We start from the raw sequence: 56077 nt of genomic DNA, 5'->3' as shown, positions 1-56077 counted from the left end.
GCCCCAGCGGGCTCTTCCTGGCATTGGACCTCGCCTCCCGCGGCATCGCCAGCACCGTCATCGAACCCCGCACCGCCGTGGACCACACCAGGCCGCGGGCCAAGACCACCAACGCCCGCACCATGACCCACCTGCGTCGGCTTGGGCTCGCGGACCTGCTTCGGGACGCGGCGCCGCTGCCGGTGGACCACGGGCAGGACGTGATCTTCTGCACCGGGCTCACCGGCTCCGCCGCCCACGAACTGCGCCGGTTCCGCAACGCCTTCCAACTGGTCCCCGGCCGGTACGGCCCGCAACCCGAGTGCGGCCAGCAGGTGCCGCAGCCGGTCCTTGAGGAAGTCCTCCGCAACGCCGCAACGGACAACCCCCTGGTCACCTTCGTCACCGGGTGGTCTGTCACCGATGCCGGCCCCGCCGGCGGCGATGCCACCGGGCCGCACGCCGTCGTCGTCACCGATGCGGTGGGCACCTCCCGCACGCTGTGGGCACAATACCTGATCGGAGCCGACGGCGGGTCCTCCACCGTCCGCCGCAGCCTGGGGCTGCGGCTGGAAGGCGGCTCCGCGGCCTTGTCCAACGTCAGCATCCTGTTCCGCTCGCACTCCCTGGCATCCGCCATCGCACTGGACCCGGCCGTCCAGTACTGGGTGGTGGGGTCCGAAACCTCCGGCATGGTGGGGCCCATGGACCTGGAAGGCACCTGGTGGGCGATCGTCCAGGGCGTGGATCCCGCCGTCAACGTCACCACGGAAGATGCCGCCGCGATGGTCCGCTCCCTCGTGGGCGCGGAGGTGGACATTGACGTGGTGGCCACCGACCCGTGGACCGCCCGGATGCTGCTGGCCCCGGAGTACAGCCACGGCAGCATCTTCCTGGTGGGCGACGCCGCACACCTGAACCCACCGTGGGGCGGCCACGGCTTCAACACCTGCATCGGCGACGCCGCCAACCTGGCCTGGAAGCTCGCCGCCGCCATCAACGGATGGGCCGGCCCCGGACTCCTGCCCAGCTATGGGGAGGAGCGCCGCCCGGTGGCCGCCCGCACCATCCGGGACGCCGCCGAAAACGGCAAGGCCCTGGCGTACCACTTTGCGGACACCCACCTCGCGGCCCCAGGGGCACGGGGCGACGCGGCGCGGCGGGCCGCCAATGCGGCACTGGCCATAAAGCAGAGCGAGTTCGACTCACTGGGCCTGGTGCTCGGCTATTCGTACGCGGACTCAACCCTGGTGGTGCCGGACGCCCTGCCAGCCCCCGCCGAGGACCCCATCCACTACCTTCCCTCAGCCACCCCCGGCGCCCTGCTGCCGCACGCCTGGCTGGCGGACGGCACCTCCCTGTACAGCCACTTGGGAATCGGCTTCACGCTGCTGGCCGACGCCGGCGCGCTGGCCGGGGTGCCGGCGGCGGAAGCCTTCCAGCCGGTGCTGGCGGCGGCTGCCCGCACCGGCTGCCCGGTGACCATCGCCGTCGTCGGACCAGCCGACGACGGCACGCACCTTTCGCAGGTATGGGGTGCCGGCACCCTGCTGGTCCGCCCGGACCAGCACGTGGCGTGGCGGGGCAATTCCGCCGCGGCCGCAGGCGCCGCCTTGTCCGTGGCGGCCGGCTGGTCGCCCACTTCCCTCGAGACCACCAGGAGCATCCGTGCAGACGCCGTCCTTCCGTGACTACCTGTTCTCCCCGGACCACCCGCGCGTCGCTGGGATCCGCGGACTGGACGCCCGCGCGTACGCGGAAGCCGCCAAGACCGATTCGTTCGCCGGGCCCATGATCGAAGGGTGGCAGCAACTCTACCCGCAGCCCTTCAACGGGATCACCAGCGACGGCGTCCGGCGGGAAGGCCTGTACCCGCTCGCACCGGCGCGGCCCGGCGAAGAAGCGCCCACCGCGCAGATGGTGGCGGCAGCCCGCAAGCTCCTGGGCACCCTGGACGCTGACCGGGCCCGGAAGCTCAGCCACGCCGTGGACGCCCCCGAATGGCAGAGCTGGGCCAACCCGGAGTTCATGCAGCACGACACCGGCCTCCGGCTCGATGAACTGGAACCCGCGGTGCGCGACGCCGTGCTTGGCGTGGTGGAAGCCAGCCTGAGCGCCGAAGGGTTCGAACTGGTGCGGAACCTGATGCGCATCAACGGCTTCCTGGGCGACCTGGTGGAGCTACCGCTGCTGATGAACGAGTTCAGCTACAACTTCGCCCTCTACGGCGGGCCGTCAGAAACCGAACCGTGGGGGTGGCAGCTCTTTGGCCACCATGCGGCGCTGAACTGCCTGGTAGCAGGCACCCAGCTGGTCATCTCGCCGGTGTTCATGGGCGCCGAGCCGGACATGATCGACGCCGGCCCGCACCGGGGCGTCAAAGTATTCAAGGAGCGCATCGCCCTGGCCCGGGAACTGATGCGCGCCCTGCCCGCGGAGCTGCGATCCCGCGCCGTTGTGTACGGGGCAATGGTGGACCCTGCCATGCCGGAAGGCCGCCTCCACCCCGGGGACGAACGGCACCTGGGCGGCTGTTTCCAGGACAACCGGGTGATCCCGTACGAGGGCATCCGGGTTGCTGATATGCCCTCCGGGGCGCGCGCCTTGCTGGACGCGGTGGTGGACGATTTCACCGCGTACCTCCCGGAAGGCCCGCGAGCAGCCCGCCGCCGCGAAATCCGCGAGCACTACGGCGAGACATACTTTAGCTGGATCGGCGGCTGGGAAGGCGGGGAGGCGTTCTATTTCCGGCTGCAGAGCCCCGTGGTGGTCCTGGAGCTGGACCACCACACCGGCGTGTTCCTCAGCAACGAGGAGCCTGCCCCTTTCCACATGCACACCGTGGTCCGCACGCCCAACGGCAACGACTACGGCCGGGAACTCGTCAGGCAAACCACCCGGTGACACAGGGAAGGCCCGGATTTCCTTTCGGAAGTCCGGGCCTTCTGTGGTGCGGCTTAGGGGATGTCCAGGGCTGCGCGGCGCTGCGGCGGGGGACTCACCACGGTCAGGTCCATCTCGGCCTGGGCGCGGCCGAAGCCTTCCATGTCCATGTACGGTTCGCCGCCTTCGGTGTAGATGTAGTCCTCCGTGGGCTTGTTGAAGTACTCAAAGAACCCGTTGAACACCGAGGGCGTCAGGAAACCCACCATCTGGGTGTTGTGGGCATCGAGCGCGAACGAGTGGACGGTTCCGGCGGGGGCATGCACAAAGTCGCCCTTGGTCAGGAGCATCTCGCGGCCGTTGGCGTAGAGCCACATCCGGCCTTCGGTGCAGAGGAAGTTCTCCGTGTGCTGCGAGTGGAAGTGCAGCGGAATGTAGGGGGATTTGGCGCCCTTGGTGTGCACGGCGAAGTAGTTGGAGCCGGTGTTGGCGGGCCGGGACAGGTAGGTGAACATCGTCTGGTAGCTGGCCAGCCGCTCCCCCTCGCCGGCGCTAAGGAAGTAGGGGCTCTGCGTGGGCGGCAGGCCGGCGTCGTGCTTGAAGGACGGCGCCACGCGCTCAACGTCGGGGAACGTGATGCCGAACTCGGCGCCCACCTCGGCCTGCTCCTGCAGGTTGGCCTTGTGTCCGGGCCTGGCCGGCGGGACGTGTGAATCGATGGGGGTGCCGACCCGCTCGTAGTAGGCTTCGCCGCCGCCGGGAGTCATCCAGTTCAGGAACCGGGTGTAGTGGCTCGCCATCCGGTAGGCGTGCGGAGTGTTCGGGGGGATGACCACCGAGTCGCCCGGCGTGAGGATCCGGCTCTCGCCAGGCAGCCAGACGTGCAGGATTCCATCGAACACGTAGAGCGTCTTGTGCTCGATGCTGTGGCTGACAAAGGGGGATTCGGCTCCCATGCCGCCGGAAACGTAGGCTGCGCTGAAGATCCCTCCGGTATCGGCGGCGCGGGCGATGACTGTCACCAGCTGGCCGTTGATCTCGTAGCGTGCGCCCTCACCGGACGCCATGTAATACGGGACTGCCTCGCCGGGCAGCGCGTTGGCCACCGGGAGTTGCTTGTTCATTTCCTCAACGCTGAGGGACATGGTTTCCTTCTTTCCAGTCGGCCGGCCCTTGCCGGAGCGTGACCTACATCATGGCTTCCACACGCTCCGTCCACGAGCCCGGATTCCAATGGTTGGAATCCGAACCTGGCCGGCCTGCCTGCCGGCTATCCCTCACATTCCTTGCAGTACTTCTTGCCGTCCTTTTCCCGGGCCAGCTGGCTGCGGTGGTGGACCAGGAAGCAGGACATGCAGGTGAACTCATCGGCCTGCACCGGGACCACCTGGATAAGGAGTTCCTCGTTGGAAAGATCCGCGCCGGGCAGCTCGAAGCTGTCCGCGAGGTCCGTCTCGTCCATGTCGGGACTGGCCTCCCGGCGGCCGGACTTATCGGACTTCAGCTCCTCCAAAGCGACGTTCGGCTCTTCCTCGGGAGTAACCCGCGGAGCGTCGTAGTCAACTGACATGTGGTGTTTTCTCCTGTCGAGCTTCAATTGTCCAGATTGTTCTGGACAGATCGACAACGCAGGGGCGCGTCAACAAATTCCCTGCCCGCTACGTTGGCCCGTCCGTTGCCGTCCGGGCGCCGTTCACGCGAAATCCGTACCGGCCAGGCGCACGCACGCCTCCCACAACCGCCGCCTGGCTTCCGGGTCCGATCCCATGCCCGGGGTGGGAAGCTGTTTCCGCTTCGCCCACAACTTTCCGGTCACGGCTGCAGCCTCGGGCGAGGTTGCCAGCCACAGCGGTGTGTCCGCGGCCCGTTCCGCCGATTTGCCCAGCGTGTTGGTCAGCCGGCGCAACGGACCGCCCACGTCCTGCAGCAGCCCCGTATTCCGCACCAGTCCCGGGTGCACCGCATTGGCCACCACGCCCGTGCCGCGCAGCCGTTCGGCGAACTCCTGCGTCAGCAGGATCCGGGCCAGCATGGTGGGTGGCGTGGAACGGAGGAAACTGTATTTGCCCGTGGCGGTCTGCAGGTCATCGAACGGGAGCCTGACGTTGCCGTATTTGGAAGCGATATTGATGATGCGTGACGGCAGGGCAGCTGTGGCACCCTTCTTAAGGGCATCCAGGAGGAGTCCGGTCACCAGGAAATAGGACACAACGTTCGTGGCAAAGGTGAGCTCCAGCCCTTCCGCGGTTTCCTGGCGTTCCTTCCGGAATACGCCGGCGGTGTTCACCAGGACGTCCACCCGCTCGTGACGGGATTTCAGCTCGGCCATGGCCTCACGGATGGACGATTGCAGCGACAGGTCACAGGCCAGGGGCTCCAGCTCCGCGGCCGGGACGCGCGTCCGGATATCCGCCATGGCCGCCAGGGCGCGGGCGCGGCTGCGGGCCACCACCACGACGGCGGCCCCGTCGCGGGCAAGGCCGGCAGCAACCGCCCGTCCAATACCGCCGGCCGCCCCGGTCACCACCGCAATCCGCCCGTCCAACCGTGCCATCGCCATCGCCTCCACATCGCCAGCACTATCCCAGCACTTATTGGGGCGGCGGGCCAGGGTCTTCCGGACTGGAACCAGGGTACGCGGGTATTTGTGGTGCGGCGGCCCCGGCAACAGGAAGACCCCTTAGTGGTTGGCTGTTGGTGCCGTCACTAAGAGGTCTTCACTTGTTCACAACGGAATCAACGTTGTGGGACGCACAGCGAGTCCGTGATCATCTCAAGGGAGATAACCTGTCATCCCGTTATTCGGCTAACCGGCGAGGCCCCGGGCAGCTGAGGTTGGGGACATGGCCGCGGCCGTGAGGACGGACGTTTCCCGTTCGCTCTGCTGCACCTCGTCGAGCTCCTTGAGGGTGTACTTTTTGGTCTCCTTGGCGGTCAGGGCTGAGGCTCCTGCCAGGACCATGAACCCGAGCGCGACCATGGACGGTCCGACCCAATCTTTCAGGTCGGGGCCAGCGAGTGCTGTCGAGAGAACGGGGCCGATGACGCCCGAGATGGCAAAGCCGACCTGGGTCCCAAGGGCGAGTCCGGAGACGCGCAGCCGGCCGGGGAACATCTCTGCGAAGAATGACGGCCAGGACGCGTTCACCATCGAGTAGAAAAGGGAGTAGTTGATGATGCCAAACAGGAAGATCAGCGACCAGTTGCCGGTCGTGATTGACCACAGATAGGGCGCCATCGTGACGCCCACGCCGCCCGTTGCGATGAGGAACATCGTCTTGCGGCCGATCTTGTCCACAAGGAATCCAGCCAGGGGTGTGATGCCGAGCGCGATCACGGCCGAGACGGTAGTCGTCAGGAGCATGGTCGGCTTATCCAGCTTGTATCCGGCGGTACCGAATGCCACCGAGAAGGTCTGCATCATGTAGCTGGTGCCCGCGATGAGGGCACAGAACACGATCCGCAGCACAGCACGCCAGTGGAAGCGCAGAAGATGCCGGAGGGGAGCAGCGTTCACCTTGGCGGCCTGGGCCTTTACGAACTCCGGCGGCTCCTCGATGTGGCGGCGGATCAGGTAGGCAGCGACGACGACGAGGGCGGAGGCCCAGAACGGCAGCCGCCAACCCCAGCTCAGCAACTGCTCCGAGGGCATGGCGGCGATCGGGATGAACACCAGCAGGGTGAGCAGCGTGCCGGAGGAGGAACCCAAGGTGGTGAAGCTCGCGAGGAACCCGCGCCGGCCTTCGGAAGCATGCTCCAGGCTCATGGTGATGGCACTGGGCTGCTCACCGGAAAGGCACAGTCCTTGGATGACGCGGATCAGCACGAGCAAGATCGGAGCAAGAGGACCGATTTGGGCGTACGTGGGCAGGCACCCGATCAGGAAGGTGCAGCCGCCGATGCCGAACAGTGTGATCATCATGACGAACTTGCGGCCGCGACGATCGCCCAGCGGTCCCAGGATGAGGGCGCCGAGGGGGCGTACCGCGTAGCCGACCGCGAAGGTGATCATGGCGAGCAGCACGCTGAGGCCCTGGGGAAGATCGGGTGAAAAGAAGAGCACGTTCAAAACCAACGCCGACGAGGTGCCATACACCGCGAAGTCGTAGTACTCCAACGTCGTGCCGATCCAGGCCGCGATTGCGGCCTTGACCGGGGTCTTCCTGGGAAGTGTGGTTTCTGTCATTTCGTCTCCGTGGGTGATGGGTGAACACCGGTTGCCGCTAAACCTGGGCTCTCGGAAAGAGATCTTGAATGGAATGTCCTGTTGGTCCTGCTGTGAGCTCTCTCGCAAATCGTGTTGACGGCTTTGCGGACCGGCCTCAAACATCAAGTTAACGTTTGCGGTATGGGTCACACAAAGTCGGCTTTTATGTACCTACATAGCGATTCGTTATGGCTTGGAGTCGACGAGCCGGAGACCTTGGACAACACGGAAGCCCGCCGTGGAATGGGGATGGGAGAGCGGAAGGCCCGCCGGGCCCCCGGCCGGGGATCAGGCGGGACGATTACTGCGGCTGGGCTACACGCAAGCCGACGCCCCTGGTCATTTTGCGGATTTCGTCGGACTTGAGCCCGCTTGCCCCGGCAAGTTGGTAGTCGTCGAGGAGCCGGGATTTTCTGGCCAAAGCCAGTACCCGCGTTCGTTCGTCTTCCGCTGCACTCCGGGCGCCCTCGGCTGCCGCAAGCTCCGACGCCAATCCCGCAATGAGATGAAGATGCCCGCTTCGGGTTTGGCCGGACGGGTACAGTTCGCCGCGTGCCAGGGCGGCAGACCGGATACTGGCTGCAGGCTGTCCGGCGGCCTTCGCAACCGCGGCAACCTTTACGCCATCGCACACGGCCTGGGCAAGGCAATCACCCAACTCGGCGGTGAGGGCACGTACCCTGCTGGACCGAAGTGCGAGGGTCGTCCTCAGCTGGGCCAGCACGGCCAAGGCTTGCTGGGCTCGGGCCGTGGCGGGGTCCGGCTGCGGGACGCCGCGGTACCGGTACGCTGCCACGCCGGCCGCACCCGTTCCGGTGCCGGCTGTACGCGGAGGTATCCGATCGTGAGTTTTTCTGCCGGGCACCTCTGCTCCTTGTCTCCGTTTGAGTTTGCATGCCGCGCGGCCTCCCGCCGGCAGGCGTACCTCTCCTGCGGTTCGGCCCATCGCATTGAAGGCGTCGCGGGAGGTAGCGGCGCGTTGCGTTCGGTGGGCCCGTGATCCACCCTGCAGGCTACGCCCCAGGCGAGCCGGCAGGGCAATACCGAAAGTGCGTGGAGCAATAGGCGAAAGTTCTAAGTGCTCCGTCATAAGGGCTGCTTATCTGTCCACGCACTTTAGGTCTTATCCAAGGGGGCGGCTCCTTCCCTAGGCTCAAATGAACCACCCCCATCCGTACCGGAAGCCTGGAAGACACCATGCCTGAATTCGTGCCCGCATCACGCGTAACCCGTATCAAATCCTCACCCAGCGTTGCCGCGGCGGCCCGTGTCCGGGAGCTCAAGGCCGAGGGCCGCCGGATCCTGGACCTGACGGTCGGCGAGCCGGATTTCGACACGCCGCAGCACATCAAGGACGCTGCCGTCGCGGCCATCGACCGTGGTGAAACCAAGTACACATCGGTCACCGGGACGCCCGAACTGCAAAAGGCCATCCTGCAGGCGCTGCACCGCAAAACCGGGCAGCACTACACCGCCGGCGAAATCACCATCGGGGGAGGCGGCAAGCAGGTCATCTTCACCGCGTTCATGGCCACCCTCGATCCGGGCGACGAGGTCGTCATTCCCGCGCCGTACTGGGTCTCCTACCCGGACATGGTGCTCGCCAACGAAGGCACCCCCGTCATCGTTTCCTGTGGTGAGGACACCGGTTTCAAACTAACCCCTGAGGCACTGGCAGGCGCACTGACGGAGCGCACCAAGTGGGTCATCCTCAACACGCCCTCCAACCCCACAGGAGCGGTGTACTCCCGCGAAGAACTGGCAGGCCTGGCCGCCGTCCTCAAGGACCACCCTGGCGTTTATGTCCTCACTGACGAGATCTACGACGAGATCCACTTCGGCGAAGAGCCCATTACGGGTCTCGTGGCCGTTGCCCCTGAGCTTAAGGGCCGTGTGCTGGTCACCAACGGGGTGTCCAAGGCCTATGCGATGACCGGATGGCGGCTGGGTTACGCCGGCGGACCGGCGCCCCTGGTGGCTGCCATCAACAAGCTGCAGTCCCAGATGTCCTCCTGCCCGTCCTCGATCAGCCAGGCGGCTGCCGCCGCGGCACTCACCGGAGACCACGCATTCGTCCGCGAAAGCGTGGAGGCGTACCGCGAACGGCGTGATGCGGCAGTCTCCGGGCTGAACGCGGTCAACGGCCTGCAGTGCGCGACGCCGGAAGGCGCCTTTTACGCGTACGTCAACTGCGCCGGGGTCATGGGCAAGACGACGCCCGATGGCAGGCAGATCAGCAACGACGAGGACTTCACGCTGTACCTGCTGGAAGCGGCGTCAGTTGCCGTCATCCAGGGATCGGCGTACGGACTAAGCCCCTACTTCCGGATTTCCTATGCCACCGGGCTGCCGGTGATCGACGATGCCATCGCTGCCATCGAAAAGGCCGTCAGGGCGCTGGCCTGACCCAACCACTACTCTGCCCACGCTTTCTACAAAACAGGAGCACCTCATGATCCACGTCAAAACGAAATTCGACCGCCCTTCCGAAGATGCCGTTCAGCGACTTTCCAAGTTCTCCTCTGCCACAGTGCATGAAGCACAGGGCCGCAAAGGTGCCCTGAGTTCGAAGATCAAGCCGATTGACCGCAGCATGTCCTTCTGTGGCCCCGCCGTCACCGTGGTCTGTGCACCGCGGGACAATCTGATGCTTCAGGTGGCCATTCACTACGCCCGGAAGGGTGACGTTGTCCTGGTGGCAGCCGGTGAGTACGAGGAAGCCGGGACATTCGGCGACGTGTTGGGCAACGCCATGAAGGCGAAAGGCCTGGCGGGTATGGTCACGGATTCAGGTGTCCGCGACACCAAGGACCTGATTGAACTCGGATTGCCGGTGTTCTCCGGCAGTGTCTGCATCAAGGGGACCGTCAAGGAAACCATTGGCCCGATCAACCATCCCCTGGTGTTCGGCGACGAGATTGTCTACCCGGGCGATGTCCTGCTGGGTGATGCCGACGGCGTGGTGGTGGTCCGCAAGGATGAGATCGAGGAAGTCATCAAGCTGTCGCAGGCACGCGTGGACGCTGAGGACGACCTCATCCGCCGCTATAAGGAAGGCGGCACCACCATCGAGTTGTGCAAACTGACCGACGTGCTGAAGGCCAAAGGCCTGCTGGTGGAGGACGCCGAATTGGAGCCTGCGCTGTAGCTCCACCCCCATTGATGGGGTTAAAGCAGAGAGGCCCGGCGTTCCTTTCGGAACGCCGGGCCTTCTTGGCCGCCGGCGGTGCGGTGGTTCACGCCACCTCAGTTCATCCCCGGAAGAAGGTACGCAGGCGGCCCCACCTGGGAGTCGTCCAGGTACCACATGGTGGATCCCCGCTTGCCCGGCGGCATCATGCTGCCCTCGAAGACAAATACCGGATCCGAGGCTGCGCCGTCTTCGGCCCGCCAGAAGCCATTAGTGGGGCAATGCGAACCGGTGCTGGCCTTGAGCTGGATCCGTCGTTCAGAGGAATTCCGGTATTGCAGGCTGGTGATTTTTTTCATGCTGGGCTCCAAGGGAATCATTTGTGCCGGGTAAACGCCGTTGGCGAACCTTTATGGCTTTTATCCTAGGACGCAGTAAATTCCATGGATAAGACTAATGGAGCGTGACCTGATAAGGGCCGCTTATGACGCATCCGCGGCGGCGGAGGGTTTTTCGCTGGAAAGCGGCTGGTATTTGCTGCGCAGCATTTCCTGGAGCATTTCCTTCAGTACCAGCAGTACGGCGGAACCGGCCTCGGAGAGCGGTTCGTGGTCCGGAGTGCACAGCGCGATCTTGCACTGCAATGCAGGCCCGGTGATCCGCAGGACCCGGAAGTCCTCCTCGTGGAACAGTGCATCCGCGGCCGACTTGGGCAGGATGGTCGCACCCAGGTCGCTGCGCAGCAACCTGGTCAGGGACGGCACCGATTCCACTTCCCCCACCAGGTGCAGCGTGAGGCCCTTGCTGTCGAAGCCCGCCTCCACCACCTGGCGCAGGGTGTGGATCCGTTCGGGCAGGAACAGGCCCAGGGTGGCCGCCGCTTCCAGGGCGATGGTGCCGGCCCCTGGGTCCACCGGAAGCTCCCGCGCGGCGTTGACCACCAGGTACAGGTCCTCGACGATGAGGGTGGTGAACTGCACGCCCCGGATGGGCCCCGGTTCATAGATGAGGGCCATGTCCAGCCGCCCGTTCTTGATGGCCTCGCTGAGCACGCCGCCGTAAATCTCGGTCAGGTGCAGCACGATGTCTGGGTAGCGCCGTCCTACTTCGCGGATAATCCGCGGAGTGAGGCTTGAGGCCATGCTGTAGGGAGCGATTGCTATGGAGACGCGGCCTGAAGGTGCAGCTCCTGAAGCTGCCACATCGATCCTGGCCTGCTCCACCTGCCGCAGGATGGTCTGCGCATGCCGGTACAGGGTATGGCCGGCCGCCGTGGGCTCCACGCCCTGCTTGCTCCGGATCAGGAGCCGCTGCTTCAGCTCCGTTTCCAGGGCCGACACCTGCTGGCTCAGCGCCGGCTGGGCGACGTGGAGGGCGGCGGCCGCCTTCGTGATGCTTCCTGAGTCGACGATCTTCACGAAGTACGCCAGCTTCCGGGTGTCCATAGCGCTCCTCTTTTCCAGCCGGGGACGGCACAGCCTGCGGGGTCATACGTTGGCGCTATGGCGGGACAGGCAATACGTCTTTGTGTGATCCGAGTCTCGGGCATAGGTTAATTGCAGATGACTTTCCAATGACCAGAGCATTCTATCCCCACCCAAGCCATCACCGGTTTTGATGCCGGCATATGTTTTGTGCATAAGCAGGGAAACAATTTGCTGGAAAGCCCAGTCTTGGTGTCACTAAACATGGGCCGGTTGAATTTTTTGGGTCGCCAATGGCGCCTCAAAAGGTCATAACTGTTCCCTATAGCGTGATACCGCATTCGTCTTTGTGTGGCTCCAATCCCGATGCCACACTGATTTACACCCGCAGCACCAGCAGAGGAAGGCCCGCAATGCCCACAGTCGATCTCGTAGCGGATCTTGGTGAAGGTTTTGGCGCCTACTCGATCGGTGACGACAAAGCCCTGCTGGACATCGTGTCCAGCGCCAACATCGCCTGCGGCTTCCACGCAGGGGACCCTGACATCATGGACGCCACCGTGGCTGAATGTGTCAGGACGGGAGTCGGCATCGGCGCCCACCCGAGCTTCCCGGATCTTCGCGGCTTCGGCCGCCGCGCCATGGACCTCACGGCTGACGAAGTCCGCAACGACGTCATCTACCAGCTGGGTGCCCTGTCGGCGTTTGCCGCCTACCACGGCGGTACCGTCTCCCACCTGGCTCCCCACGGCCGCCTGGGCAACCTGGTGGCCACCCGTGCGGACTACGCCCGGGCTGTGGCAGATGCTGCCGCCCGGGTGGACCCGAAGCTGATCATCCTGGCGCAGGACGGTGAACTCGCCACTGCGGCGGCGGAGCGCGGCCTGCGGGTGGCCATCGTTGGCATCGCGGACCGCGCCTACCAGGATGACGGGACTCTGGTGCCGCGCAGCCGGCCCGGCGCCGTGATCCACGACCCCTCCGCCATTGTCCGGCGCACCGTGCGGATGGTGACCGAAGGACTCATCGAAACAGTCTCCGGCAGCCACATCGCCATCCATGCCGACACGGTGCTGCTCCACGGCGACAACCCGGGCGCCGTCGAACTTGCCCGCCTGGTCCGCAGCGAACTGGTCGCCGCAGGCGTCACCATCGCCCCGTTGGCACAGGTGCTCGCCGCAAAGCAAAAGGTTTCCTGACCATGGCCGCCGCAACGACAACCAGCCGGACAATGCTGGACATCTACGAGTCGGGCGACGCCGCCCTGCGTGTGGTGGCACAGTCCGGCGACGCAGAAACCAACTGGGCCACGGTCCACTCCCTGGCCGGCTGGCTGGCCAGCGTCGGCGTCGACGGCATCCATGGCGCCGTTCCCACGTACGACTCCGTCCTGGTGGAATTCGATCCCTACCTCACCTCCGCCCGCCAGGTCAGGGCGTTCATCCTCCTGGGGATGCGCCAGCTGGACTTTGTGGGCACCACCCTGCGCGAGCCGCGCCGCTTCGAGGTACCCGTCGTGTACGGGGGCAGCTACGGGCCGGACCTGGAAAGCGTGGCAGAGCACCAGGGCCTGGATGTCCAGGACGTGATCGCCCGGCACACGGCCAAGACCTACGTCATCCGCTGCCTCGGAGCGCCGGCAGGCTCGCCCATGATGGACGGACCAGACTTCCCGGTCCCCGTCCCCAGGCTCAAGGACCCGCGGCTCTCCGTACCCGCCGGTGCAGTCTCCGTGGCCGGACGCCAGGCCGTGATCGCGCCCGCCGTCGCACCAGGAGGCTGGTGTGTCATCGGCCAGACCCCCCTGACGGTCCTGGACGCAGCACGCGAACCACTGGTGCCCTACGTCCCCGGCGATGAACTGCGCTTCTACCGCATTCCAGCGGAGGACTTCGAAAAGTACGAGGGGCAGTTCCTGGAGGCCCGGCCATGACCGGGGCACTGATCGTCCTCCAGCCCGGACACTCTGTCGTCACCGACCTTGGCCGGACAAAGGGTCCTGCATTCGGACTTCCCGTCAACGGGGCCCTGGACCAGTTCTCGGCCAAGGCCGCGAACATCCTGGCCGGCAACGGGGACAACGATCCGCTACTGGAACTCACCGCCCTGGACTTCAGGATGCGCGCCACCACGGACCTGCTGATCGCCGTGACCGGCGCCCCGCTGGACCTCTCGGTGGGCGGCCGCGACTGCCCCCAATGGGAGCCCGTCTCCGTCCGGGCCGGCGAAACAGTGACGGTCCGCGGAATCCGCACCGGTCTCCGGGCCTACATCGCCGTCCGCGGATCCTTCACCGTCCCCACGCTGCTGGGCAGTTGCGCACCGGACACGGTGGTGGGCTTCGGACTGAAACTTGTTGAAGGCACCATGCTTGCAACGCAAAAGACCACCGCACCCATCACCCAGCCGCACTTCGGCCTGCCCCTGTTCCGGCTGGGGCTGGCAAAGCCGGAATTCACCACCCACCCGGTCATCGACGTCACCGACGGACCGGACGTAGCCGAATTCGGCGACACCGCAGACCTGCTTTTCACCACGCAGTACACCGTGAGCCCCCGAAGCAACCACATCGGACTCCGGCTCGGCGGCGCACTGCCCGAACGCCAGCTCACCTCCGAGGTCCTCTCCCGCGGTGTCCCGGTGGGGGCCATCGAGGTTCCGTCCCGGGACGAACTGCTGGTCCTGCACCGGGGACGCGGCGTTACGGCGGGCTATCCGGTCCTGGGGGTCGTCACGAGCCGCTCCCTGGATGTCCTGGCGCAATCCAGGCCTGGACACACCGTCACCTTCAGAAAGACAACCGTGGCTGAAGCAACAGCCATGCACCGCGCAGCCTGCCTGGACCTGGACAGACTCCGGAACACCGTGAACACGGTCTTCGGACTAATCGGGGTCCGCGCCGGCCAGCGCTGGCACGAACTCAGCCCGGCGTCAGGAGCCTGAACATCATGAATGCCCGTCCAGCCGCCCAGGACCGCACCCACAAACTGCCGCGCGATCCCTAACCCCTGCCAACCGGGGGGGGCCACAACGTCCAGTCCATTGCCGGACCTAAAAGCCCCGCCACCTACCACTTTTGGAGTCCCTGTGCCTTTTTCCGACTACACCACAGCCCTCGTCACCGGAGCGTCCACCGGCATGGGCGCGGCCATCGCCGAGCGTCTCGCCAAGCGCGGACTGACCGTCCACGCGGTGGCCCGCAACGAGGAACGCCTCGCCGAACTGGCCGACCGCACGGGAGCAGTCCCGCATGTGGTGGACCTGACCGACACCGCCGCCCTGGCCGGCGTCGTCCGCGACCTCAAGGTGGACGTCCTGGTCAACTGCGCCGGCGTCTCCCGGACAGGCAACATCCTGGACTCCTCCGAGCAGGACATCGACGAACTCATCGACGTCAACCTCCGCGGCCTGCTGCAGCTCACGCGGCTGGTGCTGCCCGGCATGGTGGAACGGGATTTGGGCCATGTGGTCAACATCAGTTCGATCGCCGGGCTCTACAACTTCTACGGCCACACCGCCTACCACGCCACCAAGGCCGCGGTGCACCAGATTTCCCGGCAGTTGCGCAACGACACGGTCGGCAAGCGCATCCGCGTCACCGAAATCTGCCCCGGCCGGGTGGAAACCGAAATCTTCGGCCGCAACCTGGGCGGCAGCCCCGAGGCCATGGAAGAAGCCTGGCAGACCTACTACGAGGGCTACGAATCACTCACCACGGACGACATCGTCAATGCCCTTGATTACGCCATCGAAACCCCGCGCCACGTCAACGTTGGCATGCTTGAACTCATGCCCACCTTCCAGGTCCCGGGTGGCCTCACCTTCGACCGCCGCGACGCATAACGATCCCCGCAGCACCTTCCCACCAACCGATAGGCCTTCAACGATGCAGCACGTACAAACCGTCAGTTTCCCCGAACCCCAGCTCCTGGCGGAATTGTCCCCGCTCCCGGAGGGACTGACGGGAGTGGTTTGGGACATGCAAGGGGCCCCTGACGAGGCCCACGGAAGCATCGACGGGGTCATCCTGCCGTACCTCAATGCCGGCGCCGTGCTGGGTTCCCTTGGCAGCGTCCCGGACCTGAAGTTCGTGCAAACACAGTCAACAGGGTTCGACGGCGTCCGCGAGGCAGCAGGTCCGGCCGCCGGGGTGGCAAACGCCTCGGGCGTCCATGCGGCTGCCACCGCGGAGCTGGCCGTTGGCCTTATCCTCGCCAAACTGCGGGGCATTGACCAAGCTGTCCGGGACCAGCAGGTGGAGAACTGGGCCCCGCAACGGCGGCAGTCCCTGGCCGACAGGCGCGTCCTGCTGCTGGGCATCGGCGGAATCGGGAAGGAGCTGGCCCGCCGCCTGGAGCCCTTCGAAGTCACACTGACCCGGGTGGGAAGCGCCGCACGGACCGATGCGGACGGCCAGGTCCACGGTCCTGATGAACTCGCAGCGCTCGCCGCCGGCCACGACATCCTGGTCTCCGTCCTTCCCCTCACCGAGGCGACCCACCACCTGGTGGGAGCCGAGGTCCTGGCCGCCCTGCCGGACGGCGCCCTGGTGGTCAATGTCGGACGCGGCGCCGTGATCGACACCGACGCCCTCACGGCTGAAGTGGTGTCCGGCCGCCTGCACTGCGCCATCGACGTCGTCGATCCCGAACCGCTGCCCGCCGGCCACCCGCTCTGGTCGTCGGAGAACGCCCTCATCACTCCGCATGTTGGCGGCAACGCGTCAGCGTTCGAGCCGCGGATCCTCAAACTCCTGAAACGGCAGCTTGAGGCCCTCGCCGCCGGCGAAACCCCGGTCAACCTGGTGCAGCAGGGACCGTTCGCATGAGCTCCCTGTTTGACCTCACCGGCCGCGTCGCATTGGTCACCGGCTCCAGCCGCGGCATCGGTTCCTCGCTCGCCCGGGCGTTGGCCGACGCCGGTGCCACGGTGGTGCTGAACGGCGTCAACCCGGAGCGGCTCAAGGAAGCCGAAGCCGCGCTCGCCGCCGACTTTCCGGCCGGCCGCATCGCAAGCATCGCGTTTGACGTTACCGACGGTGATGCGGCAGCCCGGGGTATCGCGTGGGTCGAAGAGCATGTGGGTCCGTTGGAGATTCTGGTGAACAATGCCGGGATCCAGCACCGGGTGCCGATGCTGGATCTTGAGGTGGCGGATTGGGAGCGGGTGATTTCCACGGACCTGACCAGTGCGTTCCTGGTGGGGCGGGAAGCGGCCCGGCACATGATTCCGCGGGGCCGGGGCAAGATCATCAATATCTGTTCGGTGCAGACGGACCTGGCCCGCCCCACGATTGCCCCGTATGTTGCGGCCAAGGGCGGGCTGCGGAACCTGACCCGGGCCATGACGGCCGAGTGGGCCGCGTCCGGTCTGCAGGTCAACGGGATCGCGCCGGGGTATATCCATACGGAGATGACGCAGAACCTGGTGGATGACGAACAGTTCAATACCTGGATCCTGGGCCGCACCCCGGCCCGCCGCTGGGGCACGCCGGCGGATCTGGCCGGGCCGGTGGTCTGGTTGGCTTCGGACGGGTCGGATTTCGTGAACGGGCAGACCATTTTCATCGACGGCGGAATGACGGTGGTGGTCTGATGCCCGCGAACACACCCGTCCAGCCAGGGGCCCACATGCTGCCCGGCTCCGGGCCGGCCGTGGTGGCCCACGCCGCGGGGGACCTCCGGGTCGATGAGGTCCCGCTGGCCCGGCCGGCGGATGACCAGGCCGTCGTTGAGGTCTTGTACGGCGGGATCTGCGGGTCGGACCTGCATTACTGGCTGCACGGTGCGGCCGGGGAATCCATCCTGAAGGCGCCCCTGGTGCTGGGCCACGAAATCTCCGGTGTGGTGGTCCGCGCCGCCGCCAACGGCCAGGGGCCGCAGCCCGGAACCGCCGTCGCCGTCCACCCCGCCACCCCGGGTCCGGGCGCGGCCAGGTATCCCGCGGACCGGCCCAACCTCTCACCCGGGTGCACGTACCTGGGCAGCGCCGCCCGCTACCCGCACACCGACGGCGCCTTCAGCCGGTACGTGAACCTGCCCGTCCGGATGCTGCGGGCCCTGCCCGAGGGCATCGACCTGCGCACGGCCGCCCTGGTCGAACCCGCGTCCGTGGCCTGGCACGCGGTCTCCCGGGCCGGGGACGTGGCCGGGAAGACCGCGCTGGTGATCGGGTCCGGCCCCATCGGTGCCCTCGCTGTCGCGGTCCTCAAACGCGCTGGAGCCGCGCACATCACCGCTGTGGACCTCCATCCCAAACCCCTGGAGATCGCCCGGGCCGTCGGCGCGGACCAGGTCATCAACGCCGCAGACACCGAAACGATCGCCGCCGTGGAGGCCGATGTCGTGATCGAATCCTCCGGCAACCACCACGGACTGGCCTCCGCCATCCGCGGCGCGGTCCGCGGCGGGACCGTGGTCATGGTGGGGCTGCTGCCCACCGGCATGCAACCGCTACCCATCTCGCTGGCCATCACCCGCGAACTGGACCTCAAAGGCTCCTTCCGCTTCAACGACGAAATCGACCAGGTCATCGCGGCGCTTGCCGACAGGTCCCTGCACATCAACCCCGTCATCACCCACCAATACCCCGTGGAGGACGCCCTGCACGCCTTCGAAATCGCCAAAGACTCCACCAACTCCGGCAAAGTCCTCCTCAGCTTCGCCGGGAACGGGGAGGGGCGGTGAGCGCCCCGTTGCCTCCCCTGGTGGTGATGGGCGTGTCCGGTTCGGGGAAATCCACCATGGGCTCCCTGCTGAGCCTGCGCCTGGACATGCCGTTCTTCGATGGCGACGATTTCCATCCGGCCGCCAACAAGCAGAAAATGGGCGCCGGCATACCGCTCACGGACGCTGACAGGGAGCCCTGGCTTGGCACGTTGGGGGAGTTGCTTGCAGGAAAGGCCGACGGCGTCACGACAGTCCCGCCGATCGTCGCCTGCTCAGCGTTGAAGCGCCGGTACCGGGACCTGCTGCGCAGCGCTGCGCCGGATGTTGTGTTCATCCACCTGACCGGAAGCACAGGCACCATTGGCGCGCGGATGGAAGCCCGCGCCCATGAGTTCATGCCGCGGACCCTGCTGGAATCCCAGTTCGCAGCCTTGGAGGAACTGGACCAGGATGAGGCCCACGTCCTGGCCGATATCACCGTGCCCCCGGAGCTCCTGGTGGAACGGCTGGCCACGGAGCTCCAAGCCCTGTCCGCACGGGCGGTCCGCACCGCCTGATCCACAAACGGGTATCCCGCGTGGCGGTGGCGGTAGGTAGACTGGTCTACCTACCGCCACCGCAAGGAGCCCCATGCCTATGCCAAGCACCCAGGCGACCAGCCGGCGTCCCGCCCGGGAACTGCTGCTCGACGCCGCCGCCCGCCTCTTCTATGCCCGCGGCATTGCAGCAACCGGGATCGACACGATCACTGCCGAGGCGGGCGTTGCCAAAAAAAGCCTCTACAACAACTTCACGTCCAAAGCGGACCTCGTGGCCGCCTACCTGGAATCACGGCATGAGGAGTGGCTAGGGCTTTACCGGACGCGGCTGGAAAAGGCCGGGACCCCGGCGGAGCGGGCACTGGCGGTCTTCGACGCCTACCTGGACCACGCACATGCCGCCTACCGGCACGGATTCCGCGGCTGCGGGCTGCTCAACGCGGCGGCTGAACTGCCCGCAGGGGATCCGGGGCGGACTGCAGTGCGGCTCCACAAGGAGGAAGTCCAGGATCTCCTGGCCCGGCACGTCACGGACCTGTTGCCCGGGAGGGAGGGCCAGGCGCCCGCCGTTGCCGCCCACTTGGCGTTCCTCCTCGAGGGTGCCATGGCCAGGGCAGGCCTGGAGGGCGGCGACCCGCCGCTGCGGCAGGCCCGGGCCATCGCCGCGCAACTGTTGGACGCGCTGTGAACTCCTCCCCACGCCGCCCGGCGCCGCCATGGGGAGCGTTGTCCGTGGTGGCGGCGTCCGTCCTCTGGGGGACCACCGGGACAGCAGCCACCTTCGCGCCGGATGTAAGTCCCCTGGCCATCGGCGCGGTGGCCATGGGGGCGGGCGGGTTGCTGCAGGCTCTGTACGCCGCACGGCACATTGCCAGCCGGCCGGCCGGCCTGTTCCGGCGGTGGAGACTGGTGTTGTTGGGGGCGGCAGCGGTGGCTGTCTATCCCTTGGCCTTCTACAGCTCAATGCACCTCTCCGGCGTGGCCGTGGGAACTGTGGTCTCCATCGGCTCGGCCCCCATCGCGGCGGCCCTCATCGAGCGGGCGGCGGACAGGAATCCACTGCGCCGGCGGTGGATTGCCGGGGCAATGCTCGGAGTGGGTGGAGCGGCGCTCCTTTCCTTTGCCGGGCATGGCCCTGCCGGGCCCGCCGCCACGGATTCCTGGACCACCACGGCGGGAGTGGCCCTGGGACTGCTGGCCGGCAGCACGTACGCCCTGTATTCCTGGGCAGCCCACCGCCTGATCGGGGACGGTGTCACACCCAGGGCGGCCATGGGCACGGTCTTTGGCCTGGGCGGGCTCTTCCTGATGCCGGTCCTTGCCCTGACGGGCGGCCCACTCCTGGCCTCCTGGTCCACGGTCGGCGTCGGCGCCTACATGGCGGTGGTGCCGATGTTCGCCGGCTATCTCCTGTTCGGCTGGGGCCTTGCCCGGGTGGGGGCGAGCACGGCCACCGGCATCTCGCTGCTCGAAACGGTGGTTGCCGCCGTACTGGCGGTATTCGTAGTGGGTGAACGGCTTCCGGCGCTCGGCTGGCTTGGCGCCGCCGCGGTCCTGGCCAGCCTGTTCATCCTGGCGCCGCGCACCCGGGCCGTACCAGGGCCGGCAGCAATCCCGGGTCCGCGCTCACCAGCGGCGCCGTCAGGCGGTGGGCTGCCGCCGCGCGCTCCTGTTCAACCCGATGGGGCCCAGCAACAGGCAGGCGCCCAGCCCCAGCAGCAGGATTCCTAGCACCACCGCGCCCGGCGCCGGCAGACCTGCCCCCGCCAGGATCAACACCAGGCCGATGACCGCCACCGCCAATCCCGGGAGGAGAGCTGTGGGGAAACGGCGCGCTGGATAGCCGGACAGCAGTTCCATGGCCAGATGGGGATCGTCCGCGATCAGCCCCAGTTCCAGCTCCTTGAGCAGGCGTCGCTCCTCATCGGACATTGGCATGGCAGCCCCTGTATTCCCTGGGAGGCGGTTTCGCTATCGACCGTAGAAGTCTTCTACCGCTTAGTCAATAGTTTCCCCGGCGGCCCGCCCCGCCCGCCCCGCCGTCCCGCCCGCCGGTGTCGTTCGACGCCGGGCCGTGACGGTGCTGCCGGACGGTGACCGTGCTGCCGCGCCCGTGGGCCCGCTACCGGCGTCGTAATTCGGCGAACTCGATGGACGGGACAATTGCCCCGGCGTCCCGCTCCACGAAGTTGGTCCCCGGCGGAACCAGATCGTCGATGGCGTCCAGGACCGTCTCGCCCAACTGGACATCCGCGGCGCGGAGGTATGCCTGGAGGTGTTCCTCGCTGCGCGGGCCGATGATTACGCTGCTGATCGCGGGGTGGGTCAGGGCGAAGCCGACGGCCAGGTCCACCAGGGGCATCTCCAGCTTGTCCGCCAGCCGGGCCAGGGAATCCGCTGCCAGCAGCTTCCGCTCGCTGGAGGGCCCGGAAATGTCGTACCGCCCCGGCAGCGTGTGCACCCGGGTGGGCGGCTTCCCCGAGTCAAGGACGAAGCTGCCGGAAAGCCAGCCGCCGGCCAAGGGTCCGTACGCCAGCACGCCCAGCCCGTACTGCTGGGCGATGGGCAGCACGTCGCGTTCGTTGCCGCGGACCAGCATTGAATAGGGAACCTGGTTGCCCAGCGGCGGAATCAGGTGGTTGGTGGTTGCCAGCCACTGCGCTTCGACGAGCTGCGCCGGGGTAAACACCGACGTGCCGTAGTAGAGGATCTTGCCCTGGCGGATGAGGTCGTTGAGGGTGGTGATGGTTTCCAGGACGTCGGTGTTGTAGTCCGGCCGGTGCGCCTGGTACAGGTCGATGCGGTCCGTCTGCAGCCGGCGGAGGCTGCCCTCGACGGCCTGGGTGATCCAGCGGCGGGAGTTGCCCGAGTGCGCCGGATTGGGGCTCATCTGGCCGTGGAACTTGGTGGCCAGGAAGACGTCATCCCGCCGGCCGCGCAGTGCCCTCCCCACCACCTGTTCGGACTCGCCCTGAGAATAGACATCGGCGGTGTCCACCGCCGTGATGCCGGCATCAAGCGCCGCGTGGATGATGCGGATGGCCTCATCCGCGCCGGTGGGGGCGCCCGGCGGCCCACCGGTTCCTTCGCCAAAGTTCATGGTGCCAAGGGTGAGCGGGCTGATAGGGGTGCCTGACCGTCCGAACACCCGCAGTTCGCTAAGGCTCATCTCCGGTCTCCTCCATATAGTTGCCGCGCCGTGGATCGTCATGACGCTACACAGATTCCCCGGACGGCCGCAGAATTCCGCCTTAGTCCTTCTCTTTTCGTCGCATGGAGTAACCGGAGCGCCGCAGGATGACGTTTTGTGGCGGCCGCCGCCATCCGCGGCCCGGGTTTCGCCCCGGCTGCCCCCTGCAATAATCTGAACCAACGGTTGTGCACTGGGGTGTCAGCTCCCGGGGCAACAGGCAGCACTGTAAGTTCGGGACCATCACAGACGAGGCGGACACCCATGACGGCTTCAGACCAGCAGCACGCACCACGGCCAAACATGCCCGCAGACCCTCCCGCCGCCCAGGCGCCGGTGGATCCGCACCTGCTCCAGCAGTTGGCGGATGCGCACGGGGTGGGCACGTCCTTCCAAGGCTGGGACGGGCTCCCGCACTCCGTGGCCGCGCCAACGCTGATCAAGGTGCTCGCCGCCCTGGGTGTGCAGGCCCACACGAACCAGCACATCGAAGCTGCCCTGGCGGAAGCGGAACTGGCGCCATGGCGGCGGATGCTGCCGCCCGCCGTCGTCATCAAGCAGGGTGAGCCCGCCCAGGTTCCGGTCCATGTCCGGGACGGCGCAACGGCCCGGCTGACGGTCGCCCTCGAAGGCGGCGCAGGCTCACTCGAGGCGGCCCAGGAGGACGTCTGGGTCCAGCCCCGGGACGTCGACGGCATCCCCACCGGACGCGCCACCTTTTCCCTGCCGCCGGATCTCCCGCTGGGCTGGCATACCCTGCACGCCGACTCCGAGGGCGCCACGGCCACTGCCACGCTGGTGGTGACGCCGGCGCGCCTGGACACGGCGGCGCCCCTGATGGAGCGGCGCGGCTGGGGCCTGGCCACGCAGTTGTATTCGGTCCGGTCCAAGCGCTCGTGGGGCATCGGCGATTTCGCGGACCTGGCGGACCTGGCGGCGATCAGTGGCGGGCGCGGCGCCGATTATGTGCTGGTCAATCCCCTGCATGCGGCGGAACCGGTGCCACCCATCCAGCCCTCGCCCTATTCCCCGTCCACGCGGCGGTTCTTCAACCCGCTCTACATCCGTATTGAGGCGGTCCCCGAGCTTGCCTACTTGCGGCCGCGGAAACGGGCGGCGCTGGAAAAGCTGCACGAGGAAGTCGCCGGGCTGAACAGGGACGGGGCCCGGCTGCACCGCGATGCCGTCTACGCGGCGAAGCTGCAGGCGCTGGAAATGCTGTACCACACCCGGCGCTCGCCGGCCCGGCAGGCGGCGTTCGACGAGTTCTGCCGTATCTCCGGCAGCGGCCTGGACGACTTTGCCCTCTGGTCCGCCATCAGGGAGGACCTCGCGCCGGACGATCCGCTCTGGACAGACCCGGCCTGCGCCATCGGAACCCGCGAGGCGGAGGCACTGCGGGAGAAATTGGCGGACCGGATCGGTTTCCACCGCTGGCTTCAGTGGATCTGCGACGAACAGTTGGAAGAAGCGCAGCAGGCAGCCTTGCGCTCCGGAATGCGGCTGGGAGTGGTGCACGACCTCGCCGTAGGGGTTGACCACAGCAGTGCCGACGCGTGGACGCTGCGCGGCGTGCTGGCGCCGGCCACCAGCGTGGGCGCGCCGCCGGACATGTACAACCAGCAGGGCCAGGATTGGGGCCAGCCGCCATGGCACCCCACCCGGCTTGCAGAAACCGGCTACGAGCCGTTCCGCAACATGCTCGCCACCGTGCTCAGGCACGCCGGCGGCATCCGCGTTGACCACATCCTGGGCCTGTTCCGGTTGTGGTGGATCCCTGCCGGCAACGCGCCGGGGGACGGCGCCTACGTCCGGTATGACCATGAGGCCCTGATCGGCATCCTCGCCCTCGAAGCGCACCGCGCCGGTGCCGTGGTGATCGGGGAGGACCTCGGAACCTTTGAACCGTGGGTGCGTGACTACCTCGCTGCCCGCGGCATCCTGGGCACGTCCATCCTGTGGTTCGAGTACGACGGCGACTCCCCGCTAGCGCCCGAAAAGTACCGGACGCAGGCACTCGCCAGCGTCAACACGCACGACCTCCCGCCCACCGCCGGCTACCTCGCAGGTGACCACGTGGCGTTGCGGAGCCGTCTTGGCCTGCTGGAGCGCTCCGAGGAGGACGAGCGGGCCGAACACAATGCGTCGCTGGAAAAGATGTTCGCCCTGCTGCGCGAACGCGGTTATCTCACCGAGGCGAACACCACCGGACCGGGCGAACCCGGTGCCGAGGCGAACACCATCGAGGCGCTGCACCTTCTGCTGGCCCAGGCGCCCTCGGTGCTGCTCGGCGTGGCCCTGGTGGATGCGGTGGGGGAGCGGCGGGTCCAGAACCAGCCCGGGACCACCGAAGCGCTGTACCCCAACTGGCAGGTGCCTTTGGGCGGCCCCGACGGCAAACCGGTGTTCCTGGACGACCTTCCGGCCAACAAGAGGTTCAACTCGCTGCTCGCGGTGGTGGACGGGGCCCTGCGCGGATCCTGACTGGTGTTCATTGACGAAGGGCCCCGCCGCTGGGTGAACTGCCCGGGAAGCGGCGGGGCCCTTCGGTGTTGCCGGCGAACGCTAGCCGGCGGTCATCACATGGGTGAAGTGGTCGTAGCGGAAGGTGACCGGGCCGCCGTCGTGCTTAAACACGATGTTGGCGCCAGGCGTTGCCCCGCCCGCTCCGTAGCTGACGTCCCATGACTTGTTGAGGGCGGCCTTGAACTCGTAGCTTCCCGCCGGGAGGTCCGGGATGGACAGCTTCCAGAGGAGGTCGGCCGGGTCCAGTACCAGCTGCGCCTGGGCACAGGACGGCTCCCAGTCCGAGGCGCAGCCCAGCTCGCTGTCCATGCTTCCGGCGGCTGCCACGGCGGCCGGCTGCTGCGACGCGTAGACGGCGCTGAGCAGGTGGGTGCTGTTGTCATAGCGGAACGTGACCGGGCCGCCGGGGTGGTCCAGCACGATGTTCTGCCCGTTGAGCTGGCCGTCTGCGCCGTAGTTTTCGTCCCAGCCGCCGTTGAGCGCTGCCTTGTATTCGTACTTCCCGGCCGGCAGGTCCACGGTCAGCCGCCAGATCCGGTCCGCCGGGTCCAGGACCATCTTTGCCTGCGGGCAGGCCGGATCCCACTGCGCGGTGCAACCCATGGCCTGGTTCAGTGATCCGGCCACCGTGACCGAGTCGGGCTGCGCGGCCTGGCCCACCAGGACAGTCCTGGTGCCGCTGGTGACGTTGAAGCCGGCGCCGGTCATCGCCGCCCGGTATTGGACCTTGGTACCGTCCGCGAGTCCGGAGACGTCATCAGTGGCCGAGTACACGGGCGAGGACGAGTCGGTGCCCACCGACGTCCAATCCCCGCCATTGACGCTGCGCTCGAAGGACACCACATGGCTTGCCTTCTCCGGGTCAGCCGTGGCGCTCAGCTCCACTTTGCCCTCGGCGCTGCTGCCTTCGGCAGGCTTCTGGAGGGTCAGCACGGGCGCGGGAACGTTGGTGGAGCGGCCTTGGCTGGTGGCTGTGTGGCCGCCGTTGTCCAGCACGGTGGCGCGGTATTCCAGCGGTGTCCCGGCATCCAAGGCCGCCACGTCGTGGAACACCTGGTACGGGGCGGTGTCGTCCGTCCCGATCGGCTCCCAGCTGCCGCCCGCCGTCCTGGCCTCGAAGGTGACCTCGTAGAACGACGTACCATCGACGTCGGCCGTCACCTGGATGCGCCCGTTGTCACTCGTGGCTGCTGCCGGCTGTTGGAGGGCGACGGCGGGAGCGGCCTTTGAGTGCGGAATGCGGCCTGAGGATTCGTAGACGACGGCGGAAAGCGGCGGGACGGTCACCGTCAGTTTGGCGTCGTCAGAGGTTTTGGCTTCATTGGCGCCTTCGCCGTAAACGCGCGTGTAGCTGCGCTTGGCGATGTAGGTGGGAACGTCCGCCGTCCGGGCCTGGGCGCTGTTGTTCAGTGCCACCACGTATTCGCGCTGGTCCTGGGCGTCCGTGCGGGAGAAGGCGTAGATGCCCGGGCCGTCGGAGGCGTAACGGTTTTGGTGTGCGCCGTTCCGCAGCGCCGGGTGCTCCTTGGTGAGGGCTGCAAGCTCCCGGATCTTGGCGTACAGCGGGTGGCTTGGGTTGAAGTTGTCGGTGGCGTGGGTGGCGTCCGTGCCCAGCAGGTCGTCGTCGAGGTAGTCCGGAACTTTGCTGGCGAAGAGCGTCTGCCGGGCATCCTGGTCACCGCCCGGTCCGGTGAAGCCCTGTTCGTCGCCGTAGTACACCACCGGGTTGCCGCGCGAGAAGTACATCAGCTCGTGGGCCAGTTCGTCCCGTGCCACCTTCTCGGCGTCGCCTGCGGCGGGGTTGTCCTGGCTGATGAAGCTGCCGATGCGGCCCATGTCGTGGTTTCCGAGAAAGGTGGGCAGTTCGTAGACGTTGGAATCGGCGTCGGTGTACCAGTCATCGCCGGCGAAAAAGGCCTGGAGTCCTTTGGCGTCCTGGCTCTTGGACGCGAAGTTGCGGGCGGCATCCTGGAACGGGAAATCCAGGACTGCCTGCATTTTGTTGCGGGTGGTGAACTGGGAGGTGAAGCTCTTGCTGGTATCGAACACCTCGCCGAACATGAAGAATTCGTCCTTGCCGTGTTCCTTGGCGTAGCTAAGGACCTTGGGGCCGAATTCCTGCCAGAACTCGTTGTTCACGTGCTTCATGGTGTCGATCCGGAAGCCATCCACGCCAAAATTGCCGATCCACGATGTGTAGATGTCTTCCATGCCGTGCACCACCGTGGGGTTTTCGGTGAAGAGGTCATCGAGGCCGAAGAAGTCGCCGTACATGGAGTCCTCGCCGGTGAAGGTGGTGTCGCCCCGGTTGTGGTAAAGCGTGGGATCGTTCAACCAGGCCGGTACTTTGAGGTTTTCTTCGCCGGGCGCCAGGACCGGCTTGTAGGGGAACGATGTCCCGGCATCCAGCTGCGGGAAGGTCCCGGTGCCGGCGTAATCCCGGTCATCAAACGGTTGGCCCGAGGCAGTTTTGTACGGTGCGGCGTCCTTGGATACGTAGCCTTTGCGGTCGCCCTCTTCGTAGCCGATGACGTCCGCCGTGTGGTTGGTGATGATGTCGAAGTAGACCTTCATGCCGCGGGCGTGTGCCTCGTCGATGAGCGCCTTGAGTTCATCGTTGGTGCCCAGGTGCGGATCGATCTGGGTGAAGTCGGTGACCCAGTAACCGTGATACCCGGCCGACTTGTCCTCCGGCTGGACTGCCTTGTTCTTGAAGCTGGGCGTCAACCAGATGGAGGTGGTGCCCAGGCCCTGGATGTAATCGATCTTGTTGCGCAGGCCGGCCAGGTCGCCGCCGTTGTAGAAACCCTTCTTGGTGGGGTCGAAGCCGGACACCATGGGATCCGGGCCCAGGCCGCCCTGGTCGTTGGCGGTGCTGCCGTTGTTGAACCGGTCCGCCATGACAAAGTAGAAGTTTTCGTCGGTCACGGGGCCGCGCAGCGAATGCAGTGCCGGAGCGGAGCCCGGGTTCTTGGGTCCGGGACCCTTGATGCCGGGCGCCGCCTGGGCCGGAAGGACCGCGATGCCTGCGGCGAGTGCCGTTGCCAGCAATGCGGCGGCGGACCGGGCAGCGGTGAGGTGGATTGCGGAAGTTGGCCGGGATGCGGCGCGGCGGGACCGTTTGTTCCGCCGGGACGCAGCGACGTGCTGGGATGCTGCCGGAGTGCCCGGCAGGTGGGCGCGTGGGGGCGCGCCATGGGGGGTGCGGAATAACAAGGGTGAGACCTTCCTGGGAAGCAGCGCTGCTGTACAGGCGTGCCGTTGACATGGGGATGCGGCAGGAGAGCTCGAAAGGGCAGCTTGCTGTCCTTGTGAACCAAGTCACAACTGTAAGCGCTTGCACCGGATTACTCCAGCGTTTGGGGAAGCTGGCGTTCGCTGGTGCCTTGCTGTTAACCGGCGTTTATGAGGGCGGTGGGTGACGGGGTGGAAAGGCGGTGCAGGACCGGGCAGGGGATGCCGCTGGCGGGGTCCAGGTCAAATGTGGCGATGTTGTCCGACCGTTCGTGGGCTACGTGCAGCCGGTTTCCCCGGACCAGGTGGTGCCGGGGCCAGTCACCGCCACTGGGGACGTCTTTGACGGGGATGAGTTCCGTGCCGCCTTCTGTGACGGCCAGGACGCTGATGATGTTCGAGCCGCGGACACCGGCATAGGCGAACCTGCCCTGGGGGCCGAGGCAGATCTCGGCCGCGGAATCGCTGTCCTTGCCACCGCTCGCTGTGGCCGGTCCGCTGAATATCAGTTCGTAGGTGCCAGCGTCCGCGCGGACCACGAAGACCTCCACGGAGTATTCGGACACGATGAAAACGGCGCCGGTGTGGTGCTGGACCATATGCCGGGGACCGCTGCCGCGGGGGAGGACCACATGATGGTCGGGCACCAGCCCGGTTCCCGGCACATAGTTCCAGATACGGAGCACGTCATGGCCCAGGTCGGTGGTCATGATGCGGCCGTCCTGCAGCACCAGGCCGGCGTGGGCGCGGCTTTGCCTGGAGCTGCCGGGGGCCGTGCCGGCGTAGGGATCCACCGATGGTGCGCCGGGGAACCGCCCGGTGATGGCGCCGTCGTTATCCAATTCGTAGAGGAGGACCTGACCGTCACCCCAGCACGCCGCAGTGAGGAACCGCCCGGCCGGATCCACGGCGACATGGCACGTGGCCTCGCCGGCCGGTTGGGGCTGTCCGTGCGGCTCCAAACCGAAATTGCCCCGGCGGCGGTAGGCCCGCACTTCCTGGCGGTGCTCGGCGGCCGCGTACACCACCGGCTGAGTTGGGTGGACGGCCACGAACGACGGCGATGGGGCCTCGACGGCCGTGCCCAGCCATTCAAGGCTTCCGTCCTGGCGCGTGCCCACCGCGCCGATGCCGCTGGCACGGCCGCCTGCGTCGTCGGTGTAGCTGCCGATCCAAAGAGCGCTGCTGGCTGTGCCGGTGGTCATGGTTACATCCTTTCAACACTTGGCCCCATTTCCCTGCATCGGGCTGGCCGTTAGCATGGGGAAGTCCGGCTGTTGCAGCAGGCGACGATGCCGTCTTCTGCAGTTTTCGATGTCCACCGCATGCCGGTCCAAACTGGTGGCGGACGGTGTCGGTGAGTGTTCCCGCTGATTCACCTGAGAGGCGTCGATATGCCAGATCCTGAATCAAGCGCTGTTGACAGCCACCCCACCCGGGCCTTCGACCACATCGTCACCCTCCTGCGCTCCGCCGGCTGCGTTTTCGCCGAGGAGGAGGCCCGGCTGCTGCTGTCGGACGCGTCCGGGCCTGCGGAGCTCGCGCTGAATGTGCAGCGGCGCGTTGAAGGGGTGCCGCTGGAGTACGTGCTGGGCTGGGCGGAGTTCGCGGGCCGCCGCATTGTTGTCGAGCCCGGGGTTTTCGTACCGCGTCGCCGTACTGAGCTGCTGGTCAACCACGCTGTGGCCCTCTTGTCCGGCACTTCCCCGGCGGTAGCTCAGGTGGTCGTCGACCTGTGCTGCGGGTCCGGCGCCGTGGGGGCTGCCATCCTCTACGCGCTGCCCGGTGTGGAGCTGCACGCGGCCGACATCGACGCCACAGCCGCACGGTGTGCGATGCGAAACATCGGGCCGCTGGGCGGCCGCGTCCATCGGGGCGATCTGTTCGAGGCACTCCCTTCCTCGCTGCACGGCCGGGTCGGGCTGTTGGCCGTCAACGCGCCCTATGTGCCCACCGGGGCCATCAGGACCATGCCGCCCGAAGCCCGGCTCTACGAGCCGGTGGCTTCACTGGACGGCGGCGAGGACGGGCTGGACTTCCACCGCCGCGTTGCCGCCGGCTCCATCGAGTGGCTCGCGCCCGGGGGACACTTGCTGATCGAAACCAGTGAACGCCAGGCGGCCGGCACATCTGCAATCCTGGCTGCGGCCGGGTTCCGGACGCAGACGGTCCGCTCGGAGGACTTGGACGCGACGGTGGTGGTGGGGCGCGCCCTGCCCGGGACCAGCCGGGGCTAAGTGCTGTCGCGGGCAGGAATTCTGCCTAAGGAAGTGACCCCGCCACGCTTAAGACGATGCCGGCCGCCGCGTCCCCCAAGGATCGCGACGGCCAGCAAGGCGATTCAGTTGTAGCACAACACTGGCCGGCTGTGCTTGTCACACGGCCGCAGCGCTAAATGCAAACAAATAGACCTGGAGTCAGGCCTTTCCTGCGGTCGCGTCCGAGGTGCCAAGGTTGGTGGTCTCCGGGTGGGTGCTGTGGGCGGGAATGTGGTCCTCGCCCAGCCCCGCCGCACTCTCAGCCGGTGGGGTGCCGGTAACGGTGGCGGAGGTCCGGCTCCCGTCGGAGGCACCCTCGCGGTGCAGTGCCGAGCCAACCACAGTGCCTGCCCTGCGGGCGGCTTCGCCGAGCTGGTCGGCCACTTCAGGGGCCTTTTCCTTGACGGCCTCCGTGGCTGCTGCCACCTTGTCCTGAACCGGCTTGCTGTCCCACAGGCCGGCCGCGCGGGCCTTCAGCTTGTCATACGCTGCACGGCCGGACCGTGAGCCGAGAACGTAGCCGACAGCCACGCCCACACCCAAAAGAAGCTTGTTTTTCATGATGAACTCCTGCTCTGCGAGAGGGTTGTCAGTTCCGGCATACGCGGGGGCACCCGTTGCCGGAGAAAATGAAAGCCGGCCTGGGGAGGGTGTCCCCAAGCCGGCTTCCTGGCTTGCCCGAGCTGTTAGCGGGCGCTGCGCCGAGTGACCATGCCGTAAATGGCAAGGACGATCAGCGAGCCGACGATCGCCAGCAGCCACGTCTGGATGGAGAAGAACTCCTGCAGTCCACTGCCGAAGATCATTCCGCCCAGCCAGCCGCCGAGGAGCGCGCCAACAACGCCCAGGATCAGCGTGACGACCCAGCCGCCACCCTGCCTGCCCGGGAGGATCGCCTTAGCGATCGCACCAGCGATAAGTCCGAGAATCAGAAATGCAATAAATCCCATTTGTTGCTCTCTTCCTAGGTAGAGGAGGCCTCCGGGTCCCGGAGGCACTTCATCCTTCTGGCTCAATAGTAATCATGCTTACTATCTATTTGCCAACCTGTTTTTTGGAAAAGTGCTGTCCAGGCTGTTCTTAATGCCCGGTTTTGTCGGAATCGTTGCCGGCGCCGGGACCCTCGTCCAATACCGAAAGTTCCGCTAGATCCTGCGGATCCAGGGCGAAATCGAACACGTCCAGATTCTCCCGCATCCGCTCCGGGGAAGAGGTCTTGGGAATCGTTACCAATCCGTTTTGTATGTGCCATCGCAGGACCAGCTGGCCGGATGTTTTCCCGTGTTTTTCCGCCAGTTGCGCCAGAATGGGGGCACCCAGCAAACCCGCTCCGGATCCGCCCAATGGGCTGTAGGATTCCGTGACGATCCCGTGCCTGGCATGGAATTCGCGCTCAGCGGTCCGGGTAATTGCGGGGCTGAGCTGGACCTGGTTGACCGCGGGCACCACGTCCGTCTCCGCCATCAGGCGCTCCAGGTGCGACGGCTTGAAGTTGGACACCCCAATGGACCTGGCCTTCCCCTCCGCCTGCAGCCGCTCGAACGTCTGCCAGGTGGAAATATATTGGTCCCTGCCCGGGAGGGGCCAATGGATCAGCAGAAGGTCCACGTACTCCAGGCCCAGGCGTTTCAGCGAGCCTTCCAGTCCTGAGACGGCGCGGTCGTGGCCCTGGAACTCACCGTCGAGCTTGGTGGTGATGAAGAGCTCGCTGCGGTCCAGTCCGCTCGCCCGGATGCCGTTGCCCACGCCGCGTTCGTTGCCGTACTTCACGGCGGTATCGATGTGCCGGTACCCGGCTTCCACGGCATGTACGACGGCGGCAGCCACCTGGTCGTCGTCCAGCGGCCAGGTGCCAAGGCCCATTTGGGGAATGCTGTTGCCGTCATTGAGGGGGATGAGCGGTGCAAGTGTCATGGCATCAGTCTGCCCTGAATCGGCCGCGGCGGTGCCTTCGTCCATGAGGTTTCGGGGGAAGCTTTGGGGTTTGTCCTCCGGTGTGCCGGTCCCGCGGGCTTAGCCGGCGTCCCCGGCCAGTTTCCGCTTGAGGATCTTTCCACTTGGTCCGAGGGGCAGTTCGGAGAGGATCCTGACCACCCGCGGGTACTTATAGGCCGCCAGCCGGGTGCTGGCGAACTCGACCAGCTCGGATTCGGTGACGGCGGCTCCCGGGTCCAGTACGATTGCGGCCGCGATCTCCTGCCCATGCATCTCGTCCGGAATTCCGTAAACGGCGGCGCTGACCACGGCCGGGTGGGTCAGCAGGACTTCCTCCACCTCCCGGGGATAGACGTTGTATCCGTTGCGGATGATCATGTCCTTCTTGCGGTCCACGATGGTGAGGTAGCCGTCGTCGTCCTTTGTCCCAAGGTCGCCGCTGCGGAACCAGCCGTCCACCACGGCTTCTGCCGTTGCCTCCGGGCGGTTGAGGTAGCCCTTCATCAGCAGGTGTCCGCGGATCACGAGCTCGCCCAGTTCCCCGTTGGGCAGCAGTTCGATGCTTTCCACCGTCTCGGGACGGGCGATCTCGATGTCCACGCCCCAGATCGGGACCCCGATGGTTCCCGGCCGGGGAGGGGTGCCCACGTGGTTGAAGGCGGCCACCGGGGAGGTCTCGGTGAGGCCGTAGCCTTCATGGATTTCCACCCCAAAGACGTCGCGGAACCGGTCCATCACGGCCAGCGGAAGGGAGGCCCCGCCGGAGATGCCGTACCGCAAGGCCGCCGGCCGTTCAGGCGCTGACTTGGCGGCTTCCAGGAGAGCCACGTACATGGTGGGCACGCCGAGGAAGATGTTCACGTCGTGCTTTACCAGCAGCTGCAGGGCGTCTGCGCCGGTGAATCGCGGCATCAGGACGATCGTGGCGCCGGCGCGGAGTCCCGTGTTGAGGACAACGGTCTGGCCAAAGGTGTGGAACAGGGGCAGTCCACCGAACAGGACGTCGCCGGGCCGGAAGTCCATCACGCTGGTGAGCAGGACGCTGGTCTGTTCCACCAGGGCGAAGTGCGTGCCCAGCGCCCCTTTCGGTTTGCCCGTGGTGCCCGAGGTGTAAAGGATGGTGGCCGTGTCCGAGGGGCGGCAGGGTTCATAGGTCCGGATGGGGTCGGCGGCGGCGGCCTCCGTCTCCAGCCGGGGGAACCCGTCGTCGTCCGGTGCCAACACCGTCACCACGTCCACTCCGCTGGCGGCAGCACCCGCCGCACCCTCGGCCAGGAGCGGGGCAGCGCAGATCAGCAGCCCGGCCCCGCTGTCCTGCAGGACATATTCGATCTCACGGGCCTTGAGCAAGGCGTGCACGGGGACCACGATGGCGCCCAGGGACAGGATGGCGTAATAAACCCGCGCGAAGTCCGGAACGTTGGGAATGAGGACGGCGACGGCGTCTCCCGAACCTATGCCGCGGGCCCGCAACGCTCCGGCGTAGGCGCGGGTCTGGCTCCACAGGTCCCGGTAGCTGACCTGGTCCTCACCGACGACGAGGGCAACGCTGTCCGGGGTCCGGTGTGCCGATTCGGCCAGGATGGCGGCGACGGAGATGGTGGCAAAACCGTCGGCGGTGCTGGTGTTGGTCATGGCCTGCTTCCTTGGTGGGAGGGACTCGCTGGTGAAAGGGTCAGGCTTTGAGGATGAGGGCGTCGCCTTGGCCGCCGCCCCCGCAGAGGGCTACGACGCCGGTGCCGCCGCCACGCCGTTTCAGCGCCAATGCCTGGTGCAGCACCAGGCGGGCGCCCGAGGCGCCGACGGGGTGGCCCAGGGCAATCGCCCCGCCCTCGGCGTTGACCGTTTCGGCGTCGATTCCAAGATCGTTCGCGGACTGGATCAGGACCGAGGCGAAGGCCTCGTTGATTTCCACCAGGTCGAGGTCCTGCGTGCTGAGGCCCTCGACCTTGAGGGCACGCTCGATGGCCCGGGCGGGCTGGGAGTGCAGCGATCCGTCCGGGCCTGCAGTCTGGCCGTGTGCGCCGATCTCGGCGATCCATTCCAGCCCCGCGGCGATGGCGGCGGCCTTGCTGGCAATCACCAGCGCCGCCGCGCCGTCGGACAGGGGCGACGCCGAGCCGGCGGTGATGGTGGCTGCGGCATCCTTTGAGAAGGCAGGCCGGAGCTGCGCCAGCGATTCGGCCGTGGTGTCCGGCCGGATGCCCTCGTCGTGCTCAAGGGTCACGGCGGGGCCCTTGCGCTGCGGTACCTGGATCGGCGCGATTTCCTCTGCCAGGGCACCGGAAGCGCGCGCCGCTTCGGCACGCTGGTGCGAGCGGGCGGCCACGGCGTCCTGCTCGGCACGGGTGATCCCGCGCTCAACATTTCCGGCGTCAGTTGCCTCGCCCATCAGTTTGCCGCTCACCGGATCCTGGAGCCCGTCATGGTTCAGGGAGTCCAGCATGGGGGCATCGCCGATGACGACGCCGGCGCGCAGCCCGGGGACCAGGTGCGGCGCATTGGTCATGGACTCCTGGCCGGCGGCGACAATGAAGTCGGCTTCGCCGGTGCGGATCATCCGGGCGGCATCAATGACTGCCGTCAGGCCGGACAGGCAGAGCTTGTTGATGGTGATGGTGGGAACGTCCCAGCCGATGCCGGCGGCCAGGCTGGCCTGCCGCGCCGGGCCCTGGCCGGCCCCGGCCTGGATGACCTGCCCCACGATGACGGCTCCGATGAGTTCCGGGGCAACGCCCGTCCGTTCCAGCGCCGCCCGGATCGCGTGGGCGCCCAGCTCGCTCGAGGAGAAGGGGGTGAGGCCGCCGCGGAACCTGCCAAAAGGTGTCCGGGCGCCGCCGAGGATGACGGGGATGTTGGCGTTCTGGTTCAAGAACAGTCCTTTCGGGACGATGGGGCTGCCAAAGTCAGCCGGTAAGGGTCAGGCGAAGGCGGAGACACCTGTGATGCCGCGGCCGATGATCAGGGCCTGCACGGTTTCGGTGCCTTCGTAGGTATGAATCGCTTCGATATCGGCCAGGTGCCGGGCCACCCGGTTGGCCAGCAGGATGCCGTTGCCGCCCAACATGTCGCGGGCATTGGAGGCGATCCCGCGGGCCGTCCGGGTGCAGGTGTACTTGACCAGCGAGGCCTGCTCCGGGGTCAGCGTTCCGGCTTCGTCGAGCCGGGTCATCTGCACCACCATGAGCTGCATGGTGGCCAGTTCGCTGAGCATCCGCGCCAGGCGCTCCTGGATGATCTGGGACGCGGCCAGCGGCCGGCCGAACTGCTTGCGCTGCTTGGCGTACTGGACGGCTGTCTCGTAGCAGGCCGTGGCATGCCCGACGGCGGACCAGGCCACGCCGAGCCGGGTCGCCAACAGGACGCGGGCGGTGTCCTTGAACGTGCGTGCGCCCGGCAGGACGTTGCTTTCGGGCACGAAGACGTTCTCCAGCCGGATGTGGGCCTGCCAGATGGCGCGAAGGGCCAGCTTGCCCTCGATCCTGGTGGCGGCGTAGCCGGGGGAATCCTGGGGGACCAGGTAGCCGTGCACCTGGCCATCGTCGCCGCGCGCCCAGACAACGCTGACCCCGCCGATGGAGCCGTTGCCGATCCACTTCTTTTCGCCATTGAGCAGGAATCCGCCGTCAGTGCGGGTTGCCGTGGTTTCCAGGGCTACGGAGTCGGATCCATGGGTGGGCTCTGTGAGGGCAAAGGCTGCGTACTCGGTTCCGCGGGCGATCGCGGGCAGCCAGCGTTCCTTCTGCGCCTCGGATCCGCACTCGGCGACGGACCGCAGGGCGAGGCCGCCCTGGACCGCGATCATGGTGGCCACGGATCCGTCCCCACGGCTGATTTCCATGTTCACCAGTCCGGCGGCCATGCTGCTCATCGGTTCGAAGCCGTCCACGGCGGTGCCGTCGCGGAGCAGGTCCAGTTCGCCGAGGCGGTGGAGGAGGTGGAGCGGGTACTCGCCGCGCTCCCAGTAGCCGTCAATGACGGGGAGGACTTCCTCCTGGACGAAGCGGCGGGCGCGGTCCCAGTACTTCCGGTCCTCGGCGTTGATGCCGGCGAAGACGGCGGCGGGATCGGTGCCGAGGGCCTCGGTGAGAAGGTACTCGGGTTCCACCGTCCCGGCCGGGAAGTCCGGCGCACCGCCAGTGACGGTGGGTGCTGGGCTGGGCGACGTCGTCGTCATGTCTGCATCCTCTGGTTCAGCGGCGGCTGCGGGCCGCCCGGGTGATGTGGCTCATGCCGCATCGACTAAGAATGCACTGAAACGCAGTTCCACGTCAAGAAACTCCGTACCAGATACGGCTGGGCGTCAGGGCAAGGCATCGCGGACCGCCCGGGCGATGGCATCCTTGTCTGCCGGGCCGGCGAGCACGGTGACGACGACGGTGGCCGCCTTTTGCTCCGTGGCGTCAACAGGGGCGCCGGGTCCGAGGAGGGTTGGCCGGAACGTTTCGGCCAAGGCCGCGAGTTCACGGGCGAGGGCTGCCGCCCTGTCAGGCTGCCCGGATTCCCCGGCCGCGAAGGGCGCGCGAAGCCACTGCCGCAGGAAGGCGTTGTGCACGGCCACTACGGCTGCGGCGAAGGCAACGGCCGCGTACTCGCGGCGGCCGTCCCTGGGCAGGGTGTCGTTGAGGTACCGCAGGAAGGCCCGCTCATACCGGTGGGAGGTGACCAGCTCCCGGTCCCGGAGGGCCGGCACCGCCTGCAGGAGCCCGTACCGGGCCAGGGACGTTGCGCGGTTCCGCAAGTGGTGGTCGAACACCAGGAGCGCGGCGTCCGCGACGGCGGCCAGTGGCTCCAGCCGTGAGTCCGCCAGCCGGGTGTTCACCTGCTGCAGGATGCGCTCGTGGTCAGCGAAGACCACATCCTCCTTGGATCCGAACCTCCGGAAGAACGTGCTGCGGCTCATGCCCGAGGCCTCCGCGAGTTCCTCAACAGACGTTGCATCGAAACCCTGCTTTGCCAGGAGTTCGATGGCGGCGGCGACAGGCCCGTCGGCAGGATGGCTTGGAGGGGGTGGGGTCATGCGCCGAAATCTAGCACAGCGGCACTGTGGCCGGCCTGCTGCGGGATGGTGCGGCAGGCCGGCCACGCCGGCAGGTACGGATCAGGCGCCTTGCCGGGCCCAGCCGGTGAGCTTGTCCGAAAGCTGCATGTAGGCCTCGTTGACCTGCTGCAGCTCCGGGTGGGCGTCGTACCACTGGACAATTTCCCGGGCGCCGTCCGCAAACGGGATGGTGGCGGTGTAGTCCGGGACCAAGGATTTGATCTTGGTGTTATCGAAGACCACCGAGTGGGACCGGTCGCCCAGCAGGTTTGACCCCAGTTCCTGGTCGTGCGCGGCGATGGTCTGGGATGCCACGTGCACCAGCCCGGGTTCACGGACGCCGGCCGCCCGGGCGAACAGCCGGTAGATCTGGTTCCACGGCAGGTATTCGTCGGAGGTGATGGTGTAGCTTTCACCCACCGCCTGGGGCCTTCCGAGCAGGCCAACAAACGCCTTCGCGAAGTCTTTGCTGTGCGTCAGCGTCCAGAGTGACGTGCCATCGCCGTGCACCATGACCGGAAGCCCGCTCCGCATCCGGTGGATGTCCGTCCAGCCGCCCACCATGGCGATTTTGGTGCGGTCGTAGGTGTGCGACGGCCGGACCACGGTCAGCGGAAAGTCCTCTTCCCGGTAGGCCCGGAACAACAGCTCCTCGCACGCGATCTTGTCCCGGGAGTACTGCCAGAAGGGATTCTTCAACGGCGTGGACTCCAGGATGGGCAGCCTGGTGGGCGGCTTCTGGTAGGCGGAGGCGGAGCTGATGAAGACGTACTGGCCCGCCCGGTCCCGGAACAGATCCATGCTGGTTTGCGCCTGGTCCGGGGTATAGGCGATGAAGTCCGCCACGGCGTCGAACTCCCTGCCGCCCAGCACCTCACGGACCGCGGCCGCATCCCGGACGTCCGCGTGCAGCACTTCAGCACCGTCCGGAACCGGCCGGGTGGATTGGCCCCGGTTCAGGATGGTCAGCCGGTGGCCGAGCGCGACGGCGTGTTCTGCCGCCGCCGCGCTGATCACCCCGGTGCCGCCGATGAAGAGGAGGTTCCGTGGCGCCACCGTGCCGGCAGCCAGGGGAGTTACCACGCGTAGTCTTCCGGTGCCGTGCGGTGGCCGGGGAAGATGTCGTCAAGCCGCTTGAGCGCGTCTGCGTCGAGTGTGACGTCCAGGGCGCGGATGGCGGCATCCAGTTGTTCCTGCGTGCGCGGGCCCACGATCGGGGCGGTCACGGCGGGCTGGTGCAGCAGCCACGCCAGTGCGACGTCGCCCGGTTCGTGCCCCAGTTCGTCGGCGAAGTCCTCGTACTGGCGGATCTGGTCTTCATGCTTCTTCAGCGTCTCGGCGGCGCGGCCTTCGGTACGCCGCACGCCCTGCCGCTCCTTCTTCAGCACGCCGCCCAGCAAGCCGCCCTGCAGCGGTGACCAGGGGATCAGGCCCAGGCCGTACTGCTGGGCCGCCGGGATGACTTCCAGCTCCACCTGCCGCATGAACAGGTTGTAGATGGACTGTTCGCTGACCAGCCCGGTGTAATTCCGGCGCCGCGCCGCTTCCTGGGCCTGGGCGATGTGCCAGCCGGCGAAGTTGCTGCTGCCGGAGTACAGGATCTTTCCCTGCTGCACCGCCACTTCGATGGCCTGCCAGATCTCGTCCCACGGTGTGTCACGGTCGATGTGGTGGAACTGGTACACATCGATGTAGTCCGTCTGCAGCCGCTTGAGGCTCGCATCCAGGGCCCTGCGGATGTTCAGTGCCGAGAGCTTGGACTCGTTGGGCCGGTCCGTCATGGTGCCGTAGAGCTTGGTGGCCAGGACGGTGTGCTCGCGGCGCTCGCCGCCCTTGGCGAACCAGCGCCCAATGATTTCCTCGGTCCAGCCGCGGTGGTCTGCCCCGCCGTAGACGTTGGCGGTGTCGAAGAAGTTGATGCCGGACGCGTGGGCGGAGTCCATGATGCTGTGGGCGTCCGCTTCCTCCGTCTGCGGCCCGAAGTTCATGGTGCCAAGGCAGAGGCGGGAAACTTTCAGGCCGGAGCGGCCCAGGTGGGTGTACTGCACGGAAATTCCTTTCGGTGGTGGAGCTTGTCGGCCAGGTGGTCGGGCTTGTCGAAACCTACATCTGGGTGAAGGCCGCGACGGCGGGATCGGACCCGATGCGGGCACCGGACTCAAGCGCCGTGATGGCGGCCAGTTCGTCGGCGGAGAGCGTGAGCGATGATGCCGCGAAGTTTTCCCGGATCCGGCCGGGGTTGGCCGACTTGGGGATGACGATGTTTCCCTGGGCCAGGTGCCAGGCGAGTACCACTTGGGCGGTGGTGGCCTCGTGGGCGCTGGCAATCGCGGTGACGGCGTTTCCGTTCAGGTCCCCGCCCTGGCCTAGCGGGCTGTACGCCTCCACGGCGATGCCCAGGTCCCGGCACTTTGCGGCGAGGTCCGCCTGCTGGTAGCTGGGGTGCAGTTCGATCTGGTTGACGGCGGGGACGGTTTCGGCGGACTCAAGCAGGGTGTCCAGGTGGTCGGACAAGAAGTTCGAGACCCCGATCGCGCGGATTTCCTTGTTCTGGTACAACCGCTCCATCTCCTTCCACGCCTGGACGAACAAACCCTGTGAGGGCACCGGCCAGTGGATGAGGTAGAGGTCGATGAAGTCCAGGCCCAGTGCTTTGCGGCTGTTTTGGAACGCCTCCTGCGCGCGGCCCTGCTCGCCGTTGCGCAGCTTGGTGGTTACGAAGATCTCGTCGCGGGCGATGCCGGTGGCGGCAAGCGCCGCACCCACTCCGGCCTCGTTGCGGTAGGCGGCGGCGGTATCGATGTGGCGGTAGCCGGCCTCGAGGGCGTCCTCGACGGTGCGCTGGGTGTCTTCCGGCGGAACCTGGAAAACGCCGAAGCCAAGTTGCGGGATGGTGACGCCGTTGTTGAGTGTCAGCTCTGACATGGGTGTGCTCCTAGGACGATGGTGATGTGGATCGGTGCCGGCTGCTCGACGAAGAAAGCGGTTTCCGCTGGCTCACTCCTGAGCCTATGCACTTTTGCCCGACAAGTCAGCAGAGAAGGCTGTTCCTGTTTTTCCTAGGATTCCCAGTCCTACCTTTTGGGTGGAGCGGGGCACCCTTCCCGGGCAGAATGGTCTGCATGGGTCAAAGCGCCGAGTTCGGAAAATTCCTCAAAGCCATGCGGTCCCGGCTGAGTCCGGAGGTTGCCGGAACGGGTCCCAGCACCGGTGCCCGCAGGGTTCCGGGGCTGCGGCGGGAGGAAGTGGCGCGGCTGGCCGGGGTCAGTACCGACTACTACGTCCGGCTGGAGCAGGGGCGCAACATCCACCCCTCACGCACCGTCCTGGACGCCGTCGCGAGGGCGCTGCGGCTGGACAGCAGCGAGCACGCGCACATGCTGGACCTGCTGGAGAACTGTGCCGGTGGTCCGCGCGAGGCCGGTACGGCCGCAGCGCAGGGCGTCCGGCCCGCGCTGCGCCAGCTCCTCGACGCGGTGGGGGAGGTGCCCGCCCTGGTGCTGGGCCGGCGCAGTGATGTCCTGGCCGGCAACCGGATGGCGTTCCTGCTGTTCGCCGATTTTCCGGCGCTGCAGGCGGCGGAGCGGAACCTCACCCGCTGGACCATCCTTGATCCAGCGGCGCGGGAGCTTTTCAGGGACTGGAAGACGGTGGCTGCCGAAGCCGCCGGATCCCTTCGGCTCGACGTGGGCCGGCATCCCAACGATCCGCAGGCCAACCACCTGGTGGGGGAGTTGGCCGTGAACAGCGAGCATTTCCGCCAGTGGTGGGCCGGGCACCGGGTGGCCACGAGGGCGGCGGGCACTGTCCGGCTGCACCATCCGGCGGTGGGCGACCTGGAATTGAACTTCGAGAACCTGGTCCTGCCGGAGGATCCCGACCAGATGCTGCGGGTGTATTCCGCTCGTCCGGGCTCGCCGTCGTCGGACGCATTGGCCCTGCTTGGCAGCCTGGGTGCCCCCAGTGCTCCCGGTGCGGGAGATGCAGGCGCGCTGCGGGACGCAGCCACGGTGGCCGACGGCGGGCCGGCGGACTAAGCGCCGCGGCTCGGTACCGTAACTGTACATTCGTCCAGCGAATGGCACCGATTCTGGCCAGCCGCCCATTGGGCTTCGGCCGGCTGTTTCCTAGGGTTGAAGAACAAGCTTCCCCGCCCGGTTCTTACCACCCCAGGATGGTCTCAACGATGAAACGCATCGCACTGCTGAAGGAACGCCAGGCCTCCGCCGGCGCCACGTCCACAGCCACGGGTTCGCACTGCCCGGCCTCCGGACTCTGGAGCCCGGACTCCGATTCCCGCACCGTCCTGTCCTTCTTCGAAGGCCAGGTTTTCCCCGCGTTCGACGGCGTCCCAACGGTCTGGCGGCGCCGCAGCCCGGGAACAGCCAACTAAGGCACGAGCCCGGGGCAACGAGCTTAAAATCGGGAGGTCGTGAAGCCAGTGCTTCACGACCTCCCGGCGTTAAGGCTGGAGTGCTCAGTGATCTTCCAGCCGGAAGCCGAGTTTGATGGTTACCTGCCAGTCAGCGACCTTGCCTTCCTCCAGGTGGCCGCGGATCTCCTTCACCTCGAACCAGTCGAGGTTCCGGAGGGTCTGGGAGGCTTTGGCGATCCCGTTCCGGACCGCGTCGTCCACGCCTTCGGTGGAGGTGCCGACAATTTCAGAAATGCTGTACGTGTGGTTGGACAACTTCGCTCCTCGTGATCATCGTTGCTCCCGGTTGCGGGCCGTCCCTGAAGCCTAGTGGCACTGCGAGAGCGTTGACCAGAGGACCGGCCCCCTTCATGCAGGCCGCCCTCGGGCTCACTTGGCGGGCAGGACCAGGTTCCGCAGGTCGTCCAGGGTCTGCTGCATGTGGGCGTCCATGGCGGTGCGGGAGCGGGCCGGGTCGCGGGACTCAAGGGCCTCGGCGATGTTCTGGTGGTGTCCGATGGCGTGTTCCTGGATGGCCGGTACCGCCGACGTCTCGGCACGGCGCTTTTCCAGGACGCGGTGCAGCGGCTCGAACAGGACGGAGACGAAGACGTTCCCCGAGGCGCGCAGGATGACGTCGTGGAAGCCGAGATCGGCCTCTACGAACGCTGCGACGTCGTTGATGCTGTTGGCGGCCTTCATGGCCGAGACGTAGGCGAACAAGGAGGCAATGTCCTCCTCCGAGATGCGTCCGGCGGCAAGTTCGCAGGCTCCTGTTTCCAGCATCCGGCGGAGCTCGATGAGTTGGATGGAGGCGTCGGCGTCGTTCTTGCCCTCCGATGCCGCCCGCAGCACCGCTTCCAGCGATGTCCACCGGCTCAGGGGGTTGACGAACGTCCCCCGCCCTCGTTCGACGCTGAGGATCTGCTGGGCCTGGAGCGTCTTCATCGCTTCACGGACCGTCATGCGGCTGACTTCATGGCGGGCGCTGAGTTCCAGTTCGCCTGGAACCGTGGCGCCGGGCGGAAACTCGCCTTCGATGATGCGGTCCAGCAGCTCATCGGCCACGATGCCGACCAGCGATTTCCTTGCCATGGTTCCCCCGCTTCCTGCTTCCGGCCAACGCCCGGCGGATATGTCAGACAAGTCTACTTGCGCGTCTTTATGCCGTGTGCCACACTAACATTCAAATGCAAGATGTCAGACATCTTACAGTTACCTTTACATCAGTATCCGGGTCCCGGATCGCTACACAATGGAGTGCACTGTGACGCTTGAAGCAGACCTTCTGGCCGCCTATCCGGCTGACCTCGAGATCCCCGCAGGGCTCGTTGCCGGCTCCCTGGCCGCTTCCAACGCAGAGGTTCCCCGCGTCCTGGTGGTGCTCGACGACGACCCCACCGGCACCCAGTCCGTGGCAGACCTCCCCGTGCTCACCAGGTGGGACGTGGAGGACTTCAGCTGGGCTTTTGCGCAGGGAAAGCCCGCGGTCTACGTCCTCACCAACACCCGGTCCCTCGACCCCGCCGAAGCGGCTGCCCGCAATGAGGAAGTGGTCCGCAACGCCCTCGCGGCGGCAGGATCGCCCGACTCCCTGCGGCTGGGATTCGTCAGCCGCAGCGACTCCACCCTCCGCGGCCACTACCCCCTGGAGCCTGACGTCATCGCGGCCACCGTTGCCGGGGTCAGCGGCGAGACGACCGACGGCGTGGTCCTGGTCCCCGCATTCCCAGACGCCGGCCGGCTCACCATCGGCGGCGTCCACTACATGCGCGGCACCGGTGACGCGAAGGGCACCGTGGTCCCCGTCTCCGAGACCGAATTCGCCAAGGATGCGTCCTTCGGCTTCAGCACCTCCGTCATGGCCGACTACGTTGCCGAGAAATCCCAGGGCAGGTTCCCGGCGGACTCAGTGATCGTCCTGGACCTGAACATCATCCGTGCCGGCGCCGCCGCCCAGGACCCGGCCATCTCCGCCAAGGCGATCGCGGACGCCATCGAGCCCGCCACCGATTCCACGCCCATCGTGGCGGACATCGTCACCGAGAATGACTTCCGCGCCCTGGCGCTGGGACTGGAAGAGGCAGAACGCCGCGGCAAGAAGCTCCTCTACCGAGTGGGCCCGCCGTTCGTCCGCGGCCGCATCGGCCAGGAGATCCGGGCCGCACTGACTTCAGAAGAGGCCTACGCAGGCAACACCCCGTCGGAGGCGGGCGGCCTGATCGTGGTGGGCTCGCACGTCGGCGTGACCACCCGGCAGCTCAACGTCCTCACCGCTGAACACAGCTCGGCGCGCATCATCGAGATCGACGTCGAGAAGCTCCTCGCCGCCGAAGCTGGAACAGCCAACCCCAGCGCCAAGGAGCACCTGGACCGCACGGTGGACGCCGTGGTCGAGGCCCTCCACGCCGGCGACGTGATCGTCCACACCAGCCGCCTGCTGATCAAGACGGACGACCCCGCCGAAAGCCTGCGGATCGCCCGCACCGTCTCCGCCGCCGTCGTGGACGTGGTCAACCGGACCCTGAAGATCTTCCCGCCGCGGTTCGTCATCGCCAAGGGCGGGATCACGTCCTCCGACGTCGCCGCCCACGGCCTGGAAATCCGGCACGGCATTGTCCGCGGCCCCATGCTCCCGGGCATCGTCAGCCTCTGGGAACCGGTGGACGGCCCCGCCAAGGGCATCCCGTACATCGTGTTCGCCGGCAACGTGGGCGACGACGACTCCCTGGCCCAGGTCACCCGCAAGCTCAGCAACAAGTTCTAAGAGTTCCGAACAAATTCAACGGAGAACACCATGACCAGCAACTACACCGTCACCGTCCTGGGCCTCGGCGCCATGGGCCTGCCCATGGCCACCCGCATGGCCTCCCAGCTCACAGTCCACGGCTTCGACATCGCCGAGCCCCGCCTCAAGCTCGCCGAAGAAGCCGGCATCGCCACCTTCACCACCGCCCGCGAAGCCGCCAAGGGCGCGGACGCCGTGCTCCTGGCCGTCCGCAACGGCGAGCAGCTCAACGACGTCCTCTTCGGCGAAAACGGCGTGGCCTCCGTCCTGGAGCCGGGCGCCGTCGTCATCCTCGGCAGCACGGTGGGCACCGACGCCATCCCCGCCACCGTGGCCAAGCTGGCCGAATACGGGGTGGACCTGGTGGACGCCCCGCTGTCCGGCGGCCCCAAGCGCGCCGGCGAAGGCGACCTGCTGATCGTCGTCGGCGCGTCCCCCGAAGCCCGCGAAAAGGCCGCGCCGGCCCTGGACCTGCTGGCCTCCACGCTCACCGTGGTGGGTGACAACCCCGGCGACGGCCAGGCCCTGAAGACCGTCAACCAGCTCCTGTGCGGCGTCCACATCGCCGCGGCCGCCGAGGCCCTGGCCCTGGCCGACGCGCTGGGACTGGACCAGGCCAAGACCCTCGCCGCCCTCGAAGCCGGCGCTGCCGGTTCCTTCATGCTCTCCAACCGTGGCCCCCGCATCCTGGAGGCCTACAACGAGGAAGGCGCCGAGGTCCTGTCCCGCCTGGACATCTTCGTCAAGGACATGGGCATCGTGGGCAAAGCCACCCGCGCGGCCGGGCTGGCAGCCCCCGTTGCCGCCGCCGCCGAGCAGCTCTACCTGCTGGGCCAGGCCCAGGGCCTCGCCGCGGCCGATGACTCCGCCGTCATCAAGGTGGTCGCCCCGGCCAAGCGGACCAAGTAAGCGTCTCTCCCCCCGAACGGTACGACGACGGCGGTCCCCCCTCCGCCGTCGTCGTACCTCCCAGCGTTGCGGCTTAGTTCCGCAGCGTTCCATCCCCGCCGTGATACCTGATGCCCGTCTGCCCCGGACCGGCACGTCAAAGGAGACATTTCCCGTGAACCACCTGATGAGCCCGCTGATACAGCGGGCGGCCGATGCTCCGGCCATCAAGCCCGCCGTGGAGCTGGGCACCCCGCTGCTGCTCACCATCGCCGCCGTTGGCATCGCCATCCTGCTGGTGATGATCATCCGCTTCAAGATCCAGGCGTTCGTGGCCCTGCTGACCGTCAGCATCCTGGTTGCCGTGGCCGCCACGATCCCGCTGCAGGACATCTTCACCGTGGTGTCCGGCGGCGTGGGCAGCACCATGGGCAAGGTGGCCATCCTGATCGCGCTCGGCGCCGTGCTGGGCCGCATGATCGAGGTCTCCGGCGGTGTCCAGTCGCTGGCCGACCACTTCACCCGCAAACTCGGCGCCCGCCGGGTGGCCGTGGCGCTGACCGCCGTCGGCTTCCTGGTGGCCATCCCCGTGTTCTTCGAAGTCGGCATCATCGTGCTGGTCCCCATCGTCTACGCCTTCGCCAAGATCGCCAAGGTCCACCCGGTTAAGTTCGGCCTGCCCATGGCCGGCATCATGCTCGCCATCCACGTGGCCGTTCCGCCGCACCCGGGAATCGTTGCCGGCGCCGGCGTGCTGGGTGCCGACATCGGGCTGATCGCCCTGATCTCACTGCTCATCTGCATTCCGCTCGGCTTCCTGTCCTACTGGGTGGCGTCCATCATGAACCGCAAGGACTACGAGCTGCTGCCGGCCGTGAAGACCCAGGTGGAGGAGTTCGGTTCCGACTCACTGGTCAAGGTGGGCCACGACGGCCCCGGTGCCGCCGCCATCGCACCCCCTCGCCCGGGCCTGATCATTTTCCTGATCGCTGCCCCGATCGTGCAGATCCTCCTGGGTACCGCCGGCACCCTCATCCTCCCCAAGAGCGATCCCCTCTACGGCCTGGCAGCCTTCATCGGCAACCCGTTCCTGGCCCTGCTGGTGGCCGTGGCGCTGTCCTTCTTCCTGCTCGCGGTCCGCCGCGGCTGGTCCTTCAAGGAGACCGGTGAAATCTTCGAAGGCGCCCTGCCTCCCATCGCCTCCATCCTGATGGTGGTGGCTGCCGGCGGCGTCTTCGGCAACGTCCTGCAGGTCTCGGGCATCGGCGGGGCGCTCTCCAAGACCCTGGACACGCTCGGCGTGCCGCTGCTGCTGCTCGGCTTCATCATTTCCCTCGCACTGCGTGCCGCCCAGGGTTCGGCCACCGTGGCCATCGTGACCACCACCGGCCTGCTCTCCGCAGCGGTCAGCGGCGGCGGCTACAGCCCGGCCCAGATCGCCGTGATCGTGATCGCCATCGGCTTCGGCGCCTTGGGCCTCTCCCACGTCACGGACGCCGGCTTCTGGGTGGTGGTGCGATACTACGGCCTGACCGTCTCGGACGGCCTGAAGACCTGGACCGTCCTGACTACCATCCTGGGCCTGGCCGGCTTCGCGCTGACCTTCGTGGCCTGGATCCTGGTGGGAGGCCTGGGCGTCTGATGCGTACCCGACTGGACCACCTGGTCACCACCGCCCTGCAACAGGGTTCCGCCGTGCCGGCCTTCACCTGCTACGACTTCACCACCGCGCTGGCCGTGGTGGGCGCCGCAGAGGAATCAGGACGCGGTGCCATCCTGCTGGTGGCACCCAAGACCGCCGCCACCGCGAACGGGCTCAGGCTCATAGCGGCGCTCCGCACCCTGGCCGACGCGGCGGCGGTTCCGGTGGCCGTGCAGCTTGACCACGCCAGCGACCTCAAGGTGATGGCCGACGCCGTCGCGGCAGGGGCGGATTCGGTCCTCGCCGACGGTTCATCCCTTCCCTACGAGGACAACATTGCCCTGGTCAAGTCGGCCCGCGCCCTGCTGGGCCCGGACGTGGTGCTCGAAGCGGAACTTGGCGGCCTGGCCGGCGACGAGGACCGCGCCTTCGGTGCAGACCAGTCCGGCGCCGACGTTGCAGGCCTGACCGACTCGGCGCAGGTGGAGGACTTCGTGTCCCGTACCGGCGCGGAACTGCTTGCCGTGGCCGTGGGCAATGTCCACGGCAAGTACAAGGGCGAGCCGCGGCTGCGCTGGGACGTGCTCCAGGACATTGCGGCCCGGGTCCACATTCCGCTGGTGCTGCACGGCGCTTCCGGCATCCCCGCCGGGGAACTGGTGAAAGCCGCGGCCATGAACGTAGGCAAGGTCAACTTCAACACCGAGCTGCGGACCGGCGTGCTGGCCACCCTCCAGGACCAGCTGCCCGCCCACCGGGCGGACGGCGAAAACCTGCAGGGCCTGCTGGCCCGGTGGAACCACTCGGCCAAGGAGTTCGCCACCGCCACGCTGGCCACGCTGGCACGGTAGGAAAGACCCCACTCCGGGGGAGGCTAGGATCAAGCCATGATCCTGGCCTCCCTCTTTTTTGCCTTCCTCGCCGCGGCGCTGCACGTTTTCATCTTCACCATGGAATCCGTGACCTGGACCCGGCCCGCCACGTGGAAACGCTTCAGCATCGGATCCCAGGACCATGCAGAGATCACCAGGCCGCTGGCGTACAACCAGGGGTTCTACAACCTGTTCCTGGCAGTGGGTGCCCTGGTCGGAATCGGCCTGGTGGTGTTCGGGGCCGGTCCGGCGCAGCACGTGGCGGGCTGGACCCTGGTGTTTTCAAGCTGCGGCTCCATGCTCCTGGCGGCCGTGGTCCTGGCCCTCAGCGGCCGCAAGTACCTCCGCGCGGCGGCCACCCAGGGCGCAACGCCGCTGCTCGCCGTCGTCCTGGGCCTGGTGGCTGCGCTCTAGCCCGGCACCCCTGCCTCTTCTACACCACCGGCAACAGGCGCAGAATGGTGCTGTGAACAGGGTCGGGACGCTGTAAGGCCACGTGGTGCGGCGGGGTCAGGGGAACCAAGACCACGCGGACACGGCAGCCCGTGATCCGGCGATCGACCTTGTCCGCTTCGTCTGCCTGGCATTGGTGGTGGTGGGCCATTCCATGATGGTCAGTCCGGTCCTGCACCCGGACGGGACCGTGACAACGGAGAACACCCTTGGCGACCAGGACTGGTTTGTCCCCGTCATCTGGATCTTCATGGTCATGCCCCTGTTCTTCGTTACCGGGGGTGTGACCGGCCTTCAGTCCTGGCGCCGGATGAAGGCGCGGGGCGGGACGGCGGCCCAGTTCATCCGTGCACGGCTGCTGCGCCTGGTCCGTCCGGCCACCGCGCTGCTTGCGGCGATGGTCCTGGGACTGTTGTTGGCCCGTGCCCTCGGGGTGGACCCTCAGGTGGTCCAGCTCATGGCCACCGGCGCCGGCATGCCGCTGTGGTTCCTGGCCGCCTACCTCGCGGCGCAGTTGAACATTCCGGTCCTGGCGGCGCTCCATGCGCGTTCCCCCTGGCTGGCGCTGGGCCTGCTCCTCGGCCTGGTGGTTGCCGTGGATTGCCTCCGGGGGGCGCTGCCGAACCTTGCCTACGCGAACCTGGTGTTCGTGTGGTGCGCAGTGCAGCAACTGGGCTTCCTGGCGGCCGACGGCTGGACGTCCCGGCTTTCCCGTTCGGGCCTGCTGGCCATCGCGTTGGCAGCAAACCTTGCGTTGGGCCTGGTGACGGGGCTGGGCCTGTACACCGGCAACATGCTGGTGAACCTCAATCCACCCAACCTCACCCTGGTCCTGTTGGCCGTCTCCCAGCTGGCCGCGATGGAGCTGGCGCGGCCGGTCCTCGCGTCGCTCGCCGAGGTCCGCTGGATTGGCCGCCTCGTGGGCGTGGCGGGCAGCCGGTCCCTGACGGTGTACTTGTGGCACCTGCCGCTGCTGGGCGCGATGTCAGGGCTGCTGCTCCTGGTGCCGTTCCCCAAGCCCGGCGCCGGCACCGCCGCGTGGTGGTGGTCGCGGCCCGTGGTGGTCCTGGCCCTGGTCGTCCTGCTGCTCCCCGTCGCTGCCGCCTTCGGCCGCCTTGAGGACCGGGTAACGGCACCACACGCCTACCGCAGCCGGCCCGCCTTGGCTGCGGCCGCCGTCGTCGTGGTCTTCCTTCCCGCGGCGGACGCCGCCCTCAACGGATTGTCACTGGGGCTGCTGGCTGCCGGCACCTTGTGCTTTTCCGCGGCGATCCTCCTGCTGGGCGGGTTTCCGCTGCGGCGCCGGCCATCGGCCGGGACCAGGCCCCCGCGACGGCCGGCGCGCGGGCCGGCGGCCCGGACCACCTCCCGCCGGAGGCGCGGCCGAAGGGGCATTGCCAGCGGGGTGAAGTAGTGCCAGTGTCAAACCATGACCGAGAACACCATGTCCACAGAGGATAAGTTCACCCCCAACGTCACCCTGCGGCGCAACGACGCGGACCACCGGTACGAACTCCTGGTGGACGGCAGGCTCGCTGTCCAGGCCTTCTTCCACGCCCTGCCGGGACATATCGACTTCACCCATACCGAAACGGGCCAGGACTTCGAGGGGCAGGGGCTGGGCAAGGTGCTGGCGCATTTTGCCCTGGATGACGTGGTGGCCACCGGAAAACGCATCATTCCGCACTGCCCGTTTATGTCCAGCTACCTCCGCAAGCACGAGGGCTACGAACAGTTCGTGGACTGGCCCGAGCGCTGACCGCCCGCCGGCCCCATCCGCTGATCGCATCCGCCAATCACATTCGCTGGCCGCGGGCCGGCGCCCGCGCTCGGAGCAGGGTCAGCTGGCCAGGGCCGAATCGCTGACCGCCCAGGCGGTCCCGGGGTCGTCGATGGTGAAGCCGCAGGCACAGCGGTAGGTGGTGACGGTTTCGCCCGCCTCCGGCCGCAGTGCCACCACGGAGGTTCCGTCAACGTAAACGGGCTGCCGGACCGGAAGTTCCCCGTGATCGACAAGCTGCATCGGCGTGCGGCAGTGCATGCGCGAATTGAGGGTCACCAGCAGTCCTGCATCGACAGGTACCGTGGCGGCCGGAAACTGCTCAGCCGGTTCGCGGCGCTCCCCAAACGCCATCAGCTGCTCATCCATTGCGGTGGTCATCATGTTCTTCCTTGGGCTTCTTTCACGGAACCGCCATGGCCGGCAGTCCCGCCGCGAACTGCTTGCGGAGGTTCATCTACCCCACAAGAAAAGCATGCTTACTAATTGATGCACAAGTTCCGGCATCTGGTGATGGCCCGCAATCCCCAGTACCCGCTTGACCCCAAGCGTAGCGTCGCGGGGCTCCGCCGGTGCCTCGGGGCGGGTAGCTGCGGTTCAAAACGAAATACATCACAAAAGTTTGATTAAAAGGGTTACCTAAGTAAGGCTTACCTTACAAGAATGCAGGGTGGGGTGTTCGGCTCCAGCCCTGCCCGCTACGACCACTGCCACTCCGGCAATGCCCAGCAAAGGAAACCCATGCCGCTGATGCCCCACCCTGCTCCGCACGTGGAAACACCGCTTCCCGCCACCGCCTCACCACAGGGCCCGCCAGCCGCTTCCGCCGGCCAGGACTTTGCCTCCCGGCTGGAACTGGCGCTCGGGGCCAGCAACCACCTCCTCAATGCCAGGAATTCAGCCCGGTACGTGGCGCAGGTCCTGCAGGGTGTCACTGCCGTGGCCACCAAGCTGGAGCGGACCACCCGGCCCTTTACCGGCGTCGAACCGTCAGCGCTGGAGGCCCGGGTGGGGGCGGTTGACCTGGACGTGCCGCTGCGGGACACCGCTGCGGCACTGGAGGAGCTCGAGGACGTCTACCTGCGCGACGCCGTCTATTTCCATGACCCCAAATACGCGGCGCACCTCAACTGCCCGGTGGTGATCCCGGCACTGGTGGGCGAGGCCGTCCTTTCCGCCGTCAACTCCTCGCTGGACACCTGGGACCAAAGCGCGGGGGCCACCATGATCGAGCGGCGCCTCATCGACTGGACCGCGCAACGGCTGCACCTGGGCGCCGCCGCTGACGGTATCTTCACCTCCGGGGGCAGCCAGTCCAACCTGCAGGCGCTGCTGATCGCCCGCAACCACGCAGTGGCAGGCCTCCGCCAGGACCCGGCCCGCAGCGGCCTCCGCCTGCCGGCGCTGCTGGATAAACTCCGGATCTTCACCTCCGGGGACAGCCACTTCAGCATCCAAAAGTCGGCCGCCATGCTCGGCCTCGGATTCGACGCCGTCATCAGCGTCCCCTGCACGCCGGACCGCCGGATGGACCCCGAAGCCCTGGCCGATGCCCTGGCCGACGCCAACCGGGCCGGCCTGGTCCCGATGGCGGTGGTGGCCACCGCCGGGACCACCGACTTTGGCGCGGTGGACCCGCTCGCAGACCTCGCTGCCCTTGCCCATGCCTCCGGCGCCTGGCTCCACGTGGACGCCGCCTACGGCGGCGGCCTCATGGTCTCCGGCCGGTACCGGCACCTCCTGGACGGGACCCGGTTCGCGGACTCGGTCACCGTGGATTTCCACAAGACCTTCTTCCAGCCCGTCAGCTCCAGCGCGCTTCTGGTCCGCGACCGGGCCATGCTGCGGCACGTCACCTTCCACGCCGACTACCTGAACCCGGAAAGTGCTGCCCTTGCGGACATTCCCAACCAGGTGGACAAGAGCCTCCAGACCACCCGCCGCTTCGACGCCCTGAAACTGTGGCTCACGCTGCGGATCATGGGGGCGGACGCCATCGGCGCGCTGTTCGACGAAGCCATCGACCTCGCGGGTCGCGTCGGATTGCTCCTGGAGGCAGACGACGACTTCGAACTCGCGGCACCGCCGCAGCTCAGCACCCTGGTGTTCCGCTACCGCCCGCGGCTGGACGGGGGAGCGCGGCTCAGTGAGGACGCCGCCGACGCGCTCAATCCTGCCGTGCGCGCCGCCGTCTTCGCGTCCGGGCGGGCGGTGGTTGCCGGGACCACGGTGGGCGGCCGCCACTACCTGAAGTTCACCCTCCTCAATGCCGAAGCCACCCTGGAGGACATCGCCGGCATCATCGACCTCCTGCGCCGCACCGGCGCGGACCTCCTGCAGGACGGTGCCGCCGCATGACCACCCCCGCAACCGGCCACGTCCATGACTTCGCAGCCATCGGCGTCGGCCCCTTCAACCTTGGCCTCGCCGCCCTGGCTGAGCCCGTCGAGGGCCTGGCCGGCATCTTCCTCGACCAGCGCGAATCCTTCGAGTGGCACCCCGGCATGATGCTGGAGCCGGCCCACCTGCAGGTCCCTTTCCTGGCGGACCTGGTGACCATGGCGGACCCCACCTCGCCCTACTCGTTCCTGAACTTCCTCAAGCAGACCGGCCGGCTGTACCGGTTCTACATCCGCGAGGACTTCTACCCGCTGCGAGCCGAATACAACCAGTACTGCCAGTGGGTGGCCGGGCAGTTGCCTTCGGTACGTTTTGGCACAACCGTGCTGGATGCGGCGTACGACGACGGCGTGTACCGGCTGGCCGTCTCCGGCCCCGGCGGCACGGAGGTACTTTCCGCCCGCCGGCTGGTGCTGGGCACCGGCACCAGCCCCTACGTACCGGAAGCCGGCCATGGCATCATGGCCGAGGCCGCCGCAGGCCGCGGGGGCATGGCCTTCCACAATGCCGACTACCTGGCCCGGAAGGCGGACCTGCAGCAGCGCCGCAGCATCACCATCGTGGGCAGCGGGCAGAGTGCGGCGGAGATCTACTATGACCTGCTCACGGACGCGGACGCCCACGGGTACCGGCTGGACTGGGTGACCCGCTCCGGCCGGTTCTTTCCCCTGGAGTACACCAAACTGACCCTCGAGATGACCTCGCCCGAGTACGTGGACTACTTCTATGGCCTCCCGCCGCACCGCCGCGACCACCTCAACAAGACGCAGAAGAACCTCTACAAGGGCATCAACGCGGACCTGATCGACGCAATCTACGACCTCCTCTACACCCGGAGCCTCGCCGGGATGGTGGACACGCGGCTGCTGACCCATTCCACGCTCACAGCCGCCGCATGGGACGCCGCCGCCGGAACCCACACCCTGCGCCTGCACCACGACGAGCAGGGCACCGCCTACACCCTGGACAGCGACGCCGTGGTTTTCGCCACCGGCTACACCTACCGGGAACCGGAGTTCCTCGCGGGAATCCGGGACAGGATTGCCCGGGACAGCGGGGGCCGTTTTGCGGTGGACCGCAACTACAGCACCGGTGTGGAACCCGGAGAGATCTTCGTCCAGAACGCCGAGCTGCACACCCACGGATTCGCCACCCCGGACCTGGGCATGGGCGCCTACCGCAACTCGTGCATCCTCCGGGCAATTAGCGGCCGGGAGGTCTACCCGGTGGAACGCAGCATCGCGTTCCAACAGTTCGGCGCACCGGAGAGCATCACGGCGGAGGTGCCCGCATGAGATTCACGTTCCGCTGCGTCGACCCCGCGGCCGACGCCCCGCTCCTGCACAGCTGGGTCACGCGGCCCTACGCCTCCTTTTGGGGAATGCTGGCCGCCGGCGTTGACGACGTCGAAAAGGAGTACGCCGCCATCCAGTCGAGCGGACACCACCATGCCCTGCTGGGGCTCGACGACGGCATTCCAGCCTTCCTCGTTGAGGAGTACCTGCCCGCGTCCTCACCGCTGGCCACGGCCTACCCGGTCCGGCCCGGTGACGCCGGCATGCACCTGCTGGTGGCTCCGCCGTCGAACGCTCCTGTTGCCGGCTTCACCACGGCCGTCATGGATGCCGTGCTGGCCCGGCTGTTCGCCAAGCCCGGGGTGGACCGGATCGTTGTGGAACCCGACGTCCGGAATACCCGGATCCACGCCCTCAATAAACGGCTCGGCTTCCGCCCCGAGGGGGTGGTGGCCCTCCCGGACAAGGACGCGCTCCTGAGCTTTTGCAGCCGGGAGGACTACCTGGCTGCCCGGGCGTTGAACCTTCTCACCGCCCCAATCCGCTTGCCCGCCACCTCGACCGCAATGGAGCACCACTGTGACCACTGACCTCTACCCCGCCCCGGCCGCTGCCTTCCCGTCCGACGTTTCCCACCTCAGCCTGCACCGCTGGGAGGCAGCCAACCGGCATCTGCTCCGCAAAGCGCTCGCCGAGTTCTCGCACGAACGGATCCTTGCGCCTGAGCGCCTTCAGGAGATGGACCACGCCGCCAGCTATCGGGTGGTCAGCGACGACGGAACCCGCGAGTACCGTTTCGACGCGCGGATCCTGGACCTGGACCACTGGTCCATCGATGCCGGTTCAATCCGGCATCTCCACGAGGGCGCCGAGGCGCCGCTGGACGCCATGGAGTTCATCACGGCCTTCCACACGACCCTCGGCATCACCATCTCCATGCTTCCGGTCTACCTGGAAGAAATCAGCAGCACGCTGGCCGGACACGCCTACAAACTGGCGGCCCGCCGGCCGGACTCGGCGGAACTGGCGGCTGGAATAACCCGCGGCGCGGACGCTGCCGCCGATTTCCAGGCCATCGAACGCAGCATGTCCGAGGGCCACCCCTGCTTCGTGGCCAACAACGGCCGGCTGGGCTTCGGCATCGGCGATTACCACGCCTTCGCCCCCGAAACCGGTGCCGCCGTGCGCCTGGAATGGATCGCCGTGCACCGCAGCTGCGCCGTCTTCACCGCGGCTGCCGGGCTGGACTACCGGACACACCTGGCCGCCGAACTGGGGCCGCTGCTGGACACTTTCCACGCCGTGCTGGCGGAACAGGGACTCGAGCCGGAGCAGTACTTCCTCATGCCGGTGCATCCCTGGCAGTGGCAGAACAAGCTCACGGGTACGTTCGCGGCGGAGATCGCCCGGCAACGCATCGTCCACCTGGGCAGGGGAACCGATCAATACCAGGCACAGCAGTCGATCCGGACGTTCTTCAACACCGCGGCCCCCGCCAAGCACTACGTCAAGACCGCCCTGTCCGTGCTGAACATGGGCTTCATGCGCGGACTCTCCCCGCAGTACATGAAGGCGACGCCCGCCATCAACGACTGGTTGCGGGAACTGATCGGCTCAGACCAGGCGCTGCAGCGCCGCGGGTTCACCATGATCGGCGAGGTAGCCGCCGTCGGTTACCACAACCCGCATTACGAGGCCGGCTCCGCGGAAGGCTCACCGTACCGGAAGATGCTGTCCGCGCTCTGGCGGGAAAGTCCGCTGCCGCTGCTGCGCGACGGCGGGCAGCTGGCCACCATGGCGTCGCTCCTGCATGTGGATACGGCAGGAAAGCCGATGGCCGCCGCACTGATCGAACGTTCCGGGCTGGCGGCCGCCACATGGCTCCGCCGGTACTTCGAGGCCTACCTGGTTCCCTTGGTGCACTGCCTCTGCCGCTATGAGCTGGCGTTCATGCCGCACGGCGAAAACGTCATCCTGGTCCTGGAAAACGGCGTGCCCGTGCGGGCCGTCATGAAGGACATCGCCGAGGAAATCGTCGTGATGGGGGACCGGCTGGAGGTGCCCGCCGAGGCCGCAAGGATCAAGGCCGCGATTCCTGATGGGGAGAAGGTATTGGCAATCTTCACCGACGTCTTCGACTGCATCTTCCGCTTCCTCGCGGCCCTGCTGGACGAGGACGGCACCCTGCCCCAGGAGGAGTTCTGGCGCACCGCAGCCGCAGCCATCCGGGACTACCAGGCGGAGCATCCAGAGCTTGCGGACCAGTTCGCAAGACACAACCTGTTCGCCCCGGACTTTCCACTGTCCTGCCTCAACCGGCTGCAGCTGCGCAACAACCAGCACATGCTGGAGCTCTCCGATCCCTCCGGCGGCCTGCAGCTGGCCGGACGCCTGGCCAACCCGCTGGCCCGGTTCGCAGGGGTGTAGCATCGGCAACTGGTTAGGCTGGCAGCATGGAGCCAACAATCGCACTCGTCACCGGAGCCAGCGCCGGGCTGGGACACGAATTCGCCAAGCAGCTCGCGGCCCAG

The 56077-nt window shown here is 67.1% G+C and carries 54 protein-coding genes (2 of these 54 only partly in view); 30 read left to right on the top strand and 24 right to left on the bottom strand.

The annotated features are described in order from the left end of the window. Both DFO47_RS07660 and DFO47_RS07655 read left to right on the top strand, forming a co-directional pair. Window positions 1–1670, top strand: partial view of an FAD-dependent monooxygenase gene (locus DFO47_RS07660; protein WP_133831230.1) — the 3' portion only. The gene continues 64 nt to the left of window position 1, outside the view; only the last 1670 of its 1734 coding nucleotides appear in the window; its start codon lies beyond the left edge, outside the window; its stop codon occupies window positions 1668–1670. Next, window positions 1648–2883: a DUF3500 domain-containing protein gene (locus tag DFO47_RS07655; protein WP_133831229.1), complete on the top strand. Its 1236-nt coding sequence runs from the start codon at window positions 1648–1650 to the stop codon at window positions 2881–2883. The genes DFO47_RS07660 and DFO47_RS07655 overlap by 23 nt, the downstream gene beginning before the upstream one ends. A gap of 53 nt (window positions 2884–2936) precedes the next feature. Here the strand turns inward: DFO47_RS07655 and DFO47_RS07650 are convergent, their stop codons facing one another. From DFO47_RS07650 to DFO47_RS07630, 5 genes are all read right to left on the bottom strand, one after another. After that, entirely contained in the window at window positions 2937–4007 is a 1071-nt protein-coding gene (locus tag DFO47_RS07650) for a quercetin 2,3-dioxygenase (protein WP_133831228.1), read from the bottom strand. Window positions 4008–4132: 125 nt separating this feature from the next. Next, window positions 4133–4432 (bottom strand): DUF4193 domain-containing protein, encoded by a 300-nt coding sequence (locus DFO47_RS07645; RefSeq protein ID WP_018763281.1) that lies wholly within the window; start codon window positions 4430–4432, stop codon window positions 4133–4135. 123 nt (window positions 4433–4555) lie between these two features. Further along, window positions 4556–5416: an SDR family NAD(P)-dependent oxidoreductase gene (locus DFO47_RS07640; RefSeq protein ID WP_231369916.1), complete on the bottom strand. Its 861-nt coding sequence runs from the start codon at window positions 5414–5416 to the stop codon at window positions 4556–4558. A gap of 252 nt (window positions 5417–5668) precedes the next feature. After that, complete coding sequence (locus tag DFO47_RS07635; RefSeq protein WP_133831227.1) at window positions 5669–7048, bottom strand: MFS transporter; 1380 nt, start codon at window positions 7046–7048, stop codon at window positions 5669–5671. Between the two features lie 322 nt (window positions 7049–7370). Next, on the bottom strand, window positions 7371–7934 hold the full coding sequence (locus DFO47_RS07630) for a hypothetical protein (protein ID WP_243835381.1): 564 nt from the start codon (window positions 7932–7934) through the stop codon (window positions 7371–7373). Window positions 7935–8266: 332 nt separating this feature from the next. On the opposite strand from DFO47_RS07630, the gene DFO47_RS07625 reads away from it, so the two are divergent. Both DFO47_RS07625 and DFO47_RS07620 read left to right on the top strand, forming a co-directional pair. Then, entirely contained in the window at window positions 8267–9475 is a 1209-nt protein-coding gene (locus DFO47_RS07625) for an aspartate transaminase (protein WP_133831226.1), read from the top strand. A gap of 46 nt (window positions 9476–9521) precedes the next feature. Then, on the top strand, window positions 9522–10217 hold the full coding sequence (locus tag DFO47_RS07620; protein WP_018763286.1) for a 4-carboxy-4-hydroxy-2-oxoadipate aldolase/oxaloacetate decarboxylase: 696 nt from the start codon (window positions 9522–9524) through the stop codon (window positions 10215–10217). 98 nt (window positions 10218–10315) lie between these two features. Here DFO47_RS07620 and DFO47_RS07615 read toward each other — a convergent pair whose 3' ends face one another. Then, window positions 10316–10558 (bottom strand): hypothetical protein, encoded by a 243-nt coding sequence (locus DFO47_RS07615; protein WP_018763287.1) that lies wholly within the window; start codon window positions 10556–10558, stop codon window positions 10316–10318. Between the two features lie 123 nt (window positions 10559–10681). Then, on the bottom strand, window positions 10682–11644 hold the full coding sequence (nac, locus tag DFO47_RS07610; protein ID WP_018763288.1) for a nitrogen assimilation transcriptional regulator NAC: 963 nt from the start codon (window positions 11642–11644) through the stop codon (window positions 10682–10684). 392 nt (window positions 11645–12036) lie between these two features. On the opposite strand from nac, the gene DFO47_RS07605 reads away from it, so the two are divergent. The 10 genes from DFO47_RS07605 (at window position 12037) to DFO47_RS07560 (ending at window position 20561) form a co-directional block, all read left to right on the top strand. Beyond that, window positions 12037–12822, top strand: a complete 786-nt coding sequence (locus tag DFO47_RS07605) for a 5-oxoprolinase subunit PxpA (protein ID WP_133831225.1) — start codon at window positions 12037–12039, stop codon at window positions 12820–12822. Window positions 12823–12824: 2 nt separating this feature from the next. Next, window positions 12825–13556 carry a carboxyltransferase domain-containing protein gene (locus DFO47_RS07600; RefSeq protein ID WP_018763290.1) on the top strand — a complete coding sequence of 244 codons (732 nt, stop codon included), beginning with the start codon at window positions 12825–12827 and terminating at the stop codon, window positions 13554–13556. Further along, entirely contained in the window at window positions 13553–14566 is a 1014-nt protein-coding gene (locus DFO47_RS07595) for a biotin-dependent carboxyltransferase family protein (protein ID WP_133831224.1), read from the top strand. The genes DFO47_RS07600 and DFO47_RS07595 overlap by 4 nt, the downstream gene beginning before the upstream one ends. 144 nt (window positions 14567–14710) lie before the next feature. Further along, entirely contained in the window at window positions 14711–15466 is a 756-nt protein-coding gene (locus DFO47_RS07590; protein WP_018763292.1) for an SDR family oxidoreductase, read from the top strand. Window positions 15467–15509: 43 nt separating this feature from the next. Next, complete coding sequence (locus DFO47_RS07585; protein ID WP_133831223.1) at window positions 15510–16451, top strand: 2-hydroxyacid dehydrogenase; 942 nt, start codon at window positions 15510–15512, stop codon at window positions 16449–16451. Continuing rightward, window positions 16448–17218, top strand: a complete 771-nt coding sequence (locus DFO47_RS07580; RefSeq protein WP_133831222.1) for an SDR family oxidoreductase — start codon at window positions 16448–16450, stop codon at window positions 17216–17218. Before DFO47_RS07585 ends, DFO47_RS07580 begins: the two co-directional genes overlap by 4 nt. Further along, complete coding sequence (locus DFO47_RS07575; RefSeq protein ID WP_133831221.1) at window positions 17218–18309, top strand: L-idonate 5-dehydrogenase; 1092 nt, start codon at window positions 17218–17220, stop codon at window positions 18307–18309. Before DFO47_RS07580 ends, DFO47_RS07575 begins: the two co-directional genes overlap by 1 nt. Next, a complete protein-coding gene (locus DFO47_RS07570; protein ID WP_133831220.1) occupies window positions 18306–18848 on the top strand; it encodes a gluconokinase in 543 nt (180 codons plus the stop codon). Before DFO47_RS07575 ends, DFO47_RS07570 begins: the two co-directional genes overlap by 4 nt. 73 nt (window positions 18849–18921) lie before the next feature. Further along, window positions 18922–19518 carry a TetR/AcrR family transcriptional regulator gene (locus DFO47_RS07565; protein WP_133831219.1) on the top strand — a complete coding sequence of 199 codons (597 nt, stop codon included), beginning with the start codon at window positions 18922–18924 and terminating at the stop codon, window positions 19516–19518. Further along, window positions 19515–20561, top strand: coding sequence for a DMT family transporter (locus DFO47_RS07560; protein WP_166651685.1), 1047 nt, complete (start codon window positions 19515–19517; stop codon window positions 20559–20561). The genes DFO47_RS07565 and DFO47_RS07560 overlap by 4 nt, the downstream gene beginning before the upstream one ends. Here the strand turns inward: DFO47_RS07560 and DFO47_RS07555 are convergent. Continuing rightward, a complete protein-coding gene (locus DFO47_RS07555; protein ID WP_081624215.1) occupies window positions 20472–20768 on the bottom strand; it encodes a DUF3040 domain-containing protein in 297 nt (98 codons plus the stop codon). The genes DFO47_RS07560 and DFO47_RS07555 overlap by 90 nt on opposite strands. 184 nt (window positions 20769–20952) lie before the next feature. Next, on the bottom strand, window positions 20953–21999 hold the full coding sequence (locus tag DFO47_RS07550) for an aldo/keto reductase (RefSeq protein ID WP_018763751.1): 1047 nt from the start codon (window positions 21997–21999) through the stop codon (window positions 20953–20955). Window positions 22000–22284: 285 nt separating this feature from the next. Between DFO47_RS07550 and malQ the strand changes: the two genes are divergently transcribed. After that, the gene (gene malQ / locus DFO47_RS07545) at window positions 22285–24504 is read left to right on the top strand and encodes a 4-alpha-glucanotransferase (RefSeq protein ID WP_133831218.1); all 2220 of its coding nucleotides are present in this window, start codon (window positions 22285–22287) and stop codon (window positions 24502–24504) included. 81 nt (window positions 24505–24585) lie between these two features. Here malQ and DFO47_RS07540 read toward each other — a convergent pair whose 3' ends face one another. Both DFO47_RS07540 and DFO47_RS07535 read right to left on the bottom strand, forming a co-directional pair. Next, complete coding sequence (locus tag DFO47_RS07540) at window positions 24586–27762, bottom strand: alpha-amylase family glycosyl hydrolase (protein ID WP_133831217.1); 3177 nt, start codon at window positions 27760–27762, stop codon at window positions 24586–24588. A 176-nt stretch (window positions 27763–27938) separates the two neighbouring features. After that, a complete protein-coding gene (locus tag DFO47_RS07535) occupies window positions 27939–28985 on the bottom strand; it encodes a beta-propeller fold lactonase family protein (RefSeq protein WP_133831216.1) in 1047 nt (348 codons plus the stop codon). A gap of 189 nt (window positions 28986–29174) precedes the next feature. On the opposite strand from DFO47_RS07535, the gene DFO47_RS07530 reads away from it, so the two are divergent. Then, a complete protein-coding gene (locus DFO47_RS07530) occupies window positions 29175–30017 on the top strand; it encodes a putative protein N(5)-glutamine methyltransferase (RefSeq protein WP_133831215.1) in 843 nt (280 codons plus the stop codon). A 180-nt stretch (window positions 30018–30197) separates the two neighbouring features. Here the strand turns inward: DFO47_RS07530 and DFO47_RS07525 are convergent, their stop codons facing one another. From DFO47_RS07525 to DFO47_RS07480, 10 genes are all read right to left on the bottom strand, one after another. Continuing rightward, window positions 30198–30599, bottom strand: coding sequence for a hypothetical protein (locus tag DFO47_RS07525; RefSeq protein WP_109863649.1), 402 nt, complete (start codon window positions 30597–30599; stop codon window positions 30198–30200). Between the two features lie 125 nt (window positions 30600–30724). After that, window positions 30725–30988: a GlsB/YeaQ/YmgE family stress response membrane protein gene (locus tag DFO47_RS07520; RefSeq protein ID WP_018763745.1), complete on the bottom strand. Its 264-nt coding sequence runs from the start codon at window positions 30986–30988 to the stop codon at window positions 30725–30727. 130 nt (window positions 30989–31118) lie between these two features. Further along, on the bottom strand, window positions 31119–31952 hold the full coding sequence (locus tag DFO47_RS07515) for an aldo/keto reductase (RefSeq protein ID WP_133831214.1): 834 nt from the start codon (window positions 31950–31952) through the stop codon (window positions 31119–31121). 99 nt (window positions 31953–32051) lie between these two features. Then, a complete protein-coding gene (locus DFO47_RS07510; protein WP_133831213.1) occupies window positions 32052–33608 on the bottom strand; it encodes a long-chain fatty acid--CoA ligase in 1557 nt (518 codons plus the stop codon). A gap of 40 nt (window positions 33609–33648) precedes the next feature. Then, window positions 33649–34845: an acetyl-CoA C-acetyltransferase gene (locus DFO47_RS07505; protein ID WP_018763742.1), complete on the bottom strand. Its 1197-nt coding sequence runs from the start codon at window positions 34843–34845 to the stop codon at window positions 33649–33651. A gap of 48 nt (window positions 34846–34893) precedes the next feature. Beyond that, window positions 34894–36150 (bottom strand): acyl-CoA dehydrogenase family protein, encoded by a 1257-nt coding sequence (locus tag DFO47_RS07500; protein WP_133831212.1) that lies wholly within the window; start codon window positions 36148–36150, stop codon window positions 34894–34896. 126 nt (window positions 36151–36276) lie between these two features. Beyond that, window positions 36277–36993, bottom strand: coding sequence for a TetR/AcrR family transcriptional regulator (locus tag DFO47_RS07495; RefSeq protein ID WP_109863646.1), 717 nt, complete (start codon window positions 36991–36993; stop codon window positions 36277–36279). Between the two features lie 81 nt (window positions 36994–37074). Further along, window positions 37075–38097, bottom strand: coding sequence for an NAD-dependent epimerase/dehydratase family protein (locus DFO47_RS07490; protein WP_133831211.1), 1023 nt, complete (start codon window positions 38095–38097; stop codon window positions 37075–37077). Then, window positions 38091–39062: an aldo/keto reductase gene (locus DFO47_RS07485; protein ID WP_018763738.1), complete on the bottom strand. Its 972-nt coding sequence runs from the start codon at window positions 39060–39062 to the stop codon at window positions 38091–38093. The genes DFO47_RS07490 and DFO47_RS07485 overlap by 7 nt, the downstream gene beginning before the upstream one ends. Before the next feature lie 55 nt (window positions 39063–39117). After that, the gene (locus tag DFO47_RS07480; protein WP_133831210.1) at window positions 39118–39939 is read right to left on the bottom strand and encodes an aldo/keto reductase; all 822 of its coding nucleotides are present in this window, start codon (window positions 39937–39939) and stop codon (window positions 39118–39120) included. A gap of 197 nt (window positions 39940–40136) precedes the next feature. On the opposite strand from DFO47_RS07480, the gene DFO47_RS07475 reads away from it, so the two are divergent. Beyond that, window positions 40137–41051, top strand: coding sequence for a helix-turn-helix transcriptional regulator (locus DFO47_RS07475; protein WP_133831209.1), 915 nt, complete (start codon window positions 40137–40139; stop codon window positions 41049–41051). Window positions 41052–41200: 149 nt separating this feature from the next. Beyond that, the gene (locus DFO47_RS07470) at window positions 41201–41407 is read left to right on the top strand and encodes a hypothetical protein (protein WP_018763735.1); all 207 of its coding nucleotides are present in this window, start codon (window positions 41201–41203) and stop codon (window positions 41405–41407) included. 84 nt (window positions 41408–41491) lie between these two features. Here DFO47_RS07470 and DFO47_RS07465 read toward each other — a convergent pair whose 3' ends face one another. Both DFO47_RS07465 and DFO47_RS07460 read right to left on the bottom strand, forming a co-directional pair. Continuing rightward, on the bottom strand, window positions 41492–41704 hold the full coding sequence (locus DFO47_RS07465; RefSeq protein ID WP_018763734.1) for a dodecin: 213 nt from the start codon (window positions 41702–41704) through the stop codon (window positions 41492–41494). Window positions 41705–41818: 114 nt separating this feature from the next. After that, entirely contained in the window at window positions 41819–42523 is a 705-nt protein-coding gene (locus DFO47_RS07460; RefSeq protein WP_018763733.1) for a FadR/GntR family transcriptional regulator, read from the bottom strand. Window positions 42524–42695: 172 nt separating this feature from the next. Here DFO47_RS07460 and DFO47_RS07455 point away from each other — a divergent pair, with 172 nt between their 5' ends. The 7 genes from DFO47_RS07455 to DFO47_RS07425 all read left to right on the top strand — a co-directional run bounded on the left by DFO47_RS07455 (window position 42696) and on the right by DFO47_RS07425 (window position 49830). Beyond that, window positions 42696–44195 (top strand): four-carbon acid sugar kinase family protein, encoded by a 1500-nt coding sequence (locus DFO47_RS07455; RefSeq protein ID WP_133831208.1) that lies wholly within the window; start codon window positions 42696–42698, stop codon window positions 44193–44195. 30 nt (window positions 44196–44225) lie between these two features. After that, entirely contained in the window at window positions 44226–45125 is a 900-nt protein-coding gene (locus DFO47_RS07450; protein ID WP_133831207.1) for an NAD(P)-dependent oxidoreductase, read from the top strand. Window positions 45126–45279: 154 nt separating this feature from the next. After that, window positions 45280–46746 carry a GntP family transporter gene (locus DFO47_RS07445; RefSeq protein ID WP_018763730.1) on the top strand — a complete coding sequence of 489 codons (1467 nt, stop codon included), beginning with the start codon at window positions 45280–45282 and terminating at the stop codon, window positions 46744–46746. After that, window positions 46746–47597, top strand: coding sequence for a class II fructose-bisphosphate aldolase (locus tag DFO47_RS07440; RefSeq protein ID WP_018763729.1), 852 nt, complete (start codon window positions 46746–46748; stop codon window positions 47595–47597). The genes DFO47_RS07445 and DFO47_RS07440 overlap by 1 nt, the downstream gene beginning before the upstream one ends. 36 nt (window positions 47598–47633) lie before the next feature. Further along, a complete protein-coding gene (locus tag DFO47_RS07435) occupies window positions 47634–48032 on the top strand; it encodes a DUF1304 domain-containing protein (RefSeq protein ID WP_133831206.1) in 399 nt (132 codons plus the stop codon). A gap of 85 nt (window positions 48033–48117) precedes the next feature. Continuing rightward, entirely contained in the window at window positions 48118–49485 is a 1368-nt protein-coding gene (locus DFO47_RS07430; protein ID WP_133831205.1) for an acyltransferase, read from the top strand. Window positions 49486–49500: 15 nt separating this feature from the next. Next, the gene (locus DFO47_RS07425; RefSeq protein WP_133831204.1) at window positions 49501–49830 is read left to right on the top strand and encodes a GNAT family N-acetyltransferase; all 330 of its coding nucleotides are present in this window, start codon (window positions 49501–49503) and stop codon (window positions 49828–49830) included. A gap of 81 nt (window positions 49831–49911) precedes the next feature. On the opposite strand, the gene DFO47_RS07420 is transcribed toward DFO47_RS07425, so the two are convergent. Then, window positions 49912–50235: a hypothetical protein gene (locus DFO47_RS07420; protein WP_133831203.1), complete on the bottom strand. Its 324-nt coding sequence runs from the start codon at window positions 50233–50235 to the stop codon at window positions 49912–49914. Window positions 50236–50592: 357 nt separating this feature from the next. On the opposite strand from DFO47_RS07420, the gene DFO47_RS07415 reads away from it, so the two are divergent. The 5 genes in view from DFO47_RS07415 to DFO47_RS07395 are tightly spaced (at most 26 nt apart) and all read left to right on the top strand, a layout consistent with a single transcriptional unit that may run on beyond the window. Beyond that, window positions 50593–52209, top strand: a complete 1617-nt coding sequence (locus tag DFO47_RS07415; RefSeq protein WP_243835379.1) for an aspartate aminotransferase family protein — start codon at window positions 50593–50595, stop codon at window positions 52207–52209. Further along, on the top strand, window positions 52206–53546 hold the full coding sequence (locus DFO47_RS07410) for a lysine N(6)-hydroxylase/L-ornithine N(5)-oxygenase family protein (protein ID WP_133831202.1): 1341 nt from the start codon (window positions 52206–52208) through the stop codon (window positions 53544–53546). Before DFO47_RS07415 ends, DFO47_RS07410 begins: the two co-directional genes overlap by 4 nt. After that, window positions 53543–54136: a GNAT family N-acetyltransferase gene (locus DFO47_RS07405; RefSeq protein WP_133831201.1), complete on the top strand. Its 594-nt coding sequence runs from the start codon at window positions 53543–53545 to the stop codon at window positions 54134–54136. Before DFO47_RS07410 ends, DFO47_RS07405 begins: the two co-directional genes overlap by 4 nt. Beyond that, a complete protein-coding gene (locus DFO47_RS07400) occupies window positions 54126–55973 on the top strand; it encodes an IucA/IucC family siderophore biosynthesis protein (RefSeq protein ID WP_133831200.1) in 1848 nt (615 codons plus the stop codon). The genes DFO47_RS07405 and DFO47_RS07400 overlap by 11 nt, the downstream gene beginning before the upstream one ends. 26 nt (window positions 55974–55999) lie before the next feature. Then, window positions 56000–56077 carry the 5' end (the start) of an SDR family NAD(P)-dependent oxidoreductase gene (locus DFO47_RS07395; RefSeq protein ID WP_133831199.1) on the top strand. Its footprint extends 702 nt past the window's final position, so 78 of the gene's 780 nt are visible here — the first part of the coding sequence; it begins with the start codon at window positions 56000–56002; its stop codon lies off the right edge, out of view.

Source organism: Arthrobacter sp. AG258 (genome assembly GCF_004364695.1).
Lineage (GTDB): Bacteria > Actinomycetota > Actinomycetes > Actinomycetales > Micrococcaceae > Arthrobacter.
Note: the sequence above shows the minus strand (reverse complement) of the source record. Positions and strands in the feature narration are given on the sequence as shown.

What these genes read in the sequence shown, in the direction of transcription:
- DFO47_RS07510 (WP_133831213.1), bottom strand. Translation starts at nt 33,608, where the DNA reads ATGACCAACACCAGCACCGCCGACGGTTTTGCCACCATCTCCGTCGCC.
- DFO47_RS07575 (WP_133831221.1), top strand. Translation starts at nt 17,218, where the DNA reads ATGCCCGCGAACACACCCGTCCAGCCAGGGGCCCACATGCTGCCCGGC.
- DFO47_RS07530 (WP_133831215.1), top strand. Translation starts at nt 29,175, where the DNA reads ATGCCAGATCCTGAATCAAGCGCTGTTGACAGCCACCCCACCCGGGCC.
- nac (WP_018763288.1), bottom strand. Translation starts at nt 11,644, where the DNA reads ATGGACACCCGGAAGCTGGCGTACTTCGTGAAGATCGTCGACTCAGGA.
- DFO47_RS07535 (WP_133831216.1), bottom strand. Translation starts at nt 28,985, where the DNA reads ATGACCACCGGCACAGCCAGCAGCGCTCTTTGGATCGGCAGCTACACC.
- malQ (WP_133831218.1), top strand. Translation starts at nt 22,285, where the DNA reads ATGACGGCTTCAGACCAGCAGCACGCACCACGGCCAAACATGCCCGCA.
- DFO47_RS07615 (WP_018763287.1), bottom strand. Translation starts at nt 10,558, where the DNA reads ATGAAAAAAATCACCAGCCTGCAATACCGGAATTCCTCTGAACGACGG.
- DFO47_RS07580 (WP_133831222.1), top strand. Translation starts at nt 16,448, where the DNA reads ATGAGCTCCCTGTTTGACCTCACCGGCCGCGTCGCATTGGTCACCGGC.
- DFO47_RS07605 (WP_133831225.1), top strand. Translation starts at nt 12,037, where the DNA reads ATGCCCACAGTCGATCTCGTAGCGGATCTTGGTGAAGGTTTTGGCGCC.
- DFO47_RS07620 (WP_018763286.1), top strand. Translation starts at nt 9,522, where the DNA reads ATGATCCACGTCAAAACGAAATTCGACCGCCCTTCCGAAGATGCCGTT.
- DFO47_RS07625 (WP_133831226.1), top strand. Translation starts at nt 8,267, where the DNA reads ATGCCTGAATTCGTGCCCGCATCACGCGTAACCCGTATCAAATCCTCA.
- DFO47_RS07635 (WP_133831227.1), bottom strand. Translation starts at nt 7,048, where the DNA reads ATGACAGAAACCACACTTCCCAGGAAGACCCCGGTCAAGGCCGCAATC.
- DFO47_RS07440 (WP_018763729.1), top strand. Translation starts at nt 46,746, where the DNA reads ATGCGTACCCGACTGGACCACCTGGTCACCACCGCCCTGCAACAGGGT.
- DFO47_RS07405 (WP_133831201.1), top strand. Translation starts at nt 53,543, where the DNA reads ATGAGATTCACGTTCCGCTGCGTCGACCCCGCGGCCGACGCCCCGCTC.
- DFO47_RS07460 (WP_018763733.1), bottom strand. Translation starts at nt 42,523, where the DNA reads ATGGCAAGGAAATCGCTGGTCGGCATCGTGGCCGATGAGCTGCTGGAC.
- DFO47_RS07515 (WP_133831214.1), bottom strand. Translation starts at nt 31,952, where the DNA reads ATGACACTTGCACCGCTCATCCCCCTCAATGACGGCAACAGCATTCCC.
- DFO47_RS07415 (WP_243835379.1), top strand. Translation starts at nt 50,593, where the DNA reads ATGCCGCTGATGCCCCACCCTGCTCCGCACGTGGAAACACCGCTTCCC.
- DFO47_RS07470 (WP_018763735.1), top strand. Translation starts at nt 41,201, where the DNA reads ATGAAACGCATCGCACTGCTGAAGGAACGCCAGGCCTCCGCCGGCGCC.
- DFO47_RS07600 (WP_018763290.1), top strand. Translation starts at nt 12,825, where the DNA reads ATGGCCGCCGCAACGACAACCAGCCGGACAATGCTGGACATCTACGAG.
- DFO47_RS07585 (WP_133831223.1), top strand. Translation starts at nt 15,510, where the DNA reads ATGCAGCACGTACAAACCGTCAGTTTCCCCGAACCCCAGCTCCTGGCG.
- DFO47_RS07420 (WP_133831203.1), bottom strand. Translation starts at nt 50,235, where the DNA reads ATGATGACCACCGCAATGGATGAGCAGCTGATGGCGTTTGGGGAGCGC.
- DFO47_RS07550 (WP_018763751.1), bottom strand. Translation starts at nt 21,999, where the DNA reads ATGAGCCTTAGCGAACTGCGGGTGTTCGGACGGTCAGGCACCCCTATC.
- DFO47_RS07435 (WP_133831206.1), top strand. Translation starts at nt 47,634, where the DNA reads ATGATCCTGGCCTCCCTCTTTTTTGCCTTCCTCGCCGCGGCGCTGCAC.
- DFO47_RS07520 (WP_018763745.1), bottom strand. Translation starts at nt 30,988, where the DNA reads ATGGGATTTATTGCATTTCTGATTCTCGGACTTATCGCTGGTGCGATC.
- DFO47_RS07450 (WP_133831207.1), top strand. Translation starts at nt 44,226, where the DNA reads ATGACCAGCAACTACACCGTCACCGTCCTGGGCCTCGGCGCCATGGGC.
- DFO47_RS07640 (WP_231369916.1), bottom strand. Translation starts at nt 5,416, where the DNA reads ATGGCACGGTTGGACGGGCGGATTGCGGTGGTGACCGGGGCGGCCGGC.
- DFO47_RS07500 (WP_133831212.1), bottom strand. Translation starts at nt 36,150, where the DNA reads ATGACGACGACGTCGCCCAGCCCAGCACCCACCGTCACTGGCGGTGCG.
- DFO47_RS07525 (WP_109863649.1), bottom strand. Translation starts at nt 30,599, where the DNA reads ATGAAAAACAAGCTTCTTTTGGGTGTGGGCGTGGCTGTCGGCTACGTT.
- DFO47_RS07495 (WP_109863646.1), bottom strand. Translation starts at nt 36,993, where the DNA reads ATGACCCCACCCCCTCCAAGCCATCCTGCCGACGGGCCTGTCGCCGCC.
- DFO47_RS07555 (WP_081624215.1), bottom strand. Translation starts at nt 20,768, where the DNA reads ATGCCAATGTCCGATGAGGAGCGACGCCTGCTCAAGGAGCTGGAACTG.
- DFO47_RS07425 (WP_133831204.1), top strand. Translation starts at nt 49,501, where the DNA reads ATGACCGAGAACACCATGTCCACAGAGGATAAGTTCACCCCCAACGTC.
- DFO47_RS07565 (WP_133831219.1), top strand. Translation starts at nt 18,922, where the DNA reads ATGCCTATGCCAAGCACCCAGGCGACCAGCCGGCGTCCCGCCCGGGAA.
- DFO47_RS07645 (WP_018763281.1), bottom strand. Translation starts at nt 4,432, where the DNA reads ATGTCAGTTGACTACGACGCTCCGCGGGTTACTCCCGAGGAAGAGCCG.
- DFO47_RS07480 (WP_133831210.1), bottom strand. Translation starts at nt 39,939, where the DNA reads ATGTCAGAGCTGACACTCAACAACGGCGTCACCATCCCGCAACTTGGC.
- DFO47_RS07410 (WP_133831202.1), top strand. Translation starts at nt 52,206, where the DNA reads ATGACCACCCCCGCAACCGGCCACGTCCATGACTTCGCAGCCATCGGC.
- DFO47_RS07475 (WP_133831209.1), top strand. Translation starts at nt 40,137, where the DNA reads ATGGGTCAAAGCGCCGAGTTCGGAAAATTCCTCAAAGCCATGCGGTCC.
- DFO47_RS07595 (WP_133831224.1), top strand. Translation starts at nt 13,553, where the DNA reads ATGACCGGGGCACTGATCGTCCTCCAGCCCGGACACTCTGTCGTCACC.
- DFO47_RS07650 (WP_133831228.1), bottom strand. Translation starts at nt 4,007, where the DNA reads ATGTCCCTCAGCGTTGAGGAAATGAACAAGCAACTCCCGGTGGCCAAC.